At 52.8% G+C, this 56,944-nt stretch carries 38 protein-coding genes; 12 read left to right on the top strand and 26 right to left on the bottom strand.

The features are described 5' to 3' along the window. Positions 1–734 precede the first annotated feature (734 nt). The 6 genes from J3P35_RS21530 to J3P35_RS21505 all read right to left on the bottom strand — a co-directional run bounded on the left by J3P35_RS21530 (position 735) and on the right by J3P35_RS21505 (position 8,811). Complete coding sequence (locus tag J3P35_RS21530; RefSeq protein ID WP_210466765.1) at positions 735–2,015, bottom strand: M16 family metallopeptidase; 1,281 nt, start codon at positions 2,013–2,015, stop codon at positions 735–737. Between the two features lie 3 nt (positions 2,016–2,018). Continuing rightward, a complete protein-coding gene (gene porV / locus J3P35_RS21525; RefSeq protein ID WP_210466764.1) occupies positions 2,019–3,188 on the bottom strand; it encodes a type IX secretion system outer membrane channel protein PorV in 1,170 nt (389 codons plus the stop codon). Between the two features lie 28 nt (positions 3,189–3,216). After that, positions 3,217–7,077, bottom strand: a complete 3,861-nt coding sequence (gene porU / locus J3P35_RS21520; protein ID WP_210466763.1) for a type IX secretion system sortase PorU — start codon at positions 7,075–7,077, stop codon at positions 3,217–3,219. A 91-nt stretch (positions 7,078–7,168) separates the two neighbouring features. Further along, the gene (gene purS / locus J3P35_RS21515; protein WP_062543786.1) at positions 7,169–7,420 is read right to left on the bottom strand and encodes a phosphoribosylformylglycinamidine synthase subunit PurS; all 252 of its coding nucleotides are present in this window, start codon (positions 7,418–7,420) and stop codon (positions 7,169–7,171) included. After that, a complete protein-coding gene (gene pssA / locus J3P35_RS21510) occupies positions 7,417–8,121 on the bottom strand; it encodes a CDP-diacylglycerol--serine O-phosphatidyltransferase (protein WP_210466762.1) in 705 nt (234 codons plus the stop codon). The genes purS and pssA overlap by 4 nt, the downstream gene beginning before the upstream one ends. Before the next feature lie 39 nt (positions 8,122–8,160). After that, the gene (locus J3P35_RS21505; RefSeq protein ID WP_210466761.1) at positions 8,161–8,811 is read right to left on the bottom strand and encodes an MBL fold metallo-hydrolase; all 651 of its coding nucleotides are present in this window, start codon (positions 8,809–8,811) and stop codon (positions 8,161–8,163) included. Between J3P35_RS21505 and J3P35_RS22050 the strand changes: the two genes are divergently transcribed. Both J3P35_RS22050 and J3P35_RS21500 read left to right on the top strand, forming a co-directional pair. Beyond that, complete coding sequence (locus J3P35_RS22050) at positions 8,810–9,952, top strand: NAD(P)/FAD-dependent oxidoreductase (RefSeq protein WP_246850413.1); 1,143 nt, start codon at positions 8,810–8,812, stop codon at positions 9,950–9,952. The two genes, J3P35_RS21505 and J3P35_RS22050, sit on opposite strands and share 2 nt — an antisense overlap. Then, the gene (locus J3P35_RS21500) at positions 9,949–13,164 is read left to right on the top strand and encodes a hypothetical protein (protein WP_246850411.1); all 3,216 of its coding nucleotides are present in this window, start codon (positions 9,949–9,951) and stop codon (positions 13,162–13,164) included. Before J3P35_RS22050 ends, J3P35_RS21500 begins: the two co-directional genes overlap by 4 nt. Before the next feature lie 566 nt (positions 13,165–13,730). Here J3P35_RS21500 and purQ read toward each other — a convergent pair. Beyond that, entirely contained in the window at positions 13,731–14,423 is a 693-nt protein-coding gene (purQ, locus tag J3P35_RS21495; protein ID WP_210466760.1) for a phosphoribosylformylglycinamidine synthase subunit PurQ, read from the bottom strand. Positions 14,424–14,548: 125 nt separating this feature from the next. Between purQ and J3P35_RS21490 the strand changes: the two genes are divergently transcribed. Beyond that, complete coding sequence (locus J3P35_RS21490; protein WP_210466759.1) at positions 14,549–15,433, top strand: YicC/YloC family endoribonuclease; 885 nt, start codon at positions 14,549–14,551, stop codon at positions 15,431–15,433. A 54-nt stretch (positions 15,434–15,487) separates the two neighbouring features. Next, positions 15,488–17,596, top strand: a complete 2,109-nt coding sequence (locus J3P35_RS21485; RefSeq protein ID WP_210466758.1) for a M43 family zinc metalloprotease — start codon at positions 15,488–15,490, stop codon at positions 17,594–17,596. A gap of 167 nt (positions 17,597–17,763) precedes the next feature. Here J3P35_RS21485 and J3P35_RS21480 read toward each other — a convergent pair whose 3' ends face one another. The 9 genes from J3P35_RS21480 to J3P35_RS22230 form a co-directional block, all read right to left on the bottom strand. Then, positions 17,764–19,050, bottom strand: coding sequence for a M28 family metallopeptidase (locus J3P35_RS21480; RefSeq protein WP_210466757.1), 1,287 nt, complete (start codon positions 19,048–19,050; stop codon positions 17,764–17,766). Positions 19,051–19,076: 26 nt separating this feature from the next. Beyond that, positions 19,077–19,457 carry a VanZ family protein gene (locus tag J3P35_RS21475; RefSeq protein ID WP_210466756.1) on the bottom strand — a complete coding sequence of 127 codons (381 nt, stop codon included), beginning with the start codon at positions 19,455–19,457 and terminating at the stop codon, positions 19,077–19,079. A gap of 7 nt (positions 19,458–19,464) precedes the next feature. Next, positions 19,465–19,845 (bottom strand): glycine cleavage system protein GcvH, encoded by a 381-nt coding sequence (gene gcvH, locus J3P35_RS21470; protein WP_210466755.1) that lies wholly within the window; start codon positions 19,843–19,845, stop codon positions 19,465–19,467. Between the two features lie 107 nt (positions 19,846–19,952). Further along, entirely contained in the window at positions 19,953–27,005 is a 7,053-nt protein-coding gene (gene sov / locus J3P35_RS21465) for a T9SS outer membrane translocon Sov/SprA (protein WP_246850409.1), read from the bottom strand. Positions 27,006–27,119: 114 nt separating this feature from the next. Continuing rightward, on the bottom strand, positions 27,120–27,710 hold the full coding sequence (gene ruvA / locus J3P35_RS21460) for a Holliday junction branch migration protein RuvA (RefSeq protein WP_210466754.1): 591 nt from the start codon (positions 27,708–27,710) through the stop codon (positions 27,120–27,122). A gap of 160 nt (positions 27,711–27,870) precedes the next feature. Continuing rightward, positions 27,871–30,141 (bottom strand): NADP-dependent malic enzyme, encoded by a 2,271-nt coding sequence (locus tag J3P35_RS21455; RefSeq protein WP_210466753.1) that lies wholly within the window; start codon positions 30,139–30,141, stop codon positions 27,871–27,873. Positions 30,142–30,357: 216 nt separating this feature from the next. Further along, positions 30,358–31,929 carry a LysM peptidoglycan-binding domain-containing protein gene (locus tag J3P35_RS21450; RefSeq protein ID WP_210466752.1) on the bottom strand — a complete coding sequence of 524 codons (1,572 nt, stop codon included), beginning with the start codon at positions 31,927–31,929 and terminating at the stop codon, positions 30,358–30,360. After that, the gene (gene gatA / locus J3P35_RS21445) at positions 31,929–33,365 is read right to left on the bottom strand and encodes an Asp-tRNA(Asn)/Glu-tRNA(Gln) amidotransferase subunit GatA (protein WP_210466751.1); all 1,437 of its coding nucleotides are present in this window, start codon (positions 33,363–33,365) and stop codon (positions 31,929–31,931) included. The genes J3P35_RS21450 and gatA overlap by 1 nt, the downstream gene beginning before the upstream one ends. Before the next feature lie 3 nt (positions 33,366–33,368). Beyond that, a complete protein-coding gene (locus J3P35_RS22230) occupies positions 33,369–33,758 on the bottom strand; it encodes a Sec-independent protein translocase subunit TatA/TatB (RefSeq protein WP_210466750.1) in 390 nt (129 codons plus the stop codon). Positions 33,759–33,994: 236 nt separating this feature from the next. Here J3P35_RS22230 and J3P35_RS21435 point away from each other — a divergent pair, with 236 nt between their 5' ends. The 3 genes from J3P35_RS21435 to J3P35_RS21425 all read left to right on the top strand — a co-directional run bounded on the left by J3P35_RS21435 (position 33,995) and on the right by J3P35_RS21425 (position 38,216). Then, positions 33,995–35,101: an endonuclease/exonuclease/phosphatase family protein gene (locus tag J3P35_RS21435; RefSeq protein ID WP_210466749.1), complete on the top strand. Its 1,107-nt coding sequence runs from the start codon at positions 33,995–33,997 to the stop codon at positions 35,099–35,101. A gap of 624 nt (positions 35,102–35,725) precedes the next feature. Continuing rightward, positions 35,726–37,219 (top strand): cysteine--tRNA ligase, encoded by a 1,494-nt coding sequence (gene cysS / locus J3P35_RS21430; protein WP_210466748.1) that lies wholly within the window; start codon positions 35,726–35,728, stop codon positions 37,217–37,219. Position 37,220: 1 nt separating this feature from the next. Continuing rightward, on the top strand, positions 37,221–38,216 hold the full coding sequence (locus tag J3P35_RS21425; RefSeq protein WP_246850407.1) for a M28 family peptidase: 996 nt from the start codon (positions 37,221–37,223) through the stop codon (positions 38,214–38,216). 325 nt (positions 38,217–38,541) lie between these two features. Here J3P35_RS21425 and J3P35_RS21420 read toward each other — a convergent pair whose 3' ends face one another. Beyond that, positions 38,542–39,450: a S66 peptidase family protein gene (locus tag J3P35_RS21420; RefSeq protein WP_317195415.1), complete on the bottom strand. Its 909-nt coding sequence runs from the start codon at positions 39,448–39,450 to the stop codon at positions 38,542–38,544. 350 nt (positions 39,451–39,800) lie between these two features. Here J3P35_RS21420 and J3P35_RS21415 point away from each other — a divergent pair, with 350 nt between their 5' ends. The 3 genes from J3P35_RS21415 to rlmN all read left to right on the top strand — a co-directional run bounded on the left by J3P35_RS21415 (position 39,801) and on the right by rlmN (position 43,124). Next, the gene (locus tag J3P35_RS21415; protein WP_210466746.1) at positions 39,801–41,195 is read left to right on the top strand and encodes a T9SS type A sorting domain-containing protein; all 1,395 of its coding nucleotides are present in this window, start codon (positions 39,801–39,803) and stop codon (positions 41,193–41,195) included. Positions 41,196–41,591: 396 nt separating this feature from the next. Further along, on the top strand, positions 41,592–42,020 hold the full coding sequence (locus tag J3P35_RS21410; protein ID WP_210466745.1) for an acyl-CoA thioesterase: 429 nt from the start codon (positions 41,592–41,594) through the stop codon (positions 42,018–42,020). A gap of 21 nt (positions 42,021–42,041) precedes the next feature. Further along, a complete protein-coding gene (gene rlmN / locus J3P35_RS21405; protein ID WP_210466744.1) occupies positions 42,042–43,124 on the top strand; it encodes a 23S rRNA (adenine(2503)-C(2))-methyltransferase RlmN in 1,083 nt (360 codons plus the stop codon). Positions 43,125–43,214: 90 nt separating this feature from the next. Here the strand turns inward: rlmN and mscL are convergent, their stop codons facing one another. The 3 genes from mscL to J3P35_RS21390 form a co-directional block, all read right to left on the bottom strand. Continuing rightward, the gene (gene mscL / locus J3P35_RS21400) at positions 43,215–43,640 is read right to left on the bottom strand and encodes a large-conductance mechanosensitive channel protein MscL (RefSeq protein ID WP_210466743.1); all 426 of its coding nucleotides are present in this window, start codon (positions 43,638–43,640) and stop codon (positions 43,215–43,217) included. Between the two features lie 54 nt (positions 43,641–43,694). Then, a complete protein-coding gene (locus J3P35_RS21395; protein ID WP_210466742.1) occupies positions 43,695–44,186 on the bottom strand; it encodes an RDD family protein in 492 nt (163 codons plus the stop codon). 225 nt (positions 44,187–44,411) lie between these two features. Beyond that, positions 44,412–47,600 (bottom strand): WD40/YVTN/BNR-like repeat-containing protein, encoded by a 3,189-nt coding sequence (locus J3P35_RS21390; RefSeq protein ID WP_210466741.1) that lies wholly within the window; start codon positions 47,598–47,600, stop codon positions 44,412–44,414. A 368-nt stretch (positions 47,601–47,968) separates the two neighbouring features. Here J3P35_RS21390 and J3P35_RS21385 point away from each other — a divergent pair, with 368 nt between their 5' ends. Then, on the top strand, positions 47,969–50,104 hold the full coding sequence (locus J3P35_RS21385) for a M48 family metallopeptidase (protein WP_210466740.1): 2,136 nt from the start codon (positions 47,969–47,971) through the stop codon (positions 50,102–50,104). A gap of 145 nt (positions 50,105–50,249) precedes the next feature. On the opposite strand, the gene J3P35_RS21380 is transcribed toward J3P35_RS21385, so the two are convergent. Genes J3P35_RS21380 through J3P35_RS21370 form a run of 3 tightly spaced genes read right to left on the bottom strand, consistent with a single transcriptional unit; the run spans position 50,250 to position 54,618 of the window. Then, positions 50,250–50,924 carry a hypothetical protein gene (locus J3P35_RS21380; RefSeq protein WP_210466739.1) on the bottom strand — a complete coding sequence of 225 codons (675 nt, stop codon included), beginning with the start codon at positions 50,922–50,924 and terminating at the stop codon, positions 50,250–50,252. A 6-nt stretch (positions 50,925–50,930) separates the two neighbouring features. Further along, positions 50,931–52,178, bottom strand: coding sequence for a DUF3999 family protein (locus tag J3P35_RS21375; protein WP_210466738.1), 1,248 nt, complete (start codon positions 52,176–52,178; stop codon positions 50,931–50,933). Continuing rightward, positions 52,168–54,618 carry a DUF2339 domain-containing protein gene (locus tag J3P35_RS21370; RefSeq protein WP_246850405.1) on the bottom strand — a complete coding sequence of 817 codons (2,451 nt, stop codon included), beginning with the start codon at positions 54,616–54,618 and terminating at the stop codon, positions 52,168–52,170. The genes J3P35_RS21375 and J3P35_RS21370 overlap by 11 nt, the downstream gene beginning before the upstream one ends. A 194-nt stretch (positions 54,619–54,812) precedes the next feature. On the opposite strand from J3P35_RS21370, the gene J3P35_RS21365 reads away from it, so the two are divergent. Then, the gene (locus J3P35_RS21365) at positions 54,813–54,965 is read left to right on the top strand and encodes a hypothetical protein (protein WP_210466737.1); all 153 of its coding nucleotides are present in this window, start codon (positions 54,813–54,815) and stop codon (positions 54,963–54,965) included. 4 nt (positions 54,966–54,969) lie between these two features. Here J3P35_RS21365 and J3P35_RS21360 read toward each other — a convergent pair whose 3' ends face one another. The 3 genes from J3P35_RS21360 to J3P35_RS21350 all read right to left on the bottom strand — a co-directional run bounded on the left by J3P35_RS21360 (position 54,970) and on the right by J3P35_RS21350 (position 56,800). Further along, positions 54,970–55,581 (bottom strand): superoxide dismutase, encoded by a 612-nt coding sequence (locus J3P35_RS21360; protein WP_210466736.1) that lies wholly within the window; start codon positions 55,579–55,581, stop codon positions 54,970–54,972. A 78-nt stretch (positions 55,582–55,659) separates the two neighbouring features. Continuing rightward, a complete protein-coding gene (locus J3P35_RS21355) occupies positions 55,660–56,106 on the bottom strand; it encodes a nucleoside deaminase (RefSeq protein ID WP_317195414.1) in 447 nt (148 codons plus the stop codon). Positions 56,107–56,248: 142 nt separating this feature from the next. Beyond that, positions 56,249–56,800 (bottom strand): hypothetical protein, encoded by a 552-nt coding sequence (locus tag J3P35_RS21350; RefSeq protein ID WP_210466735.1) that lies wholly within the window; start codon positions 56,798–56,800, stop codon positions 56,249–56,251. Between the last annotated feature and the right edge of the window lie 144 nt (positions 56,801–56,944).

Here is a 56,944-nt window from a genome sequence, read left to right as displayed (position 1 = left end):
TGCGGTCACACGCGGGAGAGTAGGTAGCCGCCAACCCCACCTAAGGCGCCCCCCTTGCGAGAGTAAGGGGGGCGTTCTGCGTTTACAGGGGATCACGGGACGGAGGGGAGTCAATGTCCTTGGAGGTCTTTTCTAATCCTTCTTTAGGTCACCTATGTATTATTAAGTAGGCAGCATATGGTTTACTATCAAGGTTAGTCTTTAGCTCTCCATATTATATAAAGAATAGAAAGCCCTGCTCTTCTAATTGGAAGAGCAGGGCTTCTTTGAGTAGCGTTTATTTATGTTTTTGCAATGTTTTTGACTAAATGGGCAAAAACGATTTTAGACTTCTGAGTAGATCTTGACTTCAAATCTTCTCGACTACCTTATCTTTCCTTAGGATTTTTCAGTCTCTTTTATTTATAAATGGCTTAACTTTAAGTTGTTTTGAGTTGGGCTTTACCTCTTTTGTGTTTTCCTTATAAATATGTTTTTAAAGCTTTTTAAAACCACTCATTGTTATTGCCTCCTTTAGCAAAATTCCTTTTTTCTGGTAAATGTAAAGCTTCGTTTACGACCTGCTTTGGCCAAACTGATGTTAAACTAAGATGGCTTTATAGAGTATTAAACGGAACCTACATTACCCTTTAATACTCTATAAGAGTTTCCTGCTGAATAGATTGATAACACAAAAGCAAAGAGGCGCATCAAATTTGATGCGCCTCTTTGCTTTTGATACAGTATAATTTTGGTCATTCAGGGCTTCCGCCAGTGACTACCTTTAATAAGGTTTCTTCCTGAAGGTGCTTTCTAGCTGCGTCTATTAAGTCCTTAGGAGATAGCGCTTGAATAGATTGGAGTAACTGTGAGTAGAAATCAGGAGATAGGCCCAATAAGATGTTTGATCTGTATTTATCCATCTTATCAAACAGGGTTGCATGGTCAGACAAGAACTTCCCGTTCAAATGTTTCTTAGCAGTTAAGAATTCCTCTTCAGAGACTTCTTCCTGCATGAGAAGATTGATTTCCTTTGAAACCTCTTCAAGGGTTTCTTTGATTTTATCTCCCTTAATATCTGTTCCTATAAAGAACAAAGAATCATGCTCCTTGTGGGAGAGAGAGGAATAGATGCCATAGGTAAAGCCCTTATCCTCTCTGATGTTCTTCATCAGCCTGGAGCCAAAGTATCCGCCAAGGATATGATTGGTCAGGTATAAGGCAGGATACTCAGAGTGAGTGGGCCTAATAGTGGAGTTACCTACCCTAATGGAGGCTTGCATCTGGTTTGCAGTTTTATTTACCAGTAAACCAGTGTGAGGAGAATTGGCCTTAAATGTAGGATTAATGATTTCAGCGCTTGGTGCTCCCTTTAAATTTGTGGAGATGGCTTCAATTCCGGCTTTGTTTATGTCTCCGGTTATGAATATCTCTGAATTAGAAAGGGTATAAGCTGCCCGGTGAAAATCCATCAGGTCCTGAATAGTTAAAGCTGTGATTTCTTCTTCTGAGATGGAGGAGGCATAAGGATGGTCCTGGCCGTAAACGGCTACGGTAAATGCCTCGGTTGCCAGGTAACTGTTCTTCTGCTTATCCACAGAAAGGGTCTGAATGATTCTTTGCTTCATGAGCGCGAATTCATTCTCCGGGAACGAGGGCTGCAGGATGATTTCAAAGGTAAGCGGCAGCAAAAAGGGAAGGAACTTTGACAAACAATACAAAGTCACAGTAGATCTGTCAAAGCCATGGTTAACTTCTAAGGAGGCTCCATAATAATCCACCATATCCGCAATCTCTTTTGCTGTGTGGAATTGGGTACCTTCCTTCAACATTTTGGCGGTGAGCGATGCTACCCCAGGTTTGGATTGGAACCACTTACCCGCCTTAAAAACGAATTCAACCCGTACTACAGGTTGAATGTTGTTCTCGAAGATATGAAGTCGGGCTCCTGAAGGGGTGATTTGAACTTCTGGAGCAATAGATAGATCTGTAGTAAGCTCAGCAATAGCTGGTGCTACTGTACGGTTTATAAGCATAATTTATTGTTCTGCTGGCTCGTCTAATCTGAAATGCAACGAGAAACGGAAAGTTTGGGCTAATGGGTTGTTCTGTTCATTAGGGATCATGTAAGCCCCATCAAAGCCAAATTTCTGGTAACGGATACCCAAACCCATGGTAAAGTACTGGCGACCGCCTTTTAACTCATTCTCGAAGAAATAACCAGCACGGGCCGCAAACATGTTGTCGTACCAGTACTCAAGACCGGTAGAAAGGGTGATTTCCTTTAATTCCTCACTTCCGCCCCCTGGAGCATCGGTGAAGGACTTGAAGATACCAGAGAAGACGTTGGTTTGGTCATTGGCCCCAGGATCATCAGACTGAGTGTAAGGCACCAGAAGCTTGTTACCGTCTACCGCCAAAGTAAGTTTGTTGTAGGGGTCAAGTTCCATGGTGAAAGCTGTACCCAGTCTCAGGTTAGTAGGCAAAAAGTCTTTTCTACCAGCTGTGGTGTAAGATATTTTCGCCCCGATGTTGGAGACATTAGCACCTAAGGCCAAATTGTAGTTTTTGCCGCCCAAAGCCAGGTCTTTGGTGTAATACATACCTAAATCAACGGCTACCGAGTTGCCCGGCTGAGATTCTCCAATCACGTTTCCGCCGCCGCCCACATTCACGTTACCAGAAAGGTTAGAGTGGATATAACGGGCCCCAACGCCTAAGCTCAGGTTCTCACTTAATTTCTGGCCATAGGCCAAGCTAATAGCATATTCCTTGGGGTTGAAGTTCTGGATGGCATTACCTGATGCATCAGTGAAGTTGAGCTCCCCTAAGTCAAAGTAAAGGAGGGAGGCTGCCAGCGAAGAGTTTGCCGTTACCTTTTTATGCACCGATAGGTTGCTCAAAGACATGTCATTGACAATCTTGGAAAGCCACGGGGTATATGAGAGTGACACGCCTAAATCATCCTCAATAAAGCCAAGTTTAGCGGAGTTCCAGTAGATGGAGTTAGCATCCGGGGAAATGGCCACCCCGGCATCACCCATACCAGCCGAGCGGGCATCTGGAGTTACAGAAAGGAAAGGCACCGCTGTGGTGATAGGTCTGTACTCGGTGCTCTGGCCAATGGTAGTTTGGGCTGAGGCCGTGAGGCCAGACAAAGTGACTAAAAAGAGACCAAAGATGGTGGATCTGAATAGGGTGCAGTTCATGCGGTAGAGTTTGTGGTATCTGGTAGTATTATTTAAGTAAAACTAGCTTTTCATAGCGAGATGTACTAGCTCCATCCTGACGAGAACGTACATTTACCTTGTATATGTATACGCCCTTGGCTAAAACATCATTGCTGTCATCGCGGCCATCCCAGGTAAGGTCAGAGAAGTGGGCATTCCCGTCCCCAAAACCGTGCAAAGATTTAACCAGTTTTCCTGATACGGTAAAAACCTGAATAAGTATATCCAACTCCTCACCCGGACGGTTATGGTCAAAGTGGAAAGTGGTTTTATTCAGGAACGGGTTAGGGATATTGTACACGTGGTCCAAAGCCAGTTTCTCAGAAGAAGCTACAATAAACTCTATTTTGGTAGTGCTGGAGTTATTGTGCGTGTCCCAGGCTTTGAGGGAAAGCGTATGCGGACCAACAGAAACATCCTTCAGGGAATAACGCACTTTCCCCGACTGGTAGGAATCAACATCAGCGGTATAGAACTCATTCAAGATAATAGGCTCAGAGGATTTCTCATCCAGAATGGCGGTGATTTCGTGCCCAATGCCGGCACCCGCCGTGTTGATCCCGTTCTCATCAAATAAATGCGCCAGCAGGGTGGCATCCTTCCCAGTGATTCCTCCAGAGACAAAGGATTCATCGTTCATGAACAACTCCAGCTGAGGCGGGGTATTGTCTGCCGAAACATCTGAATTGGCACCTCCAACCGGCACGATGGTGGCGCCCAGTCCGTCTATGGAAGAAGAGGAGGCATACAGGTGAATACTGCCTTCGCCAAACTGGTAATTGATGTCTTTAGGAATAACCAGGGAAACCTCAAAAGTGCCGTTTTTCACCGTGGCTAAACCGTCATACAAAACGTTGCTGCGATTCATTACCTGGCGTTTGGCGTTCTGATCACCAAGTGTGGTAAGCGTGGCCCGTTTGTCATAGACGGTAATATGGACCTGACCCTGAAAATCAGTGGCGACTTGCTGCTGGCCGTTCCGCACGAAACCTTCCAGTACTACTTTAGACAGGGCCTTAAGCGTATCTGAGGCAGCCGCGTTGAAGGGTTTACCATTCAACTTTGAAAGCACCACCTCCATCTGAGGGTAAGCCAGCCGCATGGCAGGGTCTCCCAATAAGGCAAAATTCCGGTTGTTCACGCCAAAGAGACTCGCGTTCTTGGTCTTGTTTGTGAGTACTCCCAAAGTAGGCATAGAACCATTAGAAAGCGGCGTAAACAGGAAGTTGAAGAAGTTGGTGTTCAGTGCCCGGTTGCCGTCTGAGTACACGGGGCGCGTAGTAGTCAGCAAGCCAATGGCGCCGCCTTCTGGGTGGAATAAAGCAGTCTCTGCGCCCGAATTCCGTCTTGGGTCATCATAGCGGCCAATCTCGCAGGTAGCGGTCAAAAAGAAGGTGAGCTTGTTGGCGTTCTTCCAGGTCTGAATCTCATTGATGGTCAGGATCTGCTCATCGGCGAGGCTTATGGCATTGCCATGGCCCGTGTAATTGGTGACTAATGCGCCTTTCTCAATGGCTTCGCGCAGGGCCTGATTTGTCTCCGGGGAGCGCTGGCCATTAGGCACTGAGATCTGCGGATACAGGTCAAGGTAAATCTTTTGGGGCAGGTACCCAGGATATTTGCGCTCCACAAACTCGGCCAGATAATCAGCATCGTTTAAGTGCTCGTTGGAGTCCCCGTCATCGGCAAGGAAAACAAGGCGTTTCCGCCAGTTGCCTAAAGTCTGGTCGCTTTCATACCGGATGATCTTGTCAATCATCAGATCGGCCTCAATAGAGGTTTTTACCGGCAGGCGGCCGATCCCTACATCCAGCAGGTGGGCAAAAGAGAAATCGTTCTCAGACCATTCGCCTTCCTCGTCATCCAGAAACCCGATGTAGTCATCTGAAGAATAGGAAGTGATAGGGTCCAGCGACTGGCGAGATTCGTAAATGGGAATAAAGTTGGTGTTCTGCTGGATTCTTTTCTTAGGGTCAAAGGAGGCATCGCCCAGCAAGGCCACCTGGATAAGGTCATCACCCTGTTTGGTGCTGCGCTCATACAGCATCTTCAGAAAGTCGCGGAGAGCGGTGATGTCCTGTTTGCCGGAGGAGAATTCTTCGTAGATTCTAGGCAGTTCAATAACCTCTACCTGCAGTCCTGTCTGGGTGCGCCGGTGATTTGCCAGTCGCTGTGCCTGGGTTATGAAACCACTAGGTGTGATGATAACCAAATCTACCTTACTATCTAGATTAAGGCTGTGCAGGTTCTGGTTGGCTACTTTGCCCAGGAAATTGGGGGTGGGGAAGGCAGAGCCCTGAAAGGCGATGTACTCACGGATTTGCTGGCTGTTGGCCGAGAAGCGGGCTGTTCCGTTGCCTATGGAAAGCGCTTGTTTTACCGGTTTCAGCGGATCTGTCACATCCCACACCTGCGCATCGGCAGCTGTCATGCCGCCAACCAGGAAAGTGGTCACAGCATTCTGTTTACTGGCCAAAGACCGGAAATTGGTCTGGTTCCCGTAAAGCTTCAACTGCCGCAGCGCTGATAAGGTAAAATAATTGAGATAGCCTGCCGCCGACGAACTGCTGCCCGGTTGGTAGGTATATGCCACGTTCAACTCATTGTTGTAAGAGAGCGAACTGAGCGGTGGCGAGAAATACAGCACATGGTTCACGCCCTCGGGGTGGTAATTGTAAGAGCCGCGACCGAAGATGGAGTGGGTGCCCAAACTAGTGTTGTTCAACCTCACGGAGAAAGAACTGCTTTCAGGGGAGTTAGCCATCACCGCCGAGGTAAGCCAAACGGTGCTGTTGGGCACCAGATCAGAGGCGGGAATAGCGAAGTTCTGCTGGGTGGTGAAGGAATTGAACTCCTCGCCGTACCACTCCCGGCCTGAGTTGACCATGTTCCGGAGGTCTACTTCATGAAACCAGTGCTCATCATAGGCATTGACCTCGGGGAAAGAACCGGGCACCGAGGCCTGCTGACTTACCCTTAGCCCGGCGGAAGAACCTACGGTTAAATAATAGTAAGTGGTGTCTGTGTACAGGTTGAGGGAATGCACAAACGGCGTCTGGCCGGTAACCTGGTTCTCTGACCAGGTGTGCGGGCCCTGCCCGTAGAAAAGAAGATAGTCGTTGTTGTCAAAGGAACCGTCCTGCTCACCCTCCACCCAGATAGCGTTCTCAACCAGGTCATCATGGCGGGGAGCGGAGTTGGCTTGCGGCAGCATTCCGCCGCCATTGCCGTACAGGCGCAGGTTGCGCGGGTTCAGGTTCTGCAGGTTCACACCCATGGCCTGCAGGGCAGCCCTGTCCAGCTTGTACATGCCGCTGGCGGGCACCCCGATCTTAAACCAATCGCCGGAGGCCAAAACGGAGCGAGAGGCATACGTACGGCGGAGTGGGGTTTGACCGGGAGCTTTTCTGAGGTTGTTGCCGGATGTGTAGCGGTAACTGAACTTGAGCAGTTTCTCCACCGCACCGGTCTGCGGATTCAGCCGGAATGGCTGGAAGGAGACCACTGAGTGCGGGACCCGGTTGGCCGTTCCCGCACTAATGGAAGTCTGTATTTCGGTTTTGAGGCTCTTTTTGGAAAAAGCACGTAATTCTGCCTCGGTCAAGGGGCCAAACTCCAGGGAAGTGAACTCAAAGGAGGTGACCTTGGCGTTGGGGATAGACAGCAGGTAGAACGGAATCTCTTCGCGGTTCAGGAAAGCCGCTTCTTCAAAAACCGGCAGGGCAGCAGAAGCCGTAGTCCCCACGGGCGGAGGACCAGCCGGAGCCGTGCGCCAGGAAATGGTGCGCGTGTCCTGGGTTTGGGCCCAGGCAGAAACGGCAGCCATCCAGAAGCCTGCAGCAAAGAGAAGCTTTCTTACAAGATGCATGTACGCGGGTAAAATAATTACTCCGCAACACAGTCCTTCTTTCATAGGTTCAGCTCAGGAAAACGGAGAAGAACCAGAATGGGGGTGTTCTTTAGTTGGCTGTGAGACGGTAAGAGAATGATTCCATAATCATGTTGGCCAGTAATTTCTTACAAGCCTCCTCTACTTTCTGGGCAGCGGCGGTTTCGTTTTCCGCCTCTAACTGTAAACGAATATGTTTGCCTATTCTTACATCAGAAACCTGCTCCAGGCCTAAATGTTCCAAACCCAACATCACCGCTTTTCCCTGCGGGTCTAACAGTTCTGTGTGGGGCATGATATCTATTTCGGCGGTGAATTTCATAAAGAAGATGATTTATGGAAAAATGATAAAATAATGTACATCGCAAGGTTCAGGGGAACCGCGGTAAAGTTAAGGATTGCCAGGAAAAGAATGGAAAGCCCCATGAAAATAAACCTGATTTGGTTTCCTTTCCAGGCCATATTCTTGAATTTAAGCGCAAACAAGGGCAGCTCGGCAATGAGCAGGTAAGAAAACAGCACCGTAATGCCCAGCAGCACGAAGGGGTTCATGATCAGGAACGACAGCCCGAAGTCATCATTGGCCAGGATAAGCGGCAAAGACATGATGAACAAAGTACAGGCCGGCGTGGGCACGCCAATGAAGGAAGAGATCTGGCGGGTATCAATGTTGAACTTGGCCAGCCTGATGCAGGAGAAAACGGTAATCAGGAAGCCGGCCAAAGGCAGAAAGCTGGGTAAGTCATACCCGCCTTTTTCAATGGCCTGGGCAATCATCTGCACCATGGCGGCGCCGGGCACCACGCCAAAAGAAACCATGTCGGCCAGGGAGTCCAGTTGCTTTCCAATCTCGGAATAGGTGTGCAGCACGCGCGCCACCATGCCGTCCATAAAGTCAAGGGCGGCGGCGGCAACTACCCAGGCCGCGGCCGTGGTAAGTTCCTGCTGAAAAACAGATACCAGCGCCAGGCAACCGCAGAACAGGTTGAGGCAGGTGATAAAGTTAGGAATGTGTTTCTTCATGTTTTTGTAAGAGTCTGTTCTGAGCCTGGTTTTCTGAAATTAGCTCAAAAACGGATTGCCGGCTTTTTCCTCCCCAATGGTGGTAGAGGGGCCATGGCCTGGGTATACGGTAACCTCGTCTGGCAGGGAGAATAATTTGGTGCGGATGCTTTGGATGAGCGTGTTGTAATCACCGCCGGGCAAATCAGTGCGGCCTATGCTGCGGTTGAATAAGACGTCGCCGCCTATGAGGTTTTTACTTTCCGGGTGGTAGAACACCACGTGGCCGGGTGCGTGGCCAGGAGTGAACAGCACCTCCAACTCGGTCTCCCCGAAGCGCACGTTTTCGCCCTCTTTCAGGAATTTCTCGGGTAAAACCTCCTGATACTGCGGAAAGCCGTAAGCCGCCGAATATGTGGGCACCGCCCTCAGCACAGACAGGTCTTCTTTATGGATTTCCAGCGGCACGCCATAGGTATCAGCCACGAATTTGTTTCCCAGCACATGGTCAATGTGACAATGGGTGTTCAGCAGGCGCACTACTTTGAGGCCTTGGGTCTGGATGAACTGCTGCAATTCCTGCTGTTCCTGTTTATCGGCGCAGCCTGGGTCAATGATCACGCACTCTTTGGTGTTGTCATACAGTACGTAGGTGTTTTCCTGGAAAGGGTTGAACGTGAAGAATTTTACTTGCAGACCAGTGGCAGCCATGGATTACGTCTTAATTGCAGGCTCTAAGTTACAGATTTCAGCGGCACAAGCCGTACCTTGGGGCATGAATTATGATTATCTGGTAATAGGCCACGGTCTGGCCGGCGCGATTCTGACCTGTTTTCTGGAAAAGAGCGGTAAAACGGTTCTGGTGTTAGATGCCCCCAAAGCGAACTCGGCCTCCCGCGTGGCGGCGGGGCTCATTAACCCCGTGGCCGGGAAACGCTTTGCCAAAAGCTGGCAGGTAGACGCCTTTTTGCCCGCCGCTGCCGCGTTTTACCAGGAGATGGAAGACCGCTACGGGACGGATCTTTTCTTCCGCAAACCCATTTTAAAACTGTTCTCCACGCCAGAGGAGCAGAACAACTGGATGGGCAAGAGCACCGATGCCGCCTGGGACGGCTACATTGAAACTACGCACCTGCAACTCCCGCCCTCTGATTCCGTTCACCAGGAGTTGGGCGGGTTGCTTATCCAACAGGGCGGGTACGTAGCCCTCCGCACCTTTCTGGATGCACGCCAGCAGGACCTGCAGAATCGGGGTTTGTTCAGGTCAGAATCATTTGACTTCTCTCAGCTGGAAATGTTGCCGGAAGGCGTGCGCTACGCCGATGTGCAGGCCCGGAGAATCATCTTCTGCGAGGGTGCCCAGGGAGCCCAGAATCCGTTTTTCAGCTGGCTGCCGTTTTCCCTGAACAAAGGCGAAATTTTAGACATAAATGTGCCAGATTTTGAGGCTTCATATATCTATAATAAAGCCGTTTACGTTGTGCCTTTAGGACAATATCATTACCGGGTAGGAGCCACCTACAATTGGCGCAACCTGGAGGAACAGCTTAGCCCTGAGGCAAGGGAAGAACTTTCCACTAAGGCGCAGGACATCCTGAAGAAACCGTTCACCGTGGAAAAGCAGTATGTTGGGATCAGGCCGGCGGTACGGGACCGGAAACCCCTGGTGGGGCAACACCCCCATCACCCGCAGGTAGGCATTTTCAACGGCATGGGCTCTAAGGGGGTATTGATGGCGCCTTTGCTGGCCCAGCAGTTTATCTCCGCATTGGAGCAGAAAACGCCCTTATGGCCAGAGGTGAATATTGCCCGGTATTTATCGTTATATTTAGCATCTACGCCAAACACATGAGTCAAACCTCTACCCGCTTCTTACATGTTTGCCGGTTACTAGTGCTGCTCCTGGGCATGGGGGCACCCGCGTTTACGTATGGCCAGGCTACCGCCCCAGATGACTTCGGGCAGAACCGCATCCAGTACAAACGCTTCAACTGGCAGTACTACAGCACCCAAAACTTCAACATCTACTTCTCGCAGGACGGCCGCGAACTGGCCCGCCATGCCGCCGAACACGCCGAGCGGGAACTGAAAAGGATTACCTCCCTCATCGGGTACTATCCTTACTCCAAGATCACCATCATCATGTACAACTCTGTCTCAGACATGAAGCAGAGCAACATAGGCCTGATTGATGACCCCTACAAAGGCGGCAACGATGCCCTGTTTGTGAAAAGCAAGATTGAGGTGGCCTTTGAAGGATCGCAGACCGAGCTGAAGCGCCAGATGACGTACCGTATCTCCGAACTGCTGCTCTCAGACATGATGTACGGCGGCAGCCTGAAGGAAGTCATCCAGAGCAATTACCTTTTGCGCCTGCCTGAGTGGTTTGTCTCCGGGGCTGCAGCTTACCTGGCCGAGGGCTGGAGTGTGGAGATGGATGACTACATGCGCGACATGATCCAGAAAACCGGCGGCAAGCGCCCAGATCCTTTGTTCGCTAAAAACCAGCGCGTGACCGGTCAGGCCATCTGGAACTACATCACCGAGCGCCACGGCACCGCAGCCATCCAGAATATCCTCAACCTTACCCGCATCACCCGAGACATTGAGGTAGGGATAGCCAGCAGCCTGAACATGCCCTACAAGCGGTTCACCCGGGACTGGTTCGCTTACTATACCCAGATGAACAACTATGCCGATGCGGCGCTGCCTTCTCCCAGCAAAGAGAACAAGCTTAAGAAATCAAACGCCCGGCAATTCCTGTACTCAGAGCCCGCTATCAGTCCCAGCGGACGGAAACTGGCCTACGTGATCTATGACCGGGGCGCTTACAAAGTGTACGTGCGCAATCTGGGGGCCAAAGGCCAACGCATGGTGTACCGGGGCGGCTACAAAATGCCTAACCAGGCCATTGACCGTACGGTGCCGTTGTTATCCTGGCGGTCAGAGTCACAGTTGGGTATTTCAGATGTGCGGCGCGGAAAACTGCAGCTTAAGTTACAGGATGCAGAAAAGCGGTACGTGCCCGGGGTAGCCACAGTGAAAAACCTGCTGGGCAAAACCAACAATGTGCTGCCCCTCAATGCCTACAGCCAGGTGGCCGGGGTTGATTTCTCCGAGGACGGACAGTTTATGGTGCTCAGCGCAGTGAAAAACGGACAGAGCGACCTCTTCCTGTACCGCAACGGCCGGATCGTGCGCCAACTCACCGATGACATTTTCGATGACCTGGACCCGACTTTCCTGCCCGGCACCAGCAACCGCATTGTGTTCACCTCTAACCGGTACGCCGACTCGCTGCAGTCCAGCCGGGGCAAATTCGCGTCGGTGGCCAATAACTATGATATTTACCTTTTTGACCCCAACAACACGCAAAGCCGCTTCTGGCAGCTGACCTATACACCGTCTAACGAGGTGATGCCCATCGGCCTTTCCGAGGAGGAGATCATGTACCTGGGTGAGGAAACCGGTATCCGGTCGCTTTACCGGCACAACATCAAGACCGGGGTAATTGAGCGGGTTTCCAATTTCCGGCAGAACATCAAAACCTTTGACTACAACGTGAAAACCGGTAACCTCACGTTTGTGGCCAATGACCGGGCCAAGGAATTCCTGTACCATTACCCTAATTCAGCCTTGACGGCGGTAGCGCAGCAGAGTTTCAAAACCAAGCGGCAGGAAGTCCTGGAAGGCCACCTGCAGCGCCGCATTCAGCAGGAAAATGCCCGCGTGGCCGCTGCTTTGGCCGCCAAAGCCGCCGCTGATTCACTTGCAGCACAGCGGGCCGCCCAGATCGCGGCCGGGGTCATAGACACCACCGTGGTAGATTCTGCCGCTACCCAGGCCAAGCCTCCGGTGAAACCCAAGCCCAGGACCATCATGGCCATGAATACGCCAGATTCCCTGGTGCTGAATTATCCCAGACCTTATGACCTGCGCTTCGGGGTGAACAACCTGATCACGTCCATCCACGCCGATCCTTTGCTGGGTTTCGGGTTTGTGATGGAGGTGGGCATGGCCGATCTGTTTGAGGACTACCGCATCAGGGGCGGGGTTTTCGCCCTCACAGACCTGCAGACCACTAACTTCTACGCCGAGTATTCCAACCTGAAGAACCGCTACGATTATAGAATAGGTTACCAGAAACAGAGCGTGTACCAGGCCTCCGGGGCATTTGTCCGCCGCTTGGGCAAACACGAGATCCTTCCGGCATTGAGCTATCCGTTGACCAACGCCCTGAGCGTGAAAGTGCTGCCTCGTTATTCTAACATCAGGTACACCATTATTGAGAACTTCTCTGAGCCAGACGTAGTGATGGACTTTGTGGGCATAGGCGGAGAACTGGTGTTTGATAACTCCGTGGTGACCGGCATGAACATGCGCGAAGGCACGCGCATGAAAGTGGGTATCACCCGCATGTACGGCATTGGGGAAAGCCAGAACGGCTTCGGAAAGTTCTACGTTGATTTCCGGCACTATCAGAAACTACACAAAGAGTTTATCTGGGCCAACCGCTTAAGCTACGGTCACTCTTTTGGGCCTGCGCCTAAGAAGTATGTGATGGGCGGGGTTGATAACTGGATCAACGCCTCTGAAGACAGTGCCATCGCAGACGTTTTTGACAATACCTTTACGCCGGCCGATTACTTCTACCTTGATTTTGCCATGCCGATGCGCGGGTTCAACTACTATGCCCGGAACGGTACCCGGTACGTGCTCTGGAACTCAGAACTGCGCCTGCCTATCTTCCAGTATCTGTTTGAGGGGCCCATCAACTCAGGCTTCTTCCGGAACCTGCAGATGGTTGGTTTCTTTGACGCTGGTACCGCCTACAACCGTGGCAACCCATTCAGCGAGGATAACTCGGTGAATACCCAGCCGGTACCCAGGCCACCGTTTGAGGTCATCGTGCGCAACTTCCGGAATCCGTTTATGTATGGCTACGGGTTTGGCGCACGCACTACCTTGCTGGGCGTCTACGGCCGGTTTGACATGGCCTGGGGTGAACGGAATCTCCGCCGCGAGGGACCTAAGTTCTACTTCTCCATGGGCTATGACTTCTAATCTCTTCCGTTAATAGTCAGAAAGACCGAAGGCCTTTTTGAGGCTGATTTCCTGAAAACACTTCAAAAACAGAAGGCCTCCTTTTAAGCAAAGGGGCCTTCTGTTTGATGGGTAGTTGTCTATTCAAGTGGTTTAAAGACAGGATTGGTCGTAACGTGAACTATGAAATAAAACAACAGGAACCATTCACTTTATATCCATTGATTGACTTTATACTATACTATGCTGTGCACGCATTCCGTCCCCCTTTGAAGGGGGTAGGGGGATGATTTCTCGTGCTGAGCATTGCATTCCCGAGTTTTGTAGGGGCAATCCCTTGTGGTTGCCCTTGGGTGTGGAGCGTCATTGAAGTCTCCGCTCTGTAGAAAAGCAAACGGTTCTTTCAACGGCCTTAGTCATCCCCCTACCCCCTTCAAAGGGGGACGATATGCGTAATGGTTCACTGTTTTGGGTACTATTTAGCGCCCATTTTCTGTAAAACAGGCCTAAAACAGCAATGCCTCCCTGTTTCCAGAGAGGCATTATATCTGTTATCTGACTAATCAGCTTTCTTCAAAAAAAACAGCTTAGGCTTGCACTGCTTGCAGGAGAGACTCAAACAAGAGACGGCCATCGGTGTTGTTCAGTTCTGGGTCTACGGCGCGCTCTGGGTGCGGCATCATCCCGAACACGTTCTTGTTTTTGTTGCTCACGCCGGCAATGTTGAGCAGACTGCCGTTGCAGTTGCAGTACTCATTCACCTCGCCGTTGGCATCGCAGTAGCGGAACATGATCTGGCCATTGTCCTCCAATGCCTTCAGGGTGTCGGCATCGGCGTGGAACCGGCCTTCTCCGTGGGCAATCGGAATTTTGTAGGCTTTGCCGGGCTCTAACAGAGCCGTAGGCAGCGCCTCATTGTTCTCTGGGGTAATGTACACGTTCTGGCAGATGAACTGCTGGCTGGTGTTGCGCAGCAGGGCACCCGGCAACAGGCCGGCCTCGGTCAGGATCTGGAAACCATTGCAGATGCCCCACACGTATCCGCCGGAGTTGGCGAACTTCACCACTTCCTGCATGATAGGGGAGAAACGGGCGATGGCGCCGGAACGCAGATAATCACCATAGGAGAAACCTCCTGGCAGCACTATGAAATCACAGTCCTGCAAATCATGTTCTTTGTGCCACAGCCTGACAACTTCCTTTTGGGTAGTGTGTTGCAAGGCATCAATGACATCCTGGTCGCAGTTGGACCCCGGGAAAACGACAACTCCAAATTTCATGGCGCAAAGATAAAGAAAATACGTGAGCTTCATAAGTTATAAGGCGTCAGAAACCGCAGATAACCAGATAGAGAGAGAATGGTCCTTTTTTCATAAATTTACTTTTCAACTTTTACTTACGTACTATGCTTTTATCCATGACCGGGTTTGGGGCTGCCCACCTAGAGACAGAGGGTTCTATGGTCAGCATTGAGCTGAAATCACTTAACTCAAAATCCCTGGACCTGAGTCTGCGCATCCCGCGGAGCCTGTCAGACAAAGAACTGGAAATCAGAAATCTTATTGGCAAGAGCCTGGTGCGCGGCAAAATCAACCTCAGCATTGAGGTGAGCAGAAACAAAGCCAACGCTACCCGCAGCAGAATCAACACCGATCTTCTCAAACAATACTACCAGGAAATAGAGCAGGCCGCCCAGTCTCTGGGCGCGCAGTCGCCGGACCTGTTCCGCTTGGCCCTGCACATGCCCGACGTTTTGCAGGCAGAATCTGCAGAAGACACCAAAACCGAGGAGATTGCCTGGGAGCAGGTGCTGCCGCTTCTGCAGGAAGCCATTGACAAGTTCAACACCTTCCGGGCCGATGAAGGCAAAGCCCTCACCACCGAGATTGTCTCTTACATTGACCGCATCAGAATTCTCCTGGCCGAGGTAGACAAGCATGACCCATCGCGGGTGGAGAACATTAGGCAGCGCATCCAGGGGCACCTCACGGAGATCAGCTCGTCTGAATCTTTCAACCAGAACCGGTTTGAGCAGGAGATGATCTACTACATTGAGAAACTGGACATTGCCGAGGAGAAAGTGCGCCTGGTGAACCACCTGCATTATTTCACCGAAACCGTCTACCTGCCTGAACCAACCGGTAAGAAACTGGCGTTCATTTCGCAGGAGATAGGCCGTGAGATCAACACCATCGGGTCCAAAGCCAATGACGCCACCATCCAGCATCTGGTGGTGGAAATGAAAGAGGAACTGGAGAAGATCAAAGAGCAACTGAACAACATCCTGTAAGGATTCTGTTTTACGGCCGTTTTCCGCAAAACCAACCCTAAACCGTAGCTTCACATGCTCCAAAAACTACTGGCTGCCTTCTTCCTGCTCCTTCTGGGCATAGGTAACGCAATGGGCCAGGTTCGCACCTGCGGTACCATGGAGCATGTGAAACTGCTGGAGCGGAACAAACCCAATCTGCGGGCGCAACTGCAGCAGCAGGCCAAAGCCGCCGGCGTCGGGGTACGGAACGCCTACGAGAAAAATGTGAAGGGCGGCGTCATCACCATTCCGGTAGTGGTGCACGTGGTTTATAACACCGATGTCCAGAACATTTCAGATACCCAGATCAAGACCCAGCTTGCGGTATTGAACAAAGATTTCCGGCGGCTGAACACCGATGCCGACAAAACGCCCACCGCGTTCAAAGCCGTGGCCGCCGATGCCGAGATTGAGTTCTGCCTGGCCCAGCGCACCCCAGACGGCGAGCCCACCACCGGCATTACCCGCACCAAAACCAGCACTACCACCTTCAAGGTAGACGATGCCATGAAGTTCGCCGCCACCGGCGGAAAAGATGCCTGGAACACGAGCCAATACCTCAACATCTGGATTGTGCGGTTTGCCGCCGACCAATCGGTGCTGGGATATGGCCAATTCCCTAACGCAGGCTCACCTTCTACCGATGGTGTGGTCATTGATTACCGCTATTTCGGGACTACAGGCACGGTGTCAAAGCCTTTCAACCTGGGGCGGACCACTACCCACGAGGTGGGCCACTGGCTCAATCTGTTCCACATCTGGGGCGACGAAGAATGCGGTGATGACCAGGTAGCCGATACGCCTACCCAGGAGGAGGAAAACACCGGCTGCCCTACCTACCCCCACGCCACCTGCAACAACACCAGTGACATGTTCATGAACTACATGGACTATACCAATGACGCTTGCATGAACCTGTTCACCGCCGGACAGAAGAACGTGATGCAGCAGGCGCTGTCTGCTTACCGGCCGGGTATTCTTAGCTCCGCAGGCTGTACCGCAGTGCAGGTGCCGGACCTGGACGCCGCCTTGATAGAAGTGACCTCGCCGGGGAAAGTTCTGTGCGCTACTTCGTTCTCACCCACGGTGGTGCTGCGCAACAAAGGCAACCAAGCGCTCACCTCGGCCCAGATTCAGTACACCATTGACAACGGCCCGGCCCAAACCTATAATTGGACCGGTTCCGTGGCCTCGTTCCAGAATGCCACGGTGACCATTCCGGCCATCACAGCCGCGAAAGGCACACACACCATCACCTACAGCATTACCTCGCGGAACAACGCGGCCACCGATGCCGATGCCGCCAACAATACCATCACTGCTTCCTTCCAGGTGCTGGGCAACGCCTTGCCGCTGCAGGAAAGTTTTGAGAACACCAACTTCGCCCCCACCGGCTGGACCATCAACAACCCCAACGCAGACCTTACCTGGCAACGTACCACTAAAGCCGCCAAGACCGGAACCGCCTCTGCCTACATGCAAAACATCGCCTATGAAGCCAATGGCCTGGTAGATGAACTGGTGTTACCACCGCTGGATCTTTCTTCGCGCAGCGCCCCTAAAATGACTTTCCAGGTGGCCTACTCGCTCTTGTCAGAGGCCGATTTCTCCGATACCCTGGAAGTATGGGCCTCTACTGACTGCGGAAGCACTTACCAGCGCATCTACCAGAAGTTTGGCCAGGACTTAACCACTGCCGTGCCTTTCTTCACCAACGAGGAATTCATCCCTACTGCCTCGCAGTGGCGTTTGGAGACCCTGGACCTGGCAGCCTTCGCGTCGTCTAAAACGGTGCTCCTCAAGTTCCGGCACATCACTGATTTTGAGAACAACCTGTATTTAGACGATGTCAAAGTAGATGGGGTACCGTTAGGTGCCGAGGAAGAGCGGGCGCAGGCGGCCATACAGGTAGCGCCCAACCCAACCGCCGGAGCCGTGTCCATCACCTCGCCGGAAGCCACCATTTCACGCATCCAGGTGTGTGACGCGGTAGGCAAAGTAATCCAGGAAGTAACCTCGCCCAGACACGTGCGCAGCCAGCCTTTGCAACTCTCTCTGCAGCATCAGGCAAACGGTATCTACTTCCTCAAACTCCACACCGACAAAGGCTTGGTAGTGCGTAGGGTGATGCTCCTGCAATAGCCCATAGGAAAAGTTACAAGTAAGAAGCCCCGGCAGTTTCCTGATGAAAAGGAAGCTGCCAGGGCTTTTATATTGGGAAAGATGTGTTGCGAGAGAAGGGCCTTTGATAAACCCGTTTTCACGCTAATTTCTGAAGAAGAGGCCTGAAACGAAGTGTAAGAAAAAGATTATAGCGCTCTGACAAAGTCCTGTATCAGCGCTATGATTTCTTTGAACTTGGTGAGTGGGAGCGTTTCGGGTTTGTCGTTGGGGTGATGGTACTCAGTGGTGGTGCCGCCCAGCGTGTAGAAGAAAAAAGAAGGAACGCCTTTCTCAGAGAAGAAGTAGTGATCTGAGTTGGCGGCTTTGCCCCGGCTTTTGATCTGGGTCAGGTAGCCATGTTGTTGGTTCAGGCGCTGCAAAAGCGAGAACTGTTTAGGGAAAACGCTGCCGTTGACTACCATCAGCCCATCCTCACCGGTACTCATGAGGTCCAGGTTTAATAGAAACTTAATTTGAGGTAGCGGGAAGAGCGGATGCTCGGTGTAAAAGCGGGAGCCTACTAGTCCGGCTTCTTCTCCGGCGAAAGCCATGAACGCGATAGAAAAGTCTGGGGTATTCTGGGGTTGGGCGTAGAAGCGGGCCAGTTCCAGTAGCATGGCCGTGCCGCTCGCATTATCATGCGCGCCGGGGAAATACAGGTCCTTGCCCTGGTGGCCCAGATGGTCATAATGCGTCGTCATTACCACAAAAGAATCTGGCTTTATTTTGCCGGGTACAAACCCAATCACATTCTGGCTTCGGTAATTTGGTTCCAGGCGGGCATCCACGGCGAAGGTTACTTTCTTGGCTTTCCTGGACCAAGCTTTCTCCAGCACTTCCAGCACCGGGAAGGGCAGTTGTTCGCCGCGCACGGTGCCCATGAGCTTCGGACCGGGTTGGCGCACGATGATAGCGGCTACACTTTTGAGCTGGGGTTGGAACGGCTCGGGCAACTCTAGCAAGCCCTGGAAATGGCGCTGTTGTACCACTAGCACTTTGTTGCGCAGGTTATTCGTCAGGAACTGCTGGGCTACGTCCACATCTTGCAGCACCAGGGTATCTATCTCGTAGACTCTGCCTTCGCCGGTTCCGCTGCCTGTGGCGGCATGCGCTATGAAATCAACGCCGGGCACCAGGGCTTTTCCGTCTACCTCCAACCTAAGGCGGTTTTCCAGGATGTTGACAGGAAGGGTAAACGGTTGCTGGTAGCCAGCTGGAAAAGAGCGCAGCCCTATGGCGGCAAACTGCTTTTGCAGATAATCGGCGGCCAGGCTGTCTCCTTTGAAGGCGTAGCCCCGGCCGTGCAGGCTAGGGGAGGAAAGGTCTTGGATGGTCTGCCGGACCCGCGCCATATCCTGGGCATGAGCCTGGAAACAAAATAAGAGAAGCGCAAACGGAAGATAGAGCCAGCGGTGCCGCAGCATAGAATGCATTTTAGGTCTGATTTCCTGAAAATAGCCTATAAACGGCGAGGAACCAAAGCCCAGATTCCCAGCCCGAAGAAACAGCCGATGGTATTGCAAAGGGCATCAAAAGGATCGGCTTGGCGACCCAGGCCCATAGAGCCTTGCAGTACCTCTACAAAGATGCCAAAGAAAACAACCGAGAAGAATGCAATGGTAACAAGACGTCTGCCCAGCAGCACGGCAGGGTCGCGGAGAAACCCGTAAAGGAGGAGAAGCAATTGCACCCCGAATAGAATGGCGTGCACCAGGGAATCAACGGAGATAATGTCCCAGTGGGGATCAGGAGGTAACGCCTGGGCGGGCAGTAAAGTCAATACAAGAATGACTACTGCCCACCCCAGCGCCAGTGCATAATAGATAGAACGCACTGCCATGAGTTTATTAAGCGCCTACCAGCTCGCGGTACGCTCCGGCAGAAAGAAGCTCGGCTACCTCAGATTGGTCACCAACAGACATCTTGATCATCCAGCCATCGCCGTAAGGATCAGAGTTCACCAGCTCAGGGCTGCCATCCAGTTTATCGTTGATTTCCAAAACCTTGCCAGAAAGCGGGCTGAACAAGTCAGAAACGGTTTTAACGGCTTCAACGGTACCAAATACTTCTTCTTTGGCTACGTCTTTGTCTAAGGTGTCAATGTCTACATACACAATGTCACCCAGTTCGCGCTGCGCGAAGTCAGTGATGCCTACGTACGCTACGTCGCCTTCAATCCGGATCCACTCGTGGTCTTTGGTGTATTTCAGCTCCTCAGGGAAGTTCATAAGTAATTAATTTAAGTTCGATTCAAAAATACATTCTTTTTGGCACCTGCCGCAAGCCCCTTGCAGGTTTAAGGCTCGTTTTCCAAAAACGAGCCTTAAACCTGCTCTTAGTCAGATAAACTGAACCGGAGCTGGATACCACCCTCCGTGACGGTGTTGCGGAAAGCGTTGGCCACTTTGGGTTCATTGATGTTCTGCGTGTAGTAGAACTGCAGGTTCAGGCGCTGGCTTACCACATAGTCAATGGTGGGCCGTATCTGCACCTGCTTGGCCCCGGCGGTGGTCAGGTTGTTCTGGTACTCGGCTCCGTTGGCGTCTACGGCAATGGTGCGCTGAATGGTTTCATTGTCTCTGATGGTGAAATCCAGGCGCATGGTGAGCTCATTCTCCAGGGTGCGCTTGCCACCAATCTTAAACGGCAATCTGAAGTTAGTGGCGCTATAGCCAAAGCCCACCACCACGTCTTTGATGCCGTTCTCGGTTACCTGCGCGTTGGTCATGTTCAATAACAGGTTCCTCTGGGTCTTATATTCCAGACGACCGGTCAAGGCGCCTTTGGTCCGGAAGTTGATCCCGATAAGTGGGTTCATGCTCTCGGTGATGGCTACCTGGCTCACAATGTAGTACGGTATCACTTCGCCTTTCTCGTTCGCTTTGTCTGGGAAGCCGGCCGGTTTAAAGCTGTAGTCCAGCGCCGTGCTGAAGTTGGCCACCGTGTACGTAGACTGGTAGGCGTGGTTCAGGGTGAAGGAACTGAAGTACTGCTGGAAGAACGGCAAGGTGGACAAACCGTTGTAGACCACGTTCCAGTTAGGCAGCGGAATGGCATCGAAAGGACCCGTTGGTTTCGCCTTGAAGCCATTAATATCCTTGCCCTGGTAGGCGTTTAGGAACGCCGGGATCAACACATCCTGCGAGTTTACTCCGTACAAGCCTGGCCCAGATTTAGCCGCATTGAGCCTGCTGGCCACCTCGGCCCGGTACCGGATAAAGTTCTCAAATGCCGCTGAACTGTTGCCGGAGCCTCCCTCAAACATGGTCTGCAGTGAGATAAAGGACACGCGGTAAGACCCGGTGGTGAATGGCGTCTGGCGCTGTACCACCAAAGCTGAATCGCGGCGGTAGTACACCTCATCAATCTCAGACTTATTCATTACCCCATCTACCGTAATGAGGAAGTTCTTGAACGGTTCAATGGTAGCCCGGGCGGTGAGGTTCACAGAGTTGAGCGAGCTGAGGGGCGTGTTCAGGTACTGGCTGCTGTCTGTGTACCAGCCCTCGCGGTTGGCTCGCTGGTAGAGGTCATCCAGCTCAAACTGCTTGCCCAGCACAAAGTCCAGACCCGGTGCCCCAAAGCCATCGGCTAACCCGAAGTTCTGGGCCGTAGGCAGGAAGCCCGGCAGCAGGGTACCCTGGGTACGCGCATAGGTAAAGTTAACCGACCTGGCTGACATCAAGGCCCGCAGGATACCATTCACCACTCTCATGCCGCCTCCTGCTTGGGTGGTATCTGCCGTGGCAGTTTGGCCATTCACTGTGTTCGGTTGCTGGCGCACGCTTGGCTTAGCCGAGGCCTCGTTGGCTGCTTTCAGAAACTTTACTTTGTTGTAGAGGCGTACCAGGTCCAGTTTTCCGCTCAGGCTGGTTTCGGTGCTGTTCTCAATCGTGTTCCCCAGTTGCAACGTGTCATTTCTGCTGAGGGCAGTGGAGGCCGAGGTCCAGGTGAAGCCGGCCTGGTAGCGCGCATCCCCCGAGATCCAGTCGGTGAGCGGGAATTTATCCAGGGGCAGGCGGTAGGTAAAGGCTACTACCTGGTTGAAGTTGGTGTTCCGCCCGAAGCGTCTCAGGTTGTGCCAGATTTCCTCATTCTTCCAGCGCAAAGTATCTATCTCTTCATTGATCCGTCCGTTGGGTTCGTCTACCACCGCCCGATTCGTGGCGGTGTAGTCCAGGGTAAGGCTCTTGGTGATATCCCACTTCACGTCGTAGATCCGGTTAAAGAAGAACGATTTCTGGAAAGTAGGCAGGAAACCGGCCGTGTCTGGCAAGCTGTAAGGCGAGGTACGACCCTGCATAAACGTTTCATTGTACCGGCGGTCAAGGTCACCCCTAATGGAGATTCTGCTAGGTGCCAATGAGAAATTGAACTCCTTCAGCCAGCGCAGGTACGGTGACTGGAAGGCCTTGATGTTCGCAAATGGCGTGTAGCTTTTAGGCGTGTTGTTGTAGTTATAGGCAATGCCGCCGGTGTAGGTCTTGGTGAAGTTCCGGTCCGTGGAGATATCCGTGTGTAGCACTTCTGTGTAGGCATAGGAGAACGACAGGTTCTCTATGTCATAGAGGTGTGTTTTGGCCTCCGGATCAGTCTTCTCTTTCCGGACGTTGAGCAGGTTGATGCTCTTAGTGGTCGTCTGGCTCACAACTTCCTTCCGGTAATTTTCCCGCTCATTGCTGTCCTCAAACTTCTGCAGGGAGAGGTCTAGCTCGGTGTCGCGGTCCAGCGGGTCATAGCGGGGCTCTGCAATGGTGGTTCCGTACTGCACAGAAAGCGGTACTACCAGTCCCAATTTAGACGGCAGCAGTTTTTCCGCGGCCACGTTGGCGGTGATGTCAAACTGCCCCGTGGTTTCGCGCGCTCTCTGGGCTGCCCGTTGCTGAATACCGCCAAAGCCCACGGTGGTATAGGAACCAGTGGCGGAGATGTTGGCAAAATCGGCGAGTTTCACGTTGGCGCGGGCGGTAGCGGCCCACCCGGCGGTGCGGTCAAAGTCAGACACGCGCAGTTCGTTTACCCACAGGGTAAGGGAGTGAGCGGCTTTATCTGGCGTAGCCGGGTTCTCCAGACCAATCATCAGACTCTGCACATCACTGAAGTCTGGGTTACCCACCACTCTGAATACCTTACCGTCTTCCCGGGTTTCTGCAAACACCTGGTTCAGCGGGAAGCTGGCCTGGTTACGTCTGGATTTCAGCCTCACAAACTCGTCAAATGCCACGTCAATGAAGTTCTGCTCATTCCATATCTGGTATGGGTCACGGCTGCCCTGCGGTGTCATTTTCAGCGGGATGGAGAACTCGTAGTAGTTCTGGGTAAAGTCGGTCCCGATCCGGATGAAGGCATTGACTTCGTTGTCCTGGGTACCGCTTGGAGACTGGGCATGCACGTACATTTTCAGGCGCTTGTAAATAAGCATGTCCTGGGTCACGTTCTTGTACACCGCTTTGCTGAAAGAATCGCGCAGGTTCTCTACGGTTAATTGCAGAGACTGCTCGTTCTGGCGGCGGTTGTTGGCTGAGGAGTAGTCGCGCTGGCGCTCTACGCCCGGCGGCACCACATACGGAATGGTACCGGCATCTACCTCGCCGTTTTCCTCAATGCTCACCGATGACACCTCAAAAGCTGAGGCATCTGAGTCACAGTCGCCCACGCAAGGCGCACCGTTGGAGAGAATGGAGTTGTAGGTACGCCACTGGTTAGAGACAAACTGCATCTGGGCAAAGCGCAGTACTACTGGTTGGGCAAACTGGGTGGTGTACATCCGCATGAACCTGATGGATTTGAAGCCCTGCATGTTGTTCACGTTGCCGGTTGGTTTTCTTACCGGAATCCGGAACTGGTACCAGCTGATCCGGTTACCGTTAGCGTCAGTAGAGTCTACTTTGTCTACAATATAGTTGCTACCTACGGCCAGGCGGGTGGGTCTCAGGTCAATGTTGTACTCGTAGTACTGCTCCACGTCACTGATGACGTTGTCTTTGTTCAGGTCTTCCTTGTCTGGGAAGGCATTGGAAGAAAGTTCGCTGTTTACCGGTGAGTTGCCTTCCATCCCGTTCCAGTTCTTGTAGCGGCCCAGTACCCCGGTGTTGGCGGCGTCATAGGCGCCATCTAAGTGGTGGCGGAAGTTATCAGCCGACGGGTCATCAATGGAGCCGTAGATGCCCTGGAAGAAGGCGCGTTCATCGCTGTCGTTCAAACCATCCAACCCTATGTCCTGGAACTGACGGGAGCCGGGCTCGTTGTCAAAGGCATCGGTGAGGAACTGGTTACGGGTCACGCGGCCCCAGGCAGTAGGCTCGGTGGCCTGTGGGTTCCCATCGGTAGGCAGACCGTTCTCAAACTGGTAGCGTTGGTCTTTGAGCAGGTCTTCTGAGATGTTACCTAAGTTGAAGACCAGTTTACCGTTCTCGTCAAGGCTGTTCTGCGCATCATCCAGACCGGTGATGATTCTCCGGCCCTTATCTCCTTTGATGAACGGATCCAGCATCCAGAACTCCAGGTACTCAATGTTGGCGTTATCAAAGTTGTTGTCAAAGGAGATCTCCCGGCTGATACCAGCCCAGTTGTTGCGGGGATCATTTTGCAGGAAACGGCCGTCATTGCTCACCAAAGGGTTGTAGTTGTACTGACCGCGTTCTCTTGGGTAGTAAGCCAGGTCAAAGGTGTACTCAAACGTGTTGTTCGTCTCCGGGTCGCGGTTAGGGAAGATCTCTCTCCGCTGCACGCCGCGCACGTAGTGGTTCTCCAGCTCTTCTCGGGTGATGTTGTTGGGTCGCAGGCCATTGGAGGTGTAGTAAATCTGGTCAATGGTATACCAGGCCAGCTTGGCCCGGTTGTACGCATAGGCTAAGCCAGAAGTCCCGTTGATGAGCGGGGCCGGGGTAGCCGATAAACGCCAGGCAGTAGTGTTGAAGCCTCCCAGAGAGTAAGGCGTTTTGGCGTTTTCAAAATCGTCAATGTAAGAAACACCGTCTTCGCCTCTGAAAGCTGTTTTCTGAGGTACTAGCTGCGCTACCTCGGCCCCCAGGGTAACGGAAGAAGGTTCCTTGGTCTCCAGGAAAGGCAGTTTATCGGTGATGCGGGTGAGCAGGCGGGATTCACGGCGGTAATTGACGTCAAACCCGTAGATGGTGTTGTTGCTGGGCTCATCGCCTATGTTCACACGCTGGATAAATGGCCTTTCGCCTTGGTGCAGAACGGTAGCACCTAAAATAAGGTCATTGTCCACCTTGTAGTCAAAGCGGGCGCCTAATAAGGTTCTGGGTTGCACACTCAGAATGTCAGCCTTCTCATAGGTCACCCGCAGGTTGCTGGCGCTGTTAAGATAACTGGGATTGAGAATCTTTACCCGGCCCAGGTCATAGAACACCTGGTAATCCTGGCCCTCTACCAGGCGCGTACCACCAGAGTAAACGGCCACGGAGCCTTCGGCAATCCGGATACCGGGCAGGGTGATTTCATCAGTGCTGGAGGCCTGGTAACGGCCCTGGATAAAGAACTTGTTTTTCTGAGCGAACTGCTGCGCATCGGTCTGGATGGAGTCGTAGAGTTCCTGGAAAACGTATTTGTTGATGTACTGGTCTTCCTGGCCCGGCGTGAACCGGGAGCGGAGATAAGACCCAAACGGCTCTACCTGCGGGAAGAAAATACGGCCGCTCTCAGGGTCAATGGTGATGCCGGACAAAAAGTCAAAGTTACCATCGCGCGGCGGGTCATTGTTCGTGTTCACGTTGTCCAGGTTGAACACCTGGATCAACGGAATACCCTTGAGACGCGATTCATCCTGTAAGCTGGTCAGGTCCCCGCCGGTGGCATCGTCTTTATAAACGATGTTCAGTTGGAAGTTATTCCGCTCAATCTGGTTGGCGTTGAGGGCATACACGTTTTTCATCATCAGGTCCCAGGTAGGGGTGTTGAGGCCTGGGTTGGTGCCGCGCAGCAACTTCAGGAAAATCACCTGGTCTTCTGGTACGTTCTGGTAGTCTTCCTGCAACTCGCCCACTTTGTAGGTACGGCCGTTCAAGGTGTACTCAAACGCTACGCCCAGCACCTGCTCGGGCAACAGGGCAGCGTTCAGGGAGATGTACCCCAGTTGCGGGTTGAATTTGTATTCCGTCTGGTCCAGGCGGCGGGCGCGCACGTGCTCAAAATCAGTGGTTTTACGTAGCCCGAAGCCTTCCAGGAAATTGTCTACCTGGGTGTTGTTGCGGTTAGTAAGGCTGGCGTAAAGGTTGTTCTGGTTGTTCCCGGCCCCGGCCCCGGCGGGTTGGCCCGTGCTGAAACGGCTCTGGAACGGTTGCGGCTCGCCCAAATCCATGAGGGCAACCACGTTGCGCAGGTTCTGAGTGGCGCGATTGTCATTGGTAATATAGACCTCCAGGCGCCGGATCACAATGCCGGAGTTCACCAACGGCAGACTGCGCAGGGCCTGGTCATAGCGGTTCCGGAAGAACTGGGCCAGGAAGAAGTGACGGTCGCGGTCATAGTCATCGGCACGCAACTCAAAGCGTCTGTTTTGCGCCCCGTTTTGGATATCTACCGCATCAATGCTACCCCGCTGGTTTGCGGCAATGGCCGTGACGGATAGTTTCCCTAACTGCAGCTGGGCTTTCAGACCGAAGAGGTTCTGCCCCCCGGATATAAGGGAGTTGTTGAGCGGCAGGCTTACGTTTCCGGCCTCAATTTTCTGAATGATCTCCTCTGGGTAGCCGGTGTATTCCAGCTTGAGATTGTTCTCGAAATCAAAGTTGGCTTTGGTGTCCCAGTTTGCCGTGATGCGCATTTTCTCGCCAATGCGGCCGTCAATGTTCAGAGCGATGCTCTGGTCAAACTCAAAGTCACCAATGCGCTGCTGACGCAAAGGAATGGCCGGGTTCTCGTTCTTGTTGAAAAGCGCCCCGAATTTAAGGGTTGCCAGACCGTTGGGCCGGATGTCTACGGTATTGCCTCCGAACAGACGGTCAAACGTGCGGCCTCCCAGGTTTAGGGTAGGTACCAGGCGACGGCTGGGGGCAGCGGGGTTCTGCTCATCCAGGCTGGCAGACTTGGTGCGCCAGTAATCTTTGATGGCTTTCTGCTGCTGATAGCGCGAGTACTCCTCAAAGGTCATGGTGCTGGGATTGCGGTAGTCATAACCGCCAATCTGCTCCGTGATTTCATAGCGTTTCAGGCTATCATCTGGCACCACCTGTAACTCTACGTTTTTAGGTAGCGGCAGAATAAGCGGCGACAAAGTGGTGCGGTTGGAGAACGGGTCTCCGCGGCGGTCCTCAAAAATAAGTTTAGGGCGCCGTGACGGGATATATCCCTGGTTTTTGGTTGTGTCTTGGAGTTCTTCTTCTACATCTGACAACGCCATGAGCGCTGCACCTGCACCTGCCATAGATACTCTGCTTGGCTCGGCTTGGGTAAGCCAAGCCATCAACGACACCAACCCTACCGCGGCTGCAAGAATGTGAGGCTTCTTTGTATAAAACACAAATAATGGGGAAGTTTCTTATGACGACTTCAAAGCGAACTTGATCATTTCTTCCACGGTCAGGTTTGCGCCCTCCCGCTTAATAATGGCATCAAGGGTTTTCTCGGCTATGTTCTTCGCGAAGCCTAAGGTTACTAATGCTGATAACGCCTCCTCCCTTGACGTATTGTGCGCCCCAAATGAGACATTTACCGCATCCGGGCCCAGACCTTTCCTGAATTTATCGCGCAATTCCAAAATAATGCGTTGGGCGGTTTTGGCGCCTATCCCTTTCACCTGCTGAATGGTGCGGACGTCTTCGCGCACAATAGCCTGCTGCACTTCCTGCACGGTTAGCGAGGAGAGTATCATAAGGCCCGTATTAGGCCCCACACCTGAAATAGAAATCAAATGCAGAAAGGCGCTTTTCTCTGCGGGGGTGGCAAAGCCATACAGCGTATGGGCGTCTTCCTTTATATGCTGGTGCGTGTAGAGTCGGCAGCGTTCTCCCTCGGGCAGTTGCCCGTACGTGTTCAGGGAAATACGGAGTTCGTACCCCACGCCTCCTACATCAATAATGACGAAGGTGGGGTCTTTCTGTGCCAGACGGCCATCTAAATATGCGATCATTTGACCAGCGTTGTATGAAGTTAAAGCAGATGATTAATAATAACAACTTCTGTTTTCGGGCCTTTTTCACGAAAACAGCCTGAAAACAGAAGTTAGTAAATTGATAATTGGTATAAACCACAACATAGACGGCGATAGAACCCCTACGTGGTGGTACTATTTAGAGTTTTGCCTTGCACGTTTGGGCATCTACCACGGCAATGGCCACCATGTTGATGATCTCCCGCACAGATGACCCTAACTGCAAGATATGCACTGGTTTGCGCATTCCCATCAGGATAGGGCCAATGGCTTCGGCACCGCCGATTTCCTGCAAAAGTTTGTAGGCGATGTTACCAGCGGCCAGCCCCGGGAAGATAAGCGTGTTGGCGCCTTCGTTGGCCAGCTCGCTGAACGGATAGTGCTCGCGCAGCAGGTCCTTGTTCAGAGCGGTGTTGGCTTGCATCTCCCCGTCAATGATCAGGTCTGGGTAGCGCAGTTTGGCCAGGCGGGTAGCCTCGCGGGTTTTGGTAGGTACCTGCCCGGCGCTGGACCCGAAGTTGGAGTACGAAAGCACCGCCATTCTGGGCTCGCGGTCAAAGAACCGCACGTAACGCGCCGTCAGCCCGATGATGTCCACCAGTTCCTCAGCGGAAGGCTGGAGGTTCACGGTGGTATCAGCGAAGAAGTAAGGCTCCTTTTTATTCTGGATGATGTACATGCCCGCCACCTTGTTCACGCCTTCTTCCACGCCAATCACGTGCAGGGCCGGCTTAATGGTAGAGGAGTACTCGCGGGTAAGACCAGAGATCAGGGCATCGGCCTCGCCGGTTTCCACCATCATACACCCGAAGTAGTTGCGGTCGCGCACCAGTTTGCGGCAATCGAAGAGGGTAAGGCCTTTGCGCTTGCGCTTCTCGTAGAGCAGGTGCGCGAATTTCTCGCATTTGGCGTCTTCCTCGCGGGGGTCAATGATCACGGCGCCGTCCAGCTCCATGTTGAACTCCTCAATCATCTCCTGAATGCGGGCACGCTCGCCCAGCAACACAGGATACGCCAGTTTCTGCTCCAGAACCGTTTGGGCCGCCTTCAGGATCTTGTAATTATCCGCCTCGGCGAAGACTACGGTTTTAGGGTTCTGCCGGGCCTGCGTGAGCACGCGGTTCATCAGCTTCTGGTCAATGCCTATGCGGGCCTGCAGTTCCTGGTGGTAACGCTCCCAGTTGGTGATAGGATAACGCGCCACCCCGGATTCCATGGCGGCTTTGGCCACGGCCGGACTCACGGTGGTAATCAGGCGCGGGTCCAGCGGTTTAGGGATGAGGTAGGTACGCCCGAAAGCGATGGTGTTGTCACCGTAGGCTTTGTGCACGATATCGGGTACGCCCTCTTTGGCAAGCTCGGCCAGGGCGTACACGGCGGCCAGTTTCATGGCCTCGTTGATCTCGGTGGCGCGCACGTCCAAAGCCCCCCGGAAGATATAAGGGAATCCCAACACGTTATTCACCTGGTTAGGATGGTCTGAGCGGCCGGTGGCCATGATCAGATCATCGCGGGTGGCCATGGCGGTCTCGTAGGCAATCTCCGGGTCTGGGTTGGCCAGCGCGAAGATGATGGGGTCTTTTGCCATCAGTTTCACCAATTCGGGCGCTAAAACGTTGCCGGCGCTCAGGCCCACAAACACATCGGCGCCTTCCATGGCCTCGGCCAGGGTGCTGATGTTGCGGGTGGTCACAAACTGGGCGCGGTAGATGTCCAGGTCGTTGCGGTGCGGGTTGATGATGCCGTCCTTGTCAAACATGACGATGTTGTCAATCTTCACGCCTAGTTCCAGGTACAGCTTAGCGCAGGCGATGGCGGCTGCCCCGGCACCGTTGATCACCATCTTGATCTTATCAATGTCTTTGCCCACCACTTCCAGGGCGTTCAACAGGGCGGCGCTGGAGATGATGGCCGTGCCGTGCTGGTCATCGTGCATGAGCGGAATGTTCATCTGCTCGCGCAGGGCATTCTCAATCTTGAAGCTCTCAGGTGCCTTGATGTCTTCCAGGTTGATACCCCCGAAGGTTGGCTCCAGTGACTTTACGATCTGGATGAATTTGTCTGGATCGGTTTCGTTTATCTCAATGTCAAAGACGTCAATGCCGGCGAATTTCTTGAAGAGTACGCCTTTTCCTTCCATCACGGGTTTTGAGGCATCGGGGCCTATGTTGCCCAGGCCCAGTACGGCGGTTCCGTTGGAGATCACGCCCACTAGGTTTCCTTTGGCGGTGTATTTGTACACATCTTCCTGGTTGGCGGCAATGGCTTTACAAGGCTCCGCTACGCCCGGGGAGTAAGCCAGGGCCAAGTCCATCTGCGTGCTTACCATTTTGGTAGGCACCACCTCTATCTTGCCGGGTTGCCCCTGGCTGTGATAATTCAGCGCGTCTTCCTTGTTGATTTTAATCATGTCCTTCTTGGTAGTGTTGTATGCTATGGGTACTTGCCGCAGAACCAACGTTTGTTGTGCGGGTATTCATTACAAATTGTTAAGTTTTTTCTTATTCACCAAAGCAGAGCCGCGTTTCCGTTCCTCCGTTTTGGGCTTGATTTGGCCAAACAGCTCAAAAAACAAAAAGCATCCCAAGCCTGAGCCAGAGATGCTAATTATATGAATCTAGCGGAATCAGCCTACAATAAGCTTCATGCCGGGTTTTAACTCGTCACCTTTCAGCTTGTTTGCTTTTCTCAGTTTCTCCACGCTCACGTTGTTGTACCGTCTTGAAATGTTCCAGAGGGTATCACCGGGCTGCACGTGGTGCACAGTCTGCGGTTTCTCCACAGTTGCTTTCTTCTTAGCCGAGGCCTGCTTGGCAGCCACCATCACAATGGCGGCATTCTCCTTGGGTACGTCGTTGGCGTTAGGGCCAGCGTTTTTACCCGTAGAGGCTGGCATTTCCTCGGCGGAGGCCAACAGCGTATTCTCCGCCACCGGGGTTTCCTTCACGTCCTTAGCGCCTTTGCTTTCCGGTTTGTACACCACCAGCTTCTGGTTGGCCATTAAGCCATTACCCGAGATCTTGTTCCAGGCTTTGAGTTGCTCTACGGTCACGTTCTGCTCTTTGGCAATCTTAGACAGATTGTCGTTGCGGCGCACGGTATAGAAGGTCTTGGTGGCGCTGTCTGCAGAAACAGGCTCTGCTTTGGCCAGAATGGTGGTTGGCTCTTCGGTTAAGGCTGGCAGCTTGATCTTGGCCGGAGCCTTGTACGGCGCACGGTAACGGGCCGAGTCCAGGATAGCCAAACGGTTCTCCGCCAGGAAAGGACGTACATCCGCTGGAATACGCAACGGGAAATTGGAAACGTTCTCCGGGATGTGCTTCAGCTTCAATGCCGGGTTCAGGTCCACAATCTGGTTTTCGGGCAGGTTCAGCTGCTTGGCCAGTAATTTAAGGTCCAGCGGCTGACTGATAAGCAGCGTGTCTACCGCGATAGGCGTCTGCAGTTTGGCCGGGTGCAGGTTGTGGTCCTCGGCGTGGTTCAAGGCGTACACCAGGGCGGTGAAAGACGGCACGTAGGCCCGCGTTTCTTTGGGCAAATACGGATAAATGCCCCAAAACGTATTCTTGCCGCCGGAGCGCGCAATAGCCTTTCTCACATTACCCGGACCACAGTTATAGGCGGCCAGCGCCATCTCCCAGCTCCCGAACATACGGTACAGCTGCTTCAGGAACTTGCAGGCCGCCTCCGTGGATTTCTCTGGGTCCATGCGCTCATCCAAGTAATGGTTCTGCACCAGGCGGTAATCGCGGCCGGTGAAGTCCATGAACTGCCACAGACCAACTGCTTTCGCTGAGGAAACCGCCTTGGGCAATAATGCAGATTCCACCACCGCCAGGTACTTCAGCTCATCTGGCATGTTGTGCTTGGCCAGGTACTTCTCAAACATGGGGAAGTACATGGGTTTACGCTCCAGCACGCGCCGGGTGTATTTCCGGTTCCGGATGGTGAAGTAGTCAATCAACCCTCTTACCTGCTTGTTGAACTCCAGGGGAATTTCCTGTTCCAGACAGCTGAGGCGGTCTTGGATGAGCTCATCGGTTTCCACCGGAATGAACTCCACGGAATCAGAAAGTACCTTGGTAGTGTCTTTTACTTGCACCGTTGGAGCTTCCAGTGTCGGCATTTCCTGGGCCTGCACGGCAGCGCCCAGGCCTAGTGTAAGTATAAGGCCTGTAAGAAGGGTAGTTTTGAGCATTAGGCGGTTACTTGTGGTTGATGGTTCATCAGTTGTTTGGAGAAGGCCAGTAACTGTTCTTCTCCAAAAGCTTTGGTCATCAGCTGTACCCCAATTGGGAGCCCTGCGGCGTCTGTGCCAATTGGTAACGAAATAGCCGGAATGCCTGCCAGGTTTGCCTGTACCGTGTAGATATCCTCCAGGTACATGGCCAGCGGGTCCTTGGTGTTTTCCCCTATTTTAAAAGCGGTGGTAGGGGTAGTGGGTAAAATCAGAAAATCGTACTGGCTCAGAAGCTCATCGGTTTTCTCTTTGATCAGGCGACGTACCTGTTGCGCCTTGGTGTAGTAAGCGTCATAGTAATCAGCGGAGAGCACGAAGGTGCCCAGGATAATGCGGCGCTGTACTTCCTTCCCGAAGCCTTCGGAACGGGTTTTCTTGTACATAGAGGCCAAATCCGTCGCGTTCTGGCTCCGGAAACCGTACTTCACCCCATCGTACCGGCCCAGGTTTGAACTGGCCTCGGCAGTGGTCAGGATGTAATAGGTTGGCACAATATAGTCTAAAAAATGGAATTCCACCGGCTCAACCGTGTGGCCGTCAGCCTGTAAGCCATCCAGTACGCCTTGCACGGCAGCTTTCACCTCAGCGTTCAGACCGGGGCTCTCGAAAGAATCACGGATGAACCCGATGCGGGCAGGGCGGTCAAAGGTCAGGTTTTGGCTGTAAGCGGGAACCGGACGCTGGCTTACGGTGGCATCGAACTCATCTGGGCCGGCCATCACTTCCAGTAGCAGCGCAGCGTCTTCCACGCTCTGCGTGATCACGCCAATCTGGTCAAAGGAAGAAGCGTAGGCGATGAGGCCATAGCGGGAGATGCGGGAGTAAGTAGGTTTCATACCTATCACGCCGCAATACGCCGCCGGCTGCCGCACCGATCCCCCGGTGTCAGACCCGATGGAGGCTAAGCAAAGGTCGGCTTGTATGGCCACGGCAGACCCACCTGAAGAACCACCCGGTACGCGGGAGTTGTCCACTTCATTGAGGGCAGGACCGAAAGAGGAGTTTTCGTTGGAACCGCCCATCGCGAACTCATCGCAGTTCTGGCGGCCAATAATGATAGCGTCCTCGGCCAAAAGGCGCTGCACCGCGGTGGCAGTGTAAAGGGATTTGAAACCATTCAGAATCTGGCTGGAGGCCTGGAGCGCGTGACCCTCGTAAGCCAGCACGTCTTTGATGCCAATCACCATTCCGGCCAGTTTGCCGGCGGTGCCGGCTTGCAATTTGGCATCCACTTCTTCGGCGCGCCGAAGGGCTTCCTCTTCAAACACCTCCAGAAATGCGTTCAGATGACGCTTGGTGTTGATGTTCTGTAGGTAACGCTCTACTAGTTGACGGCAAGAGAGTGTACCTCTGCCTATCTCCTCGCGGATAGCGTCAAGGGATGTGTAACGCATGTATTAAACGTTCGGGTTGTTAGGAGTAGTTGGGTTTGGGTTGACAGGCGCGTTGGTGTAAGGCGCATTGTCTTGGTTGTATGGAGCACCGTTGTTATAAGGTGCGTTGTTGTAATTAGGATTGTTGTAACCAGGGTTGGGGTTGGTATAGCCCGGGGCGTTGTTATAGTTGCTTCTGTTCTGGTTGTTGGCATGCTGGTCATTGGTGCCAGCGTTCTCAATATCGTTCTTGATTTCCTTGGTAGCATCTTTGAACTCCCGGATACCTTTTCCAAGGCCACGGGCCAGGTCTGGAATCCTTTTGGCGCCAAACAGCAACAGGACGATCAGAACGAGAACAATCATCTCGCCGGTGCCCAGATTTCCGATAAATAATAAAGAGGATAACAACATAGCTGTACTAATAAGGTGTTAAGGATGTAAAATTAGGGTATAATTTCCAATTACTAAGTACTTCAGGTCAAGTTTAAAACGGAGTGGCCTATAGGGTATTTTAAAAGCCCTTATATATTTATAATCCATTTTTAGCCTGTTTTCCAGAAAACACCCGTAAAGGAGCCAGAACCTACGTTTTTCCATCTGCTTCCGGATTTTTGCGTAGGTTTACTTCTGCGTTTAAATTTTTCCCTGTGCTCCGGAAGATTCTTTCTTTTCTGACCTCTTTGTCTACGCTGTGGCTTTTGGTAGGGGTAGCGTGCCAATACGTGCCACCGCATCTGTTCTGGCCGGCTGGTTTCATAGCCATGTCTTTGCCGGGTGCTTTGGTTCTGAACGGAGTTCTGCTGCTGCTGTGGCTGTGGCAGCGCCCGCTCTGGGCCCTATGGCCGGCCTTGCTCATTTTCCTGTTCTACGGCCAGCACACCCGCTACTTCACCCTCAACACCCCCGATGCCCAGCCCGAACCCCAGGAGCAGCGCATTACCGTCCTGAGCTACAACGTGCGCGTGTTCAACGTGTACAAGCACCTGCACGCCGCAGACCCGGATCTGCCCGAGAAGGAAATGAAATGGGTGTCTGAGCACCCCGCTGATATCCTCTGCCTCCAGGAATATTATAATGAGAAGGGGGACGCCACCTATGACAGCCGCAAGCGGATTGGCAAACAGCAGAAGCGCGAGAGCTACATAGGCAAAGCCCTCACCAACAAGATCGGGGCGGAGTTTGGTCTGGCCATTTTCTCCAAATTTCCCATCGTTGACAAAGGAAGCGTTTCTTTTGATCGGCCTACCAAGAACCAGGTCATCTACATAGATGTGCAACTGCCCTCAAAAGACACGTTGCGGGTCTACAACATGCACCTAGAGTCTATGGCCATTGAGGAGAAAGACGTAGAAGCTGCCGTGCAAAGTGAGATTGGCCTCAAGACCAAAGGCCGCGGCATTGCCCGACGGCTCAAAGGCGGCTTCATTGCCCGCAGCCACCAGGTAGAGCGCCTGGTAGTCCACATCCTGTCCAGCCAACACCCGGTGCTGCTCTGCGGCGACCTGAACGACCTGCCCAGTTCCTACACCTACCAGAAGCTGCGCAAGCACCTGAGCAACGGCTTTGAGGAAGGCGGCAGCGGTTTCGGGTTCACCTACAACGGCAAACTCCCCATCCGCATCGATAACCAGTTCTTCAGCAAACCCCTGGAACTCCTCCGCTTCGATGTCCTGGACCAGATCCGCTTTACTGATCATTTCCCTTTGGAATCCACTTACGTGTTAGCTACATCTACTGAAGCTTCTGGGGATTAGGATTAGCATGGAACTTCCCATTTAGGGGCTGTTTTGTGGAAATCAAGCGCTAAATCGTTTTGAGGCTTGCGCCTCACGGCAGTTGCAAACTGCCGGTCATGGTGGGTCCAAGTCACAGACTTGAACCATGTCATAGTATTTAGAAGACCTCACAGGTTTTCAAAACCTGTGAGGTCTGGGGCGTTTCAGCTGCCGTATTTCCTTTTCCAGCCTTTCGGTGGAGCGCCTTGTCAGGTTCCGGTGCCGAAGGCATTGCGACCTTTAGGGAGCAAAGGAAGCTGGCGCAGCGCGAGGCCGGAAGGCGGGGCCTCGCGGCCGTGAGCGCACGGAGAGTAGCAATGAAACAATAATGTTTATGCACCCACGCAAATAGCAGTCCTTCGCCAGCACAAGCGGACTGCGATATCACAAACATATCTAGGATAAGCAGCCCTCCACAAGCAAAAGCCAATTTCCCTCCTCACAAAACCATCCACCCAAAAGAAACCATCTTTCTGCCCATTTCCCCTAAAACAAGCTCTAAACACACCTCTCCACAAACGAATAGGCAAAGAAAAAGGCAGCTTCTGAGCGCGAACGCCGTACCGTTACCACAAGTACCAGTAAGTTTTATAATTTTGCCGCATGAACCACCCGTTATCTTTATATAATACCCTCACCCGCACCAAAGAACCGTTTACCCCCTTGCATAGCCCGTTTGTGGGATTGTACGTCTGCGGACCCACCGTCTACGGCGATGCGCACCTGGGTCACGCTCGGCCGTACATCACCTTTGACGTGATGCGCCGCTACATGCAGTACCTGGGTTATAAGGTGCGCTACGTGCGCAACATCACCGATGTGGGCCACCTGCAGAACGATGCCGATTTTGGCGAGGACAAGATCCAGAAGCTGGCCAAAGCCGCGCAGCTGGAGCCTATGGAGGTGGTGCAGCAGTATACCAATAGCTTCCACCGCGACATGGGCAGCCTGAATGTGTTGCCCCCGGACATTGAGCCCCGTGCCTCGGGCCACATCATAGAGCAGATTGAGATGATCCAGGAGATCCTGGACAACGGCTTGGCGTACGAGTCCAACGGATCGGTGTACTTTGATGTGCCAGCCTATAACAAGGAACACAACTATGGAAAACTCTCCGGGCGAGTGGTGGAAGACCTGCTGGCCAACACCCGCGATAACCTGGAAGGGCAGGAGGAGAAGCGCTCTCCGCTGGATTTTGCGCTGTGGAAAAAAGCATCGGCCAGCCACATCATGCGCTGGTCCTCGCCGTGGTCAGAAGGGTTTCCGGGTTGGCACCTGGAGTGCTCGGCCATGAGCCGGAAGTACCTAGGCCCGCAGTTCGATATTCACGGGGGCGGACTGGACCTCATGTTCCCGCACCACGAGTGCGAGATCGCGCAGAGTCAGGCCAGCAACAGCCATTCAGACTCTGCCCGTTTCTGGGTGCACAATAACCTTATCACCATCAACGGCAAGAAGATGGGTAAATCGCTGGGCAATTTTATCACCCTGGGCGAGTTATTTACAGGCACGCATGAGGTGTTGGAGCAGGCGTACTCGCCCATGACCATCCGGTTCTTTATTCTGCAGGCGCACTACCGCAGCACCCTTGATTTCAGCAACGAAGGCTTGCAGGCGGCCCGCAAAGGCTATCTCAAAGTGATGAACGGTCTGCGTATTCTGGACCAGCTGCAGTACCCCGCCGGTACCGATGCCGTGGACGCCAAAGCCGATGAGGAAATCAAGAAACTGACCGCTGAGCTGTTCCTGCCTCTGAACGATGATCTGAACACCGCCAAATCCATTGCGGCGCTGTTCAACCTGCTCAAGAAAGTGAACAGCATGCACACCGGCGGCTTCAAGCTGGAGACCATCTCTGAGGAAACCTTTGAGGAGATGCGTGCTCAATACCGTGCCCTGGTGCTGGATGTACTGGGCCTGAAGGTAGAGCAAACCGCCGATGCGCAGTCTCTGCTGGAAGTGGTGCTGGGCTTTTACAAAGAGGCGAAGGAAACCAAAGACTACGCCAAGGTAGATGCTATTAGGGCGCAACTAAAAGGGCAGGGCATTGTGGTCAAAGACATGAAAACCGGGATTGACTGGGCATATGAAGAATAACATGAAAGTTCTGGCTCTGGGCCTGCTGCTTGCCGCCGCTCTGCCGGCCTGCGACAAAAAAGGAAACACGGACACGGCCACCGTTGAGGCACCTGCCGCAGCGGCGAAGGAGAACGTACCCGCTTTCAACGCAGACTCGGCGTACCAGTTTGTGGCCAGGCAGGTTTCCTTCGGGCCACGGGTGCCTAATACGCCCGCGCACCGCGCCTGCGGCGATTACCTCATCAATCAGCTGAAGGGTTACGGCGCCAATGTATTGGTGCAGCCTTTCACGGGCAAGGCTTATGACGGAACATCGCTGGATCTGCGCAACATCATGGGGCAGTTCAATCCCAAAGCCAGTAACCGCATCTTACTCGCCGCCCACTGGGATACCCGGCACGTAGCCGATAAAGACTCATTGAATCCCAAGAAACCTATGGACGGGGCCAATGACGGTGCCAGCGGCGTGGGCATTCTCCTGGAGATTGCCCGCCAACTGCAGGCCAATCCGCTTACCGGAAATGTGGGCGTAGACATTATGCTGTTTGACGGCGAGGACTACGGGCAGCCAGACAATACCGGTCCTTACAAAGAAGACACCTGGTGCCTGGGCTCGCAATACTGGGCCAAAAACCTCCTGCCCAAAGGCTACACGGCCATTTACGGCATTCTGCTGGACATGGTAGGGGCGAAGGGTTCCCGTTTCGCGCGGGAGGAAACCAGCCGTGCCTATGCCGGCGATGTGGTGGAAAAAGTTTGGCGCACGGCCAACCAGATTGGCTACTCAGATTACTTCCCGTTCCAGGACAGCCCCGGCATCACGGATGACCACAGCTACGTCATCCAGCACGCCAACATCCGCATGGCCGATATCATCGCCTACGATCCTAGCAGCCCCGATGGGTTCTTCGGACCGTACCACCACCGGCACACCGACAACATGGACATCATTGACCGCAATACCCTCAAAGCCGTAGGCCAGACTGTATTGCACGTAGTCATGACTGAACAGTAAAAGCTAGCCATCAGCTATTTCAGAGCCGTTTTCCGGAAAAGACCCGGGAAACGGCTTTTGTTTTTGGGCGGTAGTAATAGCTAAGTTCCCTCACTTTTAGAAGGGTTTGCTTAAGCAGTAGACATCCATTTTTCACCTTGGAAAGATCTTGTGAGCGAACTAGAAAAGCAGTGATTTACCACCATTGCTATTGGTCTACAAGGTCCTTTTCAGGAGGACAAAAAGGAGATATATGTTTATAAGCCTTGAGTAAATGAAAGTTGCGTTTGCCAAAGTGTAACGCTTGACCCAAATCGCGTTTTAAAGCCGATTTCCTGAAATTAGCCTAAAAAGAGGGTTGCGTGTAAGCCAGCGTCACACTTTCCTGCGTCACCTGCAGCGTAGCTTCGCGGCCAACTACCAGCGCCAGGTTGCGGGGCACGTGCCCCACCGGGAAATCAAAGCAAATAGGGTACCCATAGCCAGCGCAATGTTCCAGGACAATTTGCGGCACATCTTTCCCGAAGGGCACAGCCGTGTCATTCATGTCTGAGAACTGACCTACTACCAGGCCGGCCAATCTCTGCAGATGGCCTAGCCGGCGCAGGTGCACCAGCACGCGGTCTACGTTATAGTAGTACTCACCCACATCCTCCAGAAAAAGAATCTTGCCGGTATAATCCACGTCAGAAGCCGTCCCGATGATGTTATTCAGTAGAATGAGGTTGCCGCCTACCAATTGACCTGTTGCGGTGCCTGATCGGTTATGAAAATTGGCCGGAACGGCATAGGAAAGCGGCTCCTGGAACAAGAGGTGGCGCAGGCTCTCGTCAGCCTCAACAGTGTCTGGTTTGCCCATGAGCAGGGGCATGGTGCCGTGGATGCTTTCTAAACCAAGTGTTTGCAGGTGGCAGAGCAGAGCGGTTACGTCACTGAAGCCAATTATCCATTTCGGGTTTTGGGTTAACCGGGAGAAGTCCAGTTGGTCAAGGATGCGGGTGGTGCCGTAACCGCCCCGCGCCGAGAAAATGGCCTTGATCTGTGGGTTGTCCAGCATCTGCTGGAAATCGGTTCTCCGCAACTCATCGGGTCCGCCCAGGTACCCGTCCTCCGCCCCAATGCTCTGGCCTAGGACAACGCGCAATCCCCAAGTCTCCAGCAACCTGATGCCGTCCTGGATGTCGTCTAAACTTACTTTGCGGGCTAAACAAACAATGCCAACGGCATCTCCTTTCTGTAGGGCAGGTATGATCACGGGTAAATTCTGGTTAAAATACAGGTCTCCAAAATAAGTAAATCTTTGGGCAAGATGGCTGCCACCCCTTCTTTTTGCGTGGCCCAGTCATTATGATCCGGCGCATTGCTTACGTGTTTGAACCTAGGTTTCTTTTAATTATTCCTTCTTTCATACTGTGTTTGATAAGAGATTAGGGTTATTTAAATATTGAAACTGCTATATACTTAGAAGTGAGTATTGAGAAATACCTTTTGAGAGAAGTATTTTTGGTGTTCTGCCACTGAAGCAAGATGACAGAACAAGTAGAAGAATTGCAGTTTTCCTCCGCCTTTAAATATTTTTCTATGACAAACTTTTACAACAAAAACATGACACACGAGAATTGGCGCAAAGCCTTGGTGCTGGGATTTCTGCTCCTGGCTCTTACCTTAACTAGCTTAGCCCAAAGCAAGAAAAGCTCCTCTGCTTTCAAGAGCTACAGAAAATCCCGGTCAGAAGCCCAAGTCTCCGGTTCGGGATTACGCACCAAGACCCAGCAAAACTCCCTCCGCACCGGTACCAGAAGCAGACAGCCGCGTAATGGCCAGGAGTACTTCTGGGAAGAGAGCAACAACACCTGGCGTTTGGGCTATAACCACGCCTATACCTACAACTCGGCTGGCCTGGTTGTGGAGGAATTAGTAACGGAGGCGAACAACAGCAATTTCTCCAAATATGTGACCAAATATGACAGCCACAACCGCATCACAGAAGACCTCCAGTATTACTGGGAGGACAATGCCTGGTTGTTGTATAGCGGCTACAGAACAACCTACACCTATGCCAATGAGAAGATCACGGAAATAGTGTTCCAAAGCTACTATACCGGGGTTTGGGAACAGACCCATAGAGAAGTGTACACCTACAATACCTTAGGTTACCTTGCCGAAGTCACAGAATATGACAGAGAAAATAATGCTTGGGTAGCAGAGGAGAAAACCATAGTAGGGTACAATCAAGGAAGCAACAGACCAATTTCTTTCACTTACCAGGAGTGGGAGAGCAACGCCTGGGTGAACACAGAACGTGATATAGACCTGGTGTGGCACGACTTTGACAACGTAGACATGACCGACTTTGAGGAGTATAATTTGTCTAGCTATACCTACCAGGAATGGGCAAACAATGCTTGGGTGAATGTAGAAAAGGAGACAACCACCTACCAGGCCAACGGCAGCTACGTGCTTATTGATCAGAACTGGGAAAACGGGGCTTGGGTGAATGATAGCCGCACTACCTACACCAATGACGCCAAAGGCAATTTCACGTTAGATCAGGAGGAAGAATGGCAGGTAGACAAGTGGGTGATTACCTACGGGTTTAAGGCTGTTAACACCTACAACGCCACCGATGATCTTACCGAAGTCATTTACCAGGAATGGTCGGCAGAGCCAGGCAGCGCTACTACCGGAAGCTATAAAAATGAATTCCGAATGGTATATACCAACTTCCAGAATGTGCTTTCCTCTAAAGAAGAGTTGAGTTCGTTGGCGGCCTTGGTATACCCTAACCCTGTAGCAAGCAAATTTACCGTGAAATTGGAGAAAGCCACCGCCGCCACAGTGAAGGTGTTGAGCCTATCGGGCCAGATGTTGCTTACCTCCAACCTAACCAAGGCTTTGGGCGGGGAGGAAATCAACATTTCTGCCTTACCAGCCGGTACGTATATTCTGCAAATCCAATCCAGGTCTGGGGTTAGCACCCAGAAGATCGTGAAACGGTAAGTACTTCACCCCTGACCAGAACAGGCCCGGTTCCCAAAAGAGCCGGGCCTGTTTTTTGCACCTTTTCTGAAAACCAAGGTCAGAATCTTTTTTGTGCTCCAATGAAGCGTACCTTTAGAGCCTCTTTTAGCTAAAGCCCCTTATATGAGAACTATACTTAACATCATATTGGTTGTCCTTGTGCTTTTGGCCATAGTTGATGTGCTTTTCTTGATGATGGCCATGGCGTCTGGCCACAATATTCCATCGGAAACAACAAGTAAAGTTCATCTGACCTTCATATCCCTAGTGATTTTAATAGCACTTGTGACGTTCTTTAAAAGAAGACACGCTAGACAGAGAAACTAGTAGGTGATAAAGGACTTAATTCCTAATTCTTAATTCTCAATTAATAAAGTGGCCCGCATCAAAATAGACCTACCCGCGCATTTCTCCTTCCAGACCGAGCTGCCCATCCGGATCACCGATCTCAACTATGGCAATCACCTTGGCAACGATGCCTTGCTGAGTCTCCTGCACGAGGCACGGGTACGGTTCCTGAAAGCGCACGGCTACTCAGAAATGGACTTTGCCGGAGCCGGACTGATCATGTCTGATGTGGGCATTGTCTACAAAGGCGAGGGGTTCTACGGCGATGTACTCACCGTGCAGGTGCAGTCCACTGAGTTTAGCAAGTACGGGTTTGACTTGGTTTACCGCCTTTCTAACCAAAACGGCAAGGAAATAGCCCACGCCAAAACCGGTATGCTCTGCTTTGACTACAGTGCCCGCAAACTCCAAACAATTCCGCAGGAAGCACTGGAGCGGCTGGAAACTAAAGCGTAAGATATTTTGTACCTTTGTAGTATGAGTACCACATTGATCCCAGATATAGAGATTCTGAACCGGCAGGACATCCGGAAACTGTCTTTGGACCAACTAAAGGCCTGGATGACGGAAAATGGCGAGAAGCCGTTCCGCGCCAAACAGGTTTACGAGTGGATCTGGAAACTGACGGCTACCTCATTTTCAGAGATGAACAACATCAGTCTGCCACTGCGCGAGAAACTGGAGCGTTCCTTCACCATCAACAGCGTGGAAGTGAACACCAGCCAACGCAGCGACGACTATACCATAAAATCAACGTTCCGGCTGTTTGACGGCAACATCGTGGAAGGCGTGCTCATTCCGCATCCTAAGCGCATGACCGCCTGTGTGTCCAGCCAGGTGGGTTGCTCGTTGACCTGCTCTTTCTGCGCCACCGGCAAGATGGACCGCATCCGCAACCTCAACGCCGACGAGATCTATGACCAGGTGGTGCGTATCAAGGAACAGGCCGAGCAGCACTATGACCGCGCCCTGACCAACATCGTGTACATGGGCATGGGCGAGCCGCTTTTGAACTACGCCAATGTGATGAAGTCTATTGAGCGCATCACCGCGCCCGATGGTCTGAACATGGCGGCCCGCCGCATCACGGTAAGTACCGCCGGTATCGCCAAGATGATCAAGAAAATGGCCGATGACGGTATCAAAGCCAACCTTGCCTTGAGCCTGCACGCCGCCAATGACGTGAAACGCAACGAGATCATGCCTATCAACGAGACCAACTCGCTGGCGGCGTTGAAGGAAGCGTTGGTGTACTATCATCAGAAAACCGGCCGTAAGGTGACGTATGAGTACATTCTGCTCAGCCACTTCAACGATAACCCTGAGGATGCCCAGGAACTGCTGCAGTTCTCCAAAATCATTCCCTGCAAGGTGAACATCATTGAGTACAACCCCATTGAAGGCGGGCTGTTCCAGAAATCAGAAGATGACCGTCTGGAGCCGTTCATGCGCTACCTGGCAGACAGAGGCGTACAGGTGAACGTGCGCCGCAGCCGGGGCAAGGACATTGACGCCGCCTGCGGTCAGTTGGCCATCAAAGACAAAAAAGCAGGAGAGTAATTCTCCTGATAGAAATAACAGAAAGAGCCACCCCCTGAGGTGGCTCTTTCTGTTTTAGCCTGTTTTTAAGAAAGATCGGGTAAAACAGGTTTACAGTTGCCGCGGCGAGGTACGCAGGGCATCCCTGATCTCGGTGAGCAGCACTTCTTCTTTGGTAGGCGCGGGTGGAACATCAGGCGAAGCTGCTTTCCGGCGCTTTAGCCGGTTCATCAGTTTTACCACCATGAAAATGGCCAATGCAATGATGAGGAAGTCAATGATGCTTTGGATGAAGTTGCCGTAGTTCAGGGTGACATCTGTTAACTTCCCGTCCGGGCCCATGACTCCCTGCCGAAGCAGCAGTTTAAGGTCTTTGAAATCCACACCTCCTATCAATATTCCCAGCGGCGGCATCAGGATGTCTTCTACCAACGAGGTAACCACTCTCCCAAATGCGGCGCCAATCACAACCCCAACCGCTAAATCAACTACGTTGCCACGCATGGCAAATTCTTTGAACTCAGATGAAATTGACATAAAAGATTGATTATAGGTTAGAAAAAAGAAAAGGAAGCAGCAGCTTAGCCGTAATTAACGGGTTTTCACCACCAACGTTCCGGCTAGCTTGTCATGAAGAGCCTGCTTACGAGAGGTGAAAGCCGCCATGATATAGCCAATCAGAAAAATAAAGTAAGAGAGGTATGTAGCGCAAGACCTCAGCAGCGACCTAAGGAAGGATAATCGCTCCCCCTGTTCATCGGTTACTTTTAAGTTTAGGGCTCTTTTGCCCAAGGTTGCTTGCCAGGAGGAACTCTCCAGAGCGGACTTGTACAACAGATTGACCAAGGTGGAAACCACAAAGGAAGAGGACATGGCAGCAAATATGGCAGAGGGATTGTCCAAGTCTTCCACTACCACTGTGCCGGCTAGGAAAACGGTGCTAATAATCCAGTTAGGAATGATGAGTGCAATAGCATCAATGAGCCAAGCGACAAACCGAATCCAGAAGCCGGCGTATGCTACCGGCTCTGAAGTTTCATAAATGTCAGAGAAAAAAGAGTCTTTGGTAGTGGTGTTTTCCATAAGCGAAGGCTTAGTGTTTAGGTTGATGTGTCTAAATATAGGATTAATTCTACATTAGGTCAACACCCTTAATCCTTAAGTTTTTCTGTATCAGAAGTCTCCGGTGTCTTCGTGTGGCGCAAGGTTGCTTTAAATAGGTTTTTTTCAAAACAGACCTAAAACGGTAAAAAGAAAAAGTCCCGCTGCCTTTTGGAGAGCGGGACTTTCCTTAAAAACGGAGAAGGCTTAGAGAGCCTCTTTTTTCTCCTTGAGCATGATGGCGTCCACGTTCTTGCTCCGGATAAGCTGGTTCAGGGCCGGCAAATCCGTGGCGAAGACCTGGTTCAGCTTCTTCAACTGTTCGTCTATCTGGGCCGTCACTTCCTTCTGGAAGGCATACATTTGGTCAGTAGGGCGGAAATCACCCACCGAGGCCTGCGACGCCAGGTTAGAAAGTTTGTTGTTCAGCCTGATGGGGAAGTTCAGGGGATCCTGGCCGCTGCGGTTCTTGGTCTGGTACAGCGTTTCCTCCACTTCGGTCATCTTCTTGTTCATCGCCTTGGCGGCATCCAGCACGTCTTTCATGTCCTCGCGGCCTTGGAAGCGGGAAGTCACGCTGTTGATCTGGGTGCGGGCCTCTCGTATTTTGCTGATGGCGTCATGCGTCTCGGTGAGTTTGTCACGCACCGAGAGCAGGAACGCGTGCTGGGCTTGCAGATCTGCCAGCGGGGTTTGGCTGCGCGGGTCCTGCAGGATCACAAACTCGGTTTCCTGCGGCTGGCCGTTCACGGTGAGGCGGGCTTTGTAGGTGCCAGGCACGGCTTTAGGTCCCTGGGTACCGCCGCCCCACAGAATCATGCCCTCAAATCTGGAGGCCTCGGGGTACACCATGTTCCACACGAAGCGGTTAAGGCCATTTTTCGCCTCCAGCTTGTTCGCAGGCTCTTTGGCTTTGGTATCATATTTCCTGATCAGCTTGCCGTCTTTCTCCAAGATCTCCAGGGAAATCTTGGAGGTAGAATCCGGGGCGGTGGGCAGGTAGAAATGCACCATCACGCCGCCGGGGTGGTTCTGACCCTCAAACTTGAGGTTGGCACCGTTGCTGCCCAAGGTCCGGTAAGTAGGCATGGGTTTGTAGAGGTGGAATTTCTCCACGGCAATCTGCGGGGTGAGTTGGTGCAGCAGCGTGAGGTCATCAATGATCCAGAAGCCCCGGCCTTGGGTAGCGGCGATGAGGTTGTCGTTTTTGATGGTCAAATCTGTGATAGGCACCAACGGCAGGTTCAGGCGGAATGGCTTCCAGGAAGCACCATCGTTGAACGAAACGTACATGCCGTACTCAGTGCCGGCGTACAGCAAACCGGCTCTTTTGGGATCTACGCGCACCACCCGGGTAAAATGCGTGGCCGGAATACCGTTGGTGATCTTGGTCCAGGTCTTGCCGTAATCTGCCGTTTTGAAAAGCAGCGGCTGGAAATCGCCGGTTTTGTAGAGGGTGGCCGCCATGTACATCACGCCTTTCTGGGTAGGGTGCGGGTCCACGCTGTTGATCATGCTCCACTCTGGCAAGGCTTTGGGCGTGACGTTGGTCCAGGTCTTACCCGCATCGCGGGTCACGTGCACCAGGCCGTCATCCGATCCGGTCCAAATGACGCCTTCCTCCGCCGGAGATTCCATGGCCGCGAAGATGGTGCCGTAGTACTCCACGCTGGTGTTGTCTTTGGTGATGGGCCCGCCCGATGGTCCCAGCTTGGACTTGTCGTTGCGCGTGAGATCAGGGCTGATAACTTCCCAGCTCTGGCCTTCATTGGTGGTCACGTGCACGTGGTTAGACGTGGTGTAAAGTCTATTTGCGTTATGCGGCGAGAAGAAGATAGGGAAGTTCCACTGGAAACGGTACTTCATGCCCTCGGCGCCGTGGCCCATGGGGTTATCCGGCCACACGTTGATGGTGCGCTCAAAGCCGGTTTTGTGGTCCAGCCTGCCAATGAAGCCGCCGTAATTCCCGCCGTACACAATCTCGGGGTCTTTGGGGTTCACCGCGATGTGCGCGCTCTCTGATCCGGCGGTTTCTTCCCAGTCATGTAGCCCGATGCTGCGACCCGAGGTGCGGCTGGCAATCCTGACGGCGCTGTTATCCTGCTGGGCCCCGTAGATGCGGTAAGGGAAGGCGTTATCCGTGACCACCCGGTAGAACTGACCAGTAGGCTGATTGTCTGGGGTACTCCAGTTCACGCCGCCGTCAAAGCTCACCTGGGCGCCCCCGTCATCAGCGATGATCATGCGTTTGGGGTCTTCGGGGGCAATCCAGAGGTCATGGTGGTCGCCGTGCGGCGCGTTGTGGGACTTGAAGGTGCGGCCGCCATCCGTAGAGTGGTGGTAGCTCACGTTCATCACGTACACGCCGTCCTCATTCTGCGGATCGGCGGTAAGGCGGGTGTAGTACCAGGCCCGCTGGCGCAGGTTACGGTCTTCGTTCACCTTCGTCCAGCTTTCGCCGCCGTTCTCAGAGCGGAACAAACCGCCGTCTTCGGCTTCCACCAAGGCCCACACACGCTGGTTGTTCACCGGCGAAACCGTGACGCCAATGATTCCCAGGGTGCCTTTGGGTAAGCCGGAAGCGCGGGAGATTTCCTTCCAGGTATCGCCGCCATCGGTGCTTTTCCAGATGCCGGAACCCGGACCGCCTGAGGAAAGGCTGTAGGGCGTGCGCTGCACCCGCCAAGAGGTGGCGTACAGGTTTCTGGGGTTCACCGGGTCAATGGTGAGGTCTACCACGCCTACCTCGTTGTTCACGAACAGCACGCGCTCCCAGTTCTTGCCGCCGTCTTTGGAGCGGTACACGCCGCGCATGTCATTGGGCGCATAGATGTTGCCCATGGCTGCCGCATACACCAGATCAGGGTTCTTGGGGTGGATGCGCACGCGTGAAATGTGCTTGGAATCTTTCAGCCCGATGTGTTTCCAGGTCAGGCCCGCATCTTCAGACTTCCACATCCCAAACCCGCTGGACACGTTGCCGCGCACGGTTTTCTCGCCTTCGCCCACGTAGATCACGTTGGGATCGGCCTCGCTCACCGCCACCGCGCCAATGGAACCCCCGAAGAACTTATCCGAGATGTTTTCCCAGCTGGAACCGCCGTCTTTCGTGCGCCACACGCCGCCGCCCGTGCTCCCGAAGTAGTACAGATTAGGTTTGCCCGGTACGCCGGTCACGGTAGCGGAACGTCCGCCGCGGTACGGCCCGATGGACCGCCAGGCCATGCCATTGTATAGTTTTTCCGGATATGGATCTTGCGCAGCTTTTTTGTTTTTAGCGGTGCTGGGTTTCGGTTTTTTCTGGGCCTCAGAAGTAAGGGGAGCCAAGAGCGTCAGTCCGCCCAACAGCAGCGGAAGACACCGCCGGAAGAACCGTTGTGGTAAAGGGTGTTGCATGTTTGTTCTGTTTGCGTGGTATGAATTGGAATAGAACCTGTAAGCTACTGAAAATCGGGAACGGGCGGAACAGCCACCAGGAGTTTTTAAGCTCTTTTCTGTAAAACGGGCCTAAAACAAGGTTCAATTGCGGTGTTGGCCTAATCTTCAGAGAGTTTCGCTTGAAGACGGAAAGGTTAAATCCCGTTTCGACCTCGTTTTCTGGAAAATAGCGCTAAAACAAAAGTCCGCATTCTGGTGGTCAATCTAACCTAGGCCATGTGCCTGCCGGGCAGGGGTTCTTTAAATTTTTATATTGAAATCAAGGGAGGATTACTCTGGAATAATAGCTTCTTCTTATATTAAGTCTCCAAAAGAAACTTAACCCCATGAACCCCTCTTTCCCTTATCCTCCTATGCCCCAGGGCGGAGATGAGCGCGTGATTGCCCCCTCGGCGGAGTTTAAAAAAGAAGTTGTCAAAGTAGCCGGCGCCATTGCCTTCTTTGGGCTGGTGTATGTGGCCTTGATGGCGGCGGCCGTGGGACTGGCGGTCCTGTGCGGGTACGCGGGGGTGGCGCTGGTGCTCTTAAAGCCGGCCTTCTTCACGCTCATGATAGGTTTGGGATTGGTGGGCCTGGGGCTGATGGTGCTGTTCTTCCTGCTGAAGTTCATCTTCAAACGCAGCAAAATGGACCGCTCCGGTATGGTGGAAATCACCGAGGCGGAGCAACCGGAGTTATTCTCTTTTGTCCGGAAGATCACCCAGGAAACCCAGACACCGTTCCCCAAAAAGATTTACCTCTCTGACGATGTCAACGCGGCCGTATTCTATGATTCCAACTTCTGGAGTATGTTTCTGCCGGTGAAAAAGAACCTGGTGATTGGGCTGGGGCTGGTGAATTCAGTAAACGTCACCGAGTTTAAGGCCATTCTGGCGCACGAGTTCGGGCACTTTTCCCAACGCAGCATGAAGCTGGGTTCTTACGTGTACAACGTGAATAAAGCCATCCACAACATGCTATTTGACAACGAGGGCTACGGCAACACCCTCCGGAAATGGTCTGAGCTCAGTTGGTACTTTGCGCTGTTTGCCACGCTCACCGTCAAGATTGTGCAAGGCATCCAGTGGATCTTGCAGAAAGCCTACGTGGTGGTGAACAAACCCTATATGAGCCTGTCGCGGCAGATGGAATTCCACGCCGATTCGGTGGCCGCGTTTGTGACGGGGTCAGAGCCGCTCATCACCAGCCTGCGCCGCATTGAAGCCGCTGATATCTGCTACTCGCAACTCTTCAACCAGTATAACGCCTGGCTCCAGGAGAACCTCAAAGCCGACAACATGTATCCGCAGCACCAGGAGCTCATGCACCGCTTCGCTGCGGATTTTAATATTCCCATGGCGCACGGCCTGTTGCAGGTGAACGCCCAATCGCTGGCCCGGTTCAGCCAGAGCCGGCTGGTGATCAAAGACCAGTGGGCCTCGCACCCCAGCACCGATGACCGCGAGGCGCACCTGCTGGCCCTGAACATCCCCACCGTGCTCTTGCATGATTCAGCCTGGGTTCTGTTCCGGGGGGCGGAGCAGGTGCAGCAGCAGATGACAAATAAAATCTACGACCGCGCCAAGTTTGAGCAAGCGCCCCAAACCCTGAACCTGGCCGCTTTCACCCAGAAAATAGCTACGCAGGTGAACGAGCGGAGCCTGGACAAAGCGTACCAGGGTTTCTATGACGACCGCACCCTCAAAGCCTTCGAACTGGAAGTAGCGGAGTCCCTGGCCGGCGTGCTCCCCAGTTTCCGGTTCGAGGACCTTTTCACCGAGGCCAACTGCAAGCTTCCGGAGAAAATAAGCCAACTGGAAAGAGACCTGAACACCTCCAGACAGCTTCTCCAGGGCGAGCATGACATCAAGACTTTTGACTTCGATGGCCAGAAGTTCAGCATCAAGGAGGCCTCAACCGTGCAGGCTATCCTGGAGAAGGAACTGGAGGAAGCGCAGGCGCAGCTTGACACCCTGGATAAGCAAGTCTACCAGTTCTTTGTGCAGCAGGCGCCCACAGAAGAGAAGAAAGCCGAATTGACCGCAGCTTACCGCCATCTTTTTGCCGCCACTGCGGAAGCCGAGGAAGACACCAAACGCTACCAGCACATCTATGAAACCCTGCGCCCGGTCTTCGAGGCAGACATGTCGGTGGAAAAGGCGAAAGCCACCATGGGCGAGGTGAAACAGCAGGAAGATCCTTTAAAGGAACGGCTGCGGAACCTGCTCCAGGAACCCACCTTTGCCCGCTGCCTTACCCCAGACCAGCAAATCAAACTGGAGAATTACACCGCCAGCGATTATGCCTACTTCACCGAGGAAGGCTTTGACAACACGGCTATTTCTTCCCTCACCGAGGCACTGGATATCTTCGTGAACACGGCCTGGGAGAAATGCTTCCAGCTCAAGAAAGAAATGCTGGCCCTCCAGATTACCCTATTACCCATCCGCCAGGAAGAGTCCGTAGCCGGATTGGTGGTGTAAGCCGTTTCAAGGCTGTTTCCCTGAAAACAGCCTTGAAACGGCTGGCCCTTGCTATAAAGCAGAAAATAGCTTTTACTTAGGCTAGTATTGAAAGTGAGATAACGTTTAGGGCCTGTTTTGCAGAAAACAGGTCCTAAATGGATAGCTATAGTTTATAAACTATTTCCTCAGAGGAAAAAAGAATTCCAGTCTTGAAATCCCTGATCGGGAATGTGAATTTAAGAGTGTAGCCAGTTTTAAAGTTAATTGGCTTTGGAAAAGGAGCAAGGGTGATGACAGTACTTGATTGCATAGGGGCGGTGTCAACCAGTTTGCCTTGTTCATCATACACCCTCACATCAAAGAAACGACCAATACCATATCGGTTTGGCAAGGGCTTGCCTGTTCTTTTGTTTAGTAGAACAAAGGAGAGTGTTTGGTTTAAGGCTAATTTGTTTTGCAACAGTTTAACATGAACAGGCGGTGGTTCAATGGCCAGGAAAGCGCTTGTCTTGGTTGCGATAAGGCTTTGCCCTTGTTCTTTATACATGTAAACAATGGCAACTATAACTTCGCCAGCGGAATTGGGAGTAATATAGTAGCTGTACTCCTCCTCAGGATTCAACTGCAGTGAATCAAATTTGCCATTACGGATCACGACATCTACTAACCGGAGGCCTGCTTTCAGTATTATTTGGTTTTGCTGCTTCGCAATTAAGTGGCGTAAGGGTCTTTGCAGCGGGTAACCATCATCATGGCTAATAGAAATAGGCTTTTTTTGCCCTAACGCGAAAAAGGAATACAGGCAAAGAATGAAGATGAATGAAACTGTCTTGCCCATCTGTTTTCAGCCTTTTTTCTCCATATCGCGCAAAAGCCGCACGGTCATGTAGCCAAGCCCGACCGCCAACACGGCAATAGCCGCCCAGATCAGGATTTTGGAGCCATTACTTCTGGTTTTGACCTTAGCCGGGGCAAGTGCCTTTACAGGCTGCACCTCAACAACGGGAATGTTCTTAGGGATACTGTCCTGAAAGAACTCCAAATCATACTCCGGGGCGGTCAGTTTCTCATTCCCGAAGCGGAGGGTGTAGGTCTGGTTGGGTTCCAGCGCGGCCACCAGGTAGCGGTTGAGTTGCAGCACCTGCACGGAGTCAATGGTGAGGGGTGGATTATCGGCGTTTTCAACCTGGATGATGAGTTCCTCTACCTTTTGGCGGGGTAGATCCAGCACGGCGGGCGCATTGGAACTGAGCAGCAACGGTACGGAAATCTCCTCTAGGCGGGCCCGGCGTCTTCTCTTTCTTCGGCGCTCATACACTTTTTCCTTACCCAAGACTACTTTGCCCGGCCGGTGATACAGTTGCGGGGCCGAGATGTGAAAAGCCACCTGCTCGGGGTACACCGGTTGCCCGAATTTCAGGCGCAGGTAGGTGGTGTGGTTCTGGGTACTGTCTACACGGGAAAAGGATTGCACCGGGATGCGGGTGTATTTGCCGGCCTCTGAGTAGGTGTCATAGTAGCCGGCCTGCAGGATGTTGAGCGGGGCGCTGGCCGAGTCGTTCAGTTGGAGGCGGAAGTAGCGGTAGTCGCTCAGAGGAAAATCCAGAAGCTTGACCTCGGCGGTTTTCTGCGTGTTCTGGATGGCGTACAGCAGATCTTGTTCTTTGAGCACGTACCAATCCTGCTGGTCATCACTGCCGCTCAGGGACACCTGTTTCCGGACCTCGGCATTGCCAATGAGCAGGCTGATGTTGTTGATGCTCCTTTTCTCTGGATTGTGCACGAGCAGTTCAGACATACCGCCGGGTTTGCGGGTGTAGCGCAGAATTTGGTAGGGCTTAAACAGAGTACGGTACTGTACGGGAACCTCGGTGCGCAACAGGTAAGGGACGGCCTGTCCTTTGGGATTGAATAACCTTAGGTCCTCCAGGTTGGGTTTCGCGTGGCCGGTAACCTGCGGAGAAAGCAGAATACGGTGGTAGCCTCCTTGCGTTACGGTGGCCAGTTGGGCCTGCCAGGCAAAATCCTGCGCCTCGGCGCCCAGGACCAGCAAAAGCAATCCGCTTAAGATGAAAATCAGGTTACGCTTCATGGGAGGTGGCGTCTTGAGGGGCGGTATCACCGGCTAAGATCAGGTTCTTCAGTTTTTGGTACATAAAGGAAATCACCAGCAAGATCAAGCCTAAACAGATAAAGGCGGCGATTTTCCCTCCCCCAGACATGTCGCGCACGTCAAACAGGAAGAGTTTCAGCAGCGTGAGAAAGAACAGGGTAAGGGAGATAATCCGGAGGGTTTTGACTTTCCGGGACATGCCCACCATCATGAGTGCAAACGAGATCACGCCCCACAGAATCGGGAACCCGATCTTGCGGATGTGCCGCAAAGATTCATAGAGTTCCTCGGAAGTAGGGTGGGAGGTCAAAAGCCAGATGTGCTCCAACTCCGCGCTGAGCAGAAAAACCCCGGCCGCACTGGCTACCCAAAGACTTACTTTGCCCAACCGGCTGCTAAACCCGAACTGCTGCTGCACTTTCCGGAGGACCGCCGCCAGGAGCAGCACCAAAGAAAGCAAAGGCAGATAGTGAAACAGGAAGGCCCCTAACGTTTCATTTTGGTTGAAAAGATAGCCGTTCCGGATGTAAGTGGTAGAGGGCTGCAGGTTGGTCAAATAGCCCAGCAAAGCCACCACAGATGCTCCCATAACCAGCCAGCCATACACAGGGTTGGCCAGGCGCTGACTCCACCACAACAGCCCCAGCAGGAACAGGTAATGGAAAAAGCCCAATGCCAGCACCTGTACATCGCCGCTGAAGGTGGAATGCACCAGTTGATGTTGCAACTCTAGTAAAAGCACCAGGTACAGGAAAAGCACCAGCACAAGGCCCACGGTTTTCCGGTAGAGGCTCAGGAATCTGCCTTGGTTTGTATCAGGGTTCTCCCTACCTAAAAGCCACCAGGTACCCGCCAAAGACGCCACCGATACTACCCCGGTGATGAACAGTTTGTTCAGGAGCAGGGGCAATCCCTCGCGGGAAATAGAATAGTCCAGCCAATCCATGATAAGGCTGCCTAGCATGAGCACCAGCACCAGCACCGAGGCGTATTTCATAAGCTGAATACCGGACCGCTGCGAGAGCCACAGTAACAGCACCGCCTCCAGCGCCCAGAACAGCGTAATGTAATTGCCCTCCAACTGAATAGGCGCCGACAAGCTCAGGAAAGTGAGCACCAGCCCGATGAGCAGGTACACCAGGTTGCGGTCCACGCGTTTGCTGCGGTACAGCCCGTAAGCGAAGGCAAAGTTGAACACGCCCAGCAGAATGGTGAACAAGCCCCGGTAGCTGCCGCCGGCCAACTGAGACATCACGTACATGCCCACGCCGTAGTACAGAAATGTGTTGCTCAGCAGCATCATGATCTCGGGCCCGGTGAAGCGGCGGCGTTCCTTCACGTTGTAGATGATGGTCATCAAAAAGAACACCAGGTAAAAGAGCGTCGCGAAGACCAGCGCCCCCACGTAGGGGGGATTGGGCATGCCCTGTACCCGTGTAGCAAACCAGCTGCCGTACAGCACGATGGTGAACCCATAGGCAATAAGGTTGAGCAGGTTCCATTTCTTGAAGTACGCCAGCACCAGAATGCCCACGTTCAAAAGCAGGATAAAGACGAAGAGCACCACGTAATTCCCCTCGCCAGTACTCACCATGAACGGACTCCCGAAACCACCAATCAAGGCTAGCACGGCCAACTCCATGCGGTCATAAGCGATGGACAGGAAGATGGTGAAACCCGTGATGGCCACCATTAGCACAAATGCGACGGTCTGGCTGAAAATCTGGTACTCGTGGAACGCAATGGCGATGGTGAAGTACAGCACGGCCATGCCGCCCCCAATCAGCACCGAGCTGAAAGCCTTGTATTCTTTCCGCAGCCGATGGGCCACGCCCAGCAGGACGCCGCCCGCCAGCAACCCAATAGCCACCCTTCCAATTTCGTTTATCCAGTCCTGGTCAATGGCATACTTCACAAAGAACCCGATGCCCAGCACCAGAATGGCAATGCCCAACTTGTTGATGAGGTTCTCCCCGATGAACTTCTCCCAATCCAGCTTGCGCGAGAAGAAAGAAGGCCTAGCCGGTTCTGCTTGTTGATTTACGGCCGTATCCTCCGTTGTCGTGAAGGCTGCCACGGAAACTGGTTCTGGTTCCGTAGTAGGAGAGGCCACCTCAACCGGAGAAAGAACCGGAGGCAAAATAGGTTCTACTACCGGAGGCGCTACAGGCTGAGGCTGGGCCGGAGCAGAAGTTTCTTCTGGTGTAAAAGCGGCTTGAGTTGCGGCACCCCGACGGGCTGCAGCTGCCGCGGCATCTATGGGCGGACGTACCGTGGACCGGCTGAGCTGCTCCCGCAAACGGGCCAGTTCTTCCCGTACTTCCTGCATGTCATGACGGTGCTGCATTAAATGGTTGGAGACCCTGGTGCCAAACCAGATCGCCAGCACCACCAGCACCAAAAGCAGAAAAATCTCCATAGAAGCCCCTTATAGTCTAGGCTCTATATTACAATATAATCCTGAGAAACAAAGAGCAAGGCAGTCACCGGTGGCATGTGAAATGGGTCACAGAAATCTGGTGTGAGCCTGTTTTCTCGAAATCACCTTAAAAACGCTCCTCAACCAGCTCTTTGTTAATGGCCGCTCCAGCCATGGTACCACCAGCGGTAGCCATGAGTCGAAAACTCGCGCCAGCATTTTATATTTTGTACAACAATCAACAATCACGCAATCCTGAAAATCCTTTAAATCCCGAAAATCCTGCTCCAAACAAAAAAGGCCTCACCTTTAACAGCGAGGCCCTTTCGGCAGATTTAAAATCTTAGTTGCTTAGCCGTTGGCTTGAGCGTAGCGGCGGTTTACTTCGTCCCAGTTGATGAGGTTGAAGAATGCCGTGATGTACTCAGGTCTGCGGTTCTGGTACTTGAGGTAGTAAGCGTGCTCCCAAACGTCAAGACCCAGGATGGGAACGCCGCCACAAGAGTCAACACCTTCCATAAGCGGGTTGTCTTGGTTGGCAGTAGAGCAGATGGCAACAGAACCGCCTTCCACGGCGCAAAGCCAGGCCCAGCCAGACCCGAAACGGGTAGTAGCGGCTTTGGTGAATTCTTCTTTGAAGGCATCGTAAGAACCGAAGGCTCTGTCTATAGCCTCGGCTACCGGGCCGGTTGGGTTACCGCCGCCGTTTGGCGCCAGGATGGTCCAGAACAGGTTGTGGTTATAGAAACCGCCGCCGTTGTTGCGTACGGCTGGGGTTTTGGCCGCATCGCGCAGGATCTCTTCAATGGACTGATTTTCCTTCTCAGTCCCCTGGATAGCATTGTTCAGGTTAGTGGTATAGGCCTGGTGGTGCTTGGTATGGTGGATTTCCATGGTCTGACGGTCGATGTGCGGTTCCAGCGCATCGTACGCATACGGAAGTTGCGGAAGTTCAAATGCCATAGTTTTATGTGTTTTTAGGTTATAGAATACAATAGTTGTTCCTACATACATACTGTGCGGAACGCGCCAAAGTTAAGATTAAATTCTTTTCGCCCTGAAAAAGTCCGTCATCAATTGGGCGCACTCGTGGGCCATGATGCCGGCCACCAGTTCGGTCTTGGGGTGCAGCAGGTTCACGCCCGTGCGGCGATAACCGCGCTTCTCATCGGCGGTGGCGTAGACAATGCGTTTGAGCTGTGACCAGTAGCTGGCACCGGCGCACATGACGCAGGGTTCCACGGTGACGTAGAGGGTGCAGTCGTGCAAATATTTGTTGCCCAGGTGATTGGCGGCGGCAGTGAAAGCCAGCATCTCAGCATGGGCGGTTACGTCGTTGAGTTTCTCGGTCTGGTTGTAGGCGCGCGCGATGATCTTGTTCTGGCACACCACTACCGCGCCAATGGGAATCTCGCCCTCTTCCAGGGCGTATTGCGCTTGCTTATAGGCCTCGCGCATGAAATGTTCGTCTGAATGGATGCTTAACACAAGATGAAGTTAAAGGAAAAATCAACCTATTTCTACTGCCTGCCAGATTCTTTAGTTGTATAGAAAGCATTTCGGGCCTGTTTTCTGCAAAACAGGCCCGAAATAAAGTTATCCGCTTTCCGGCGGTTAAAGGCAGGAAATCTTATTTCACAGTGGCGCTGGCCATGACGGCACGGGCGGTTTCCTGCCATTCCTGCTGCAGTTGCACCGGCGCGTTGAAACTGAAGATGAGCATCTGGTCTTTCTGGAACGTGTACTGAATGAGCGTGTACTTGCGCACGGGCGCCATGTTGCGGCTCCGGCGCTCATCGCGCATGGTGGAGACAAACTCATACACCAGGAAATCGCGGCCGTTAATGGTTTGTTTCTCCTGGCGCAGAAACTGCACCTCGGTGAACATGCGCTGGATGGAGGCCTTGTAGAAAGGCAGCAGGATATTGATGTCGTCGGCAGGGAAAGTGCTGGGGCGCTGGTTCACGCTGATGTCCACGTTACCGTCCGGGCTGGTGTACACGCCCAGAGGCTTGCGGGCCGCCGGGTACTCGCGCGCAATGCCATCGTCTGGCATTACCTCAAAGTTCTGCGGAATAGACAGCGTCACGTTCTTGGCCACTGTCACTTTTTTGAGTTTCGGGGCGAATGCCAGCAGCAGCAAAAGGGGTAAGGCCAGCGTAAGCAGGTATTTTTTATTCATATTCTGGGTAAAGGCATCTAGGTTATGGCTAACAGCCGAATGCAAATATTGGGCCGTTAAGTTCCGGCAGAGCGCAAAGGTAGGCAGAAAGCAATTTTTATGGTGACGCCTAAACGGAAAAAGCCCAACTAAAGTAGCTGGGCA

This window comes from Rufibacter roseolus, assembly GCF_017916365.1.
Lineage (GTDB): Bacteria > Bacteroidota > Bacteroidia > Cytophagales > Hymenobacteraceae > Nibribacter > Nibribacter roseolus.
Note: the sequence above shows the minus strand (reverse complement) of the source record. Positions and strands in the feature narration are given on the sequence as shown.

What these genes read in the sequence shown, in the direction of transcription:
- J3P35_RS21530 (WP_210466765.1), bottom strand. Translation starts at nt 2,015, where the DNA reads ATGCTTATAAACCGTACAGTAGCACCAGCTATTGCTGAGCTTACTACA.
- cysS (WP_210466748.1), top strand. Translation starts at nt 35,726, where the DNA reads ATGAACCACCCGTTATCTTTATATAATACCCTCACCCGCACCAAAGAA.
- sov (WP_246850409.1), bottom strand. Translation starts at nt 27,005, where the DNA reads ATGGCAGGTGCAGGTGCAGCGCTCATGGCGTTGTCAGATGTAGAAGAA.
- J3P35_RS21505 (WP_210466761.1), bottom strand. Translation starts at nt 8,811, where the DNA reads ATGGCTGCCACTGGTCTGCAAGTAAAATTCTTCACGTTCAACCCTTTC.
- J3P35_RS22050 (WP_246850413.1), top strand. Translation starts at nt 8,810, where the DNA reads ATGGATTACGTCTTAATTGCAGGCTCTAAGTTACAGATTTCAGCGGCA.
- J3P35_RS21350 (WP_210466735.1), bottom strand. Translation starts at nt 56,800, where the DNA reads ATGAATAAAAAATACCTGCTTACGCTGGCCTTACCCCTTTTGCTGCTG.
- gcvH (WP_210466755.1), bottom strand. Translation starts at nt 19,845, where the DNA reads ATGAACTTCCCTGAGGAGCTGAAATACACCAAAGACCACGAGTGGATC.
- J3P35_RS21390 (WP_210466741.1), bottom strand. Translation starts at nt 47,600, where the DNA reads ATGCAACACCCTTTACCACAACGGTTCTTCCGGCGGTGTCTTCCGCTG.
- J3P35_RS21450 (WP_210466752.1), bottom strand. Translation starts at nt 31,929, where the DNA reads ATGCTCAAAACTACCCTTCTTACAGGCCTTATACTTACACTAGGCCTG.
- J3P35_RS21455 (WP_210466753.1), bottom strand. Translation starts at nt 30,141, where the DNA reads ATGATTAAAATCAACAAGGAAGACGCGCTGAATTATCACAGCCAGGGG.
- porU (WP_210466763.1), bottom strand. Translation starts at nt 7,077, where the DNA reads ATGCATCTTGTAAGAAAGCTTCTCTTTGCTGCAGGCTTCTGGATGGCT.
- J3P35_RS21365 (WP_210466737.1), top strand. Translation starts at nt 54,813, where the DNA reads ATGAGTCGAAAACTCGCGCCAGCATTTTATATTTTGTACAACAATCAA.
- J3P35_RS21490 (WP_210466759.1), top strand. Translation starts at nt 14,549, where the DNA reads ATGCTTTTATCCATGACCGGGTTTGGGGCTGCCCACCTAGAGACAGAG.
- purS (WP_062543786.1), bottom strand. Translation starts at nt 7,420, where the DNA reads ATGAAATTCACCGCCGAAATAGATATCATGCCCCACACAGAACTGTTA.
- J3P35_RS21375 (WP_210466738.1), bottom strand. Translation starts at nt 52,178, where the DNA reads ATGAAGCGTAACCTGATTTTCATCTTAAGCGGATTGCTTTTGCTGGTC.
- J3P35_RS21480 (WP_210466757.1), bottom strand. Translation starts at nt 19,050, where the DNA reads ATGCATTCTATGCTGCGGCACCGCTGGCTCTATCTTCCGTTTGCGCTT.
- ruvA (WP_210466754.1), bottom strand. Translation starts at nt 27,710, where the DNA reads ATGATCGCATATTTAGATGGCCGTCTGGCACAGAAAGACCCCACCTTC.
- J3P35_RS21385 (WP_210466740.1), top strand. Translation starts at nt 47,969, where the DNA reads ATGAACCCCTCTTTCCCTTATCCTCCTATGCCCCAGGGCGGAGATGAG.
- J3P35_RS21370 (WP_246850405.1), bottom strand. Translation starts at nt 54,618, where the DNA reads ATGGAGATTTTTCTGCTTTTGGTGCTGGTGGTGCTGGCGATCTGGTTT.
- J3P35_RS21475 (WP_210466756.1), bottom strand. Translation starts at nt 19,457, where the DNA reads ATGGCAGTGCGTTCTATCTATTATGCACTGGCGCTGGGGTGGGCAGTA.
- J3P35_RS21500 (WP_246850411.1), top strand. Translation starts at nt 9,949, where the DNA reads ATGAGTCAAACCTCTACCCGCTTCTTACATGTTTGCCGGTTACTAGTG.
- pssA (WP_210466762.1), bottom strand. Translation starts at nt 8,121, where the DNA reads ATGAAGAAACACATTCCTAACTTTATCACCTGCCTCAACCTGTTCTGC.
- J3P35_RS22230 (WP_210466750.1), bottom strand. Translation starts at nt 33,758, where the DNA reads ATGTTGTTATCCTCTTTATTATTTATCGGAAATCTGGGCACCGGCGAG.
- J3P35_RS21395 (WP_210466742.1), bottom strand. Translation starts at nt 44,186, where the DNA reads ATGGAAAACACCACTACCAAAGACTCTTTTTTCTCTGACATTTATGAA.
- J3P35_RS21425 (WP_246850407.1), top strand. Translation starts at nt 37,221, where the DNA reads ATGAAAGTTCTGGCTCTGGGCCTGCTGCTTGCCGCCGCTCTGCCGGCC.
- mscL (WP_210466743.1), bottom strand. Translation starts at nt 43,640, where the DNA reads ATGTCAATTTCATCTGAGTTCAAAGAATTTGCCATGCGTGGCAACGTA.
- J3P35_RS21380 (WP_210466739.1), bottom strand. Translation starts at nt 50,924, where the DNA reads ATGGGCAAGACAGTTTCATTCATCTTCATTCTTTGCCTGTATTCCTTT.
- J3P35_RS21415 (WP_210466746.1), top strand. Translation starts at nt 39,801, where the DNA reads ATGACACACGAGAATTGGCGCAAAGCCTTGGTGCTGGGATTTCTGCTC.
- J3P35_RS21485 (WP_210466758.1), top strand. Translation starts at nt 15,488, where the DNA reads ATGCTCCAAAAACTACTGGCTGCCTTCTTCCTGCTCCTTCTGGGCATA.
- gatA (WP_210466751.1), bottom strand. Translation starts at nt 33,365, where the DNA reads ATGCGTTACACATCCCTTGACGCTATCCGCGAGGAGATAGGCAGAGGT.
- porV (WP_210466764.1), bottom strand. Translation starts at nt 3,188, where the DNA reads ATGAACTGCACCCTATTCAGATCCACCATCTTTGGTCTCTTTTTAGTC.
- rlmN (WP_210466744.1), top strand. Translation starts at nt 42,042, where the DNA reads ATGAGTACCACATTGATCCCAGATATAGAGATTCTGAACCGGCAGGAC.
- purQ (WP_210466760.1), bottom strand. Translation starts at nt 14,423, where the DNA reads ATGAAATTTGGAGTTGTCGTTTTCCCGGGGTCCAACTGCGACCAGGAT.
- J3P35_RS21360 (WP_210466736.1), bottom strand. Translation starts at nt 55,581, where the DNA reads ATGGCATTTGAACTTCCGCAACTTCCGTATGCGTACGATGCGCTGGAA.